The organism is Streptomyces sp. NRRL F-5727, assembly GCF_000719555.1.
Taxonomy (GTDB): Bacteria; Actinomycetota; Actinomycetes; order Streptomycetales; family Streptomycetaceae; genus Streptomyces.
Genome location: NZ_JOGX01000006.1, coordinates 55,962 through 111,542, shown reverse-complemented (window position 1 = coordinate 111,542; position 55,581 = coordinate 55,962). Strand labels below are relative to the sequence as shown.

Genomic DNA, 55,581 nt, shown 5'->3' with positions numbered 1-55,581 from the left:
TCGGCGCGGAGGTGGACGACGGGCGCGCCGGCGGCGCGGAAGGCGGTGGCGAGCCGGCCGGCGGCGGCGAGGACGTCGGTGCCGGGGCGGGGGGCGAGCGGCAGCGCGACGATCCGTTCCATCAGGTCGACGAGGAGGAGCGCGGTGCGGGCGGGATCGAGTGAGGGCATGGGAGCACGGTAGCGGCCCGGATGATCACCGCGGCGGGGCCGGTGGCGTGATCCCGTCCCGTCCGGAGGGCGGAGCGGGTACGGGGGCGGGGGCGGCGCCCGGGAGGGTGGGGGCGGTCCCGGCGGCGGCCCCGGTCTCCTCCGGGTCGCGGGCGCGGCGCCTGGCGAGGACCGCGCAGACCATGAGCTGCATCTGGTGGAAGAGCATCAGCGGCAGCACCGCGAGCGAGGCGTGGGCGCCGAAGAGGACGCTCGCCATGGGCAGGCCGGCGGCCAGGCTCTTCTTGGAGCCGGCGAACTGGATGGCGATCCGGTCGGCCCGTCCGAAACCGAGCCGTCCGGCTCCGTACCAGGTCAGGGCGAGCATGAGGGCGAGGAGGGCGGCCTCGGCGGCGAGCAGCAGGGCGAGCCGGCCGGGGGTCACCAGGTGCCAGATGCCGGCGACCATGCCCTGGCTGAAGGCGGTGTAGACGACGAGGAGGATGGAGCCCCGGTCGACGTACCCGAGCGCCTTCCTCCGCCGGGCCAGGAAGCCGCCGACCCAGCGGCGCAGCGCCTGACCGAGCAGGAACGGCACCAGGAGCTGGAGGACGATCCTGACGACGGCGTCGGCGGAGAGGCCGCCGGTGTCCCCGCCGAGCAGGGCGGCGGCGAGCAGCGGGGTGAGCACGATGCCGGCGAGCGAGGAGAAGGAGCCGGCGCAGAGGGCGGCCGGCACGTTGCCCCGGGCGATCGAGGTGAAGGCGATCGACGACTGGATGGTCGACGGGACCAGGCAGAGGAAGAGGAAGCCGCTGTACAGCTGGGGGGTGAGGACGGCCGGGACCAGTCCCCGGGCGGCCAGGCCGAGGAGCGGGAAGACGAGGAAGGTGCAGCAGAGGACGGTGAGGTGGAGTCGCCAGTGGCGCAGTCCGTCGAGCGCCTCCCGGGTGGACAGCCGGGCGCCGTAGAGGAAGAAGAGGAGCGCGACCGCGCCGGTGGCGGCGGCCCCGGCGACGTCGGCGGCCGCGCCGGAGGCGGGCAGCAGGGCGGCGAGGCCGACGGTGCCGAGCAGGGCGAGGACGTAGCCGTCGACCGGGAGCCGGGCGGGTATGAGGGGGCGTCGGTTCATGGCTCCACACGGGGCTGGTGGCGGGTCGGGTGCGTCTCCCATCCTGGTCGACGGCCCGGTCATCGGGAATCCCGCACAGCGCACTGACTGTCATCACGATCCGCGATAACGTCGGCCCCGTGTACGAGCCCACCCAGCTGCGCACCTTCCTCGCCGTCGCCCAGACGCTGAGCTTCACCAGGGCGGCGCGACGGCTCGGGCTGCGCCAGTCGACCGTCAGCCAGCACGTCCGGCGGCTGGAGGAGGCGGCCGGGCGGCCGCTCTTCACCCGGGACACCCACAGCGTGGAGCTGACCGAGGACGGGCAGGCGATGCTGGGCTTCGCCCGCGCGATCCTCCAGGCGCACGAGCGGGCGGCGGCCTTCTTCACCGGGACGCGGCTGCGCGGCCGGCTGCGGTTCGGCGCCTCGGAGGACTTCGTGGCGACCCGGCTGCCGGAGATCCTGGAGTCCTTCCGGCGCGCCCACCCCGAGGTGGACCTGGAGCTGACCGTCGGCCTCTCGGGGCTCCTCCAGGCGCGGCTGGCGGCGGGCCGGCTCGACCTGATCCTGGCCAAGCGGGGCGCCGGGGCGGACGGCGACGGCGGGGTGCCGGTGTGGAGCGACGTCCTGGTGTGGATCGGGGCGCCGGGGCTGCGGCTCGACCCGGACCGGCCGGTGCCGCTGATCGTCTACCCGCCGCCGGGCATCACGCGGGCCCGCGCCCTCGCGGCCCTGGAGGCGGAGGGCCGGGCCTGGCGGATCGCCTGTACGAGCTCCAGCCTGAGCGCCAACGTGGCGGCGGCCCGCGCGGGGCTCGGCGTGATGGCGCACACCCGCGGCCTGATCCCGCCCGGCCTCGCCCCCGTACCGGCCCGGGCCGGCCTGCCGGACCTGGGCGAGGTCGACTTCGTCCTGCGCAAGGGCCGACGCGGCGGCGCGACCCAGGAGGCGGCGGACGCGCTGGCCGAGGCGATCCTGGAGGGCGGCGACGGGCTGCGCCGCCCGGGGTGAGGGACGGGCCCGGGCCCGTTCCGTGGCCGTCCGTCGCATACCGGCCGGTCGCGGTCGCGTGGTCGGGCGGTACAGATTCGGTGGAGACTTGGCGGCCGCGGGACGTACCGAGCGGTACGCAACGGGGCGCGGGCGGCCGTCACTTGCCTCCTCACCCGCCCTGACCTGTGCGAACGGGGAATGTCGCGGCTTGGTGAAGGTCCTCCCGCCGCCGCTCCCGGTGGGGTACGGTCACGGCGCCGCAGCCGTCACAGCGGCCCCTTTCAGCCACCGAGCCGTCGAGGGAGGAGCAGGTCCGTGCGCGAGTTCACCGTGCCGCCCGTCGAGGCGGCCCCGCTGAGCGGCGGCCTGGCGGACGCCGTCTTCGCCCGCGCCGCCGACACCCCCGACGCGGTCGCCTTCGGACGCCGGGCGGCCGACGGGACCTGGGAGGACGTGAGCTGCGCCCGGTTCCGCGACGAGGTGCTGGCGCTGGCGAAGGGGCTGGTCGCGCACGGGGTCCGGTTCGGCGACCGGGTGGCCGTCATGTCCCGTACCCGCTACGAGTGGACGCTCTTCGACTTCGCGCTGTGGACGCTCGGCGCCCAGCCCGTACCGGTGTACCCGACCTCCTCCGCCGACCAGGTGCACTGGATGCTGCACGACGCCGAGGTCACCGCGTGCGTGGTGGAGCACGAGGACCACGCCATGACCATCGGCTCCGTCGTGGACCGGCTGCCCCGGCTGCAGCGGCTGTGGCAGCTCGACCCGGGCGAGGACGCGGGCCCCGGTGCCGTCGCGGAGCTGACCGCCGCCGGCGAGGCCATCGACGAGGACGTCGTGCACCGGCACCGGCGCGCGGTCACCCCCGAGTCGGTGGCGACGGTCATCTACACCTCGGGCACCACCGGCCGCCCCAAGGGCTGTGTGATCACCCACGCCCACTTCATGTACGAGACGGACGCCCTGCTCGCCGGCTGGGAGCCGGTCTTCCGCTCCCGCCCGGGCGACCAGGCGTCCACCCTGCTCTTCCTGCCGCTCGCCCACGTCTTCGGGCGGATGGTGGAGGTCGCGGCGGTGCGCGGCGGGGTGAAGCTGGGGCACCAGCCCTCGATGACCGCCTCCGCGCTCCTGCCCGACCTGGTGACCTTCCGGCCGAGTTTCGTGCTCGCCGTGCCGTACGTCTTCGAGAAGATCTTCCACGCGGCGCGCCGCAGGGCCGAGAAGGACGGCCGGGTCGCCGTCTTCGACAAGGCCGTGGACGTGGCCGTGAAGTACGCCGAGGCCCTGGAGCACAAGGCGTTCGGCCTGGGGCCGGGGCCGTCGGCGGCGCTGCGGGTGCAGCACCAGTTCTTCGACAAGACGGTGTACACCAAGGTGCGCGAGGCGCTGGGCGGGCGGATCCGGTACGCGATGTCGGGCGGCTCGGCGATGGACCGGGCCACCGGACTGTTCTTCGCCGGGGCCGGCGTCACCGTCTTCGAGGGGTACGGCCTGACGGAGTCGACGGCCGCCGCGACCGCGAACCCGCCGGGCCGGGTCCGGTACGGCACGGTCGGCCGGCCCGTGCCCGGCACCACCGTGCACATCGCGGAGGACGGCGAGGTGTGGGTCCACGGCGGCCAGGTCTTCTCCGGCTACCTCAACGACCCGGCGGCCACCGCCGCCGTGCTGAACGACGGCTGGCTGGCCACCGGAGACCTCGGCGCGCTCGACGCCGAGGGCTATCTGACGATCACCGGGCGGAAGAAGGAGATCCTGGTGACGTCCGGCGGCAAGAGCGTGGCGCCGACCGGCCTGGAGGAGCGGGTGCGGGCGCACCCGCTGATCGCCCAGTGCCTCGTCGTCGGCAACGACCGCCCGTACATCGCGGCCCTGGTCACCCTCGACCAGGAGGCGGTCGACCACTGGCTCGCCATCCAGGGCAGGCCGCCGCTCTCCCCCGCCGAGCTGGTCCGCGACCCGGACCTGGAGACGGAGATCCGGCGCGGGGTGGTCGCCGCCAACACCCTGGTGTCGCAGGCCGAGTCGATCCGCACCTTCCGGATCCTCGCCCACCCCTTCAGCGAGGAGCACGGGCTGCTCACCCCGTCGCTGAAGCTGAAGCGCAGGGCGATCGAGCGGGCGTACGCGGCGGAGGTCGAGGCGCTGTACGGCTGACGGGGCCGTGGCGCGGTCGCGGAATGACGAGCGCCGGGTGATCGTTGTCCCTTCGGGGCGAGGCGTCCGCGCGGCGCCCGCCGACGACCAAGACGACGTAAGGATCCATCCCACGTGAGCACGGACAGCAAGGTCCCCTCGGTCATCCTGAACAACGGCGTGGCGATGCCGCAGCTCGGCTTCGGCGTCTGGCAGGTGCCGGACGACGAGGCGGCGAAGGCCGTGGCCACCGCCCTGGAGGCCGGCTACCGCTCCATCGACACGGCGGCGGTCTACGAGAACGAGCGGGGCACCGGCGAGGCCGTCGCCGCCTCCGGGATCCCCCGTGAGGAGCTCTTCGTCACCACCAAGCTGTGGAACAGCGAGCAGGGCCACGACAGCACGCTGCGCGCCTTCGACGCGTCCCTGGAGCGCCTCGGCCTCGACTACGTCGACCTGTACCTGATCCACTGGCCGGTGCCGGCGAAGGACGCGTACGTCGACACCTACAAGGCCCTGGAGAAGATCCTCGCCGACGGGCGCGCCAAGGCGATCGGCGTCTCGAACTTCCTCCCCGAGCACCTGGAGCGGCTGACCGCCGAGACCTCGGTGGTGCCGGCGGTGAACCAGATCGAGCTGCACCCGCAGCTGGCGCAGGCCGAGTCGCGCGCCCGGCACGCCGAGCTCGGCATCGCGACCGAGGCGTGGTCGCCGCTGGGCCAGGGCCGCGGACTGCTCGACGTCCCGGCGCTCGTCGCCATCGGCCGCAAGCACGGGCGCACCCCCGCCCAGGTGGTGCTCCGCTGGCACCTCCAGCTGGGCAACGTGGTCATCCCGAAGTCGGTGACCCCGTCCCGGATCCGCGAGAACATCGAGGTCTTCGACTTCGAGCTGGACGCGGAGGACCTCGCCGCGATCGGCGCGCTGGACGAGGGCCGGCGCCTCGGCCCGAACCCGGCCGAGTTCAACGTGGCCTGAGGCCGTGGCGAGGGGGACGGCGGACGGGGGCACGGCCCCCGTCCCGGACGGGCTGTACCGGGTGCGGAACGTGGGCAGCGGGCTGCTCCTGGAGGTGTACGCCGGTTCGCGGCGCGGGGGCGCCAAGGTGCAGCAGGGCGCCGCGACGGACAGCCCGGGGCAGCACTGGAGGGTGTCCGCCGTGCCGAACGGCGGGGGGCTCTACCACCTGGTCAACGCGGCCAGCGGGAAGCGGCTCGACGTGGTGAACGCCTCCACGGAGCCGGGCGCGCTCGTCCAGCAGTGGCGGGCGAACAACTTCGGCGCCCAGGAGTGGATCATCGAGCAGGACGTCCAGACGCCCGGGACGGTGACGCTGGTGAGCTTCATCAGCGGGCTGCTGCTCGAAGTGGCGGACGGGTCGGCCGCCGAGGGCGCCGACATCCGCCAGGGAGAGGACACCGACTCCCCGTTCCAGTGGTGGCGGCTGGAGCCGGTGTCCTCCTGAGGCGGGCGCGGCGGCCCGGGCGGTTCAGCCCTTGCGGGCGGTGTGGACCGTGTGGGCCGTCAGGTGGAAGAGGTCCGGCCGGCGGTGCAGGGAGTGCTCGTCGGCCGGGTCGAGGAGCCGGTCGAGGACCGTGCGGTCCTCGGCGGCCAGGTGCTCGCCCATGCCCTCGCGGAGCCGCTCGAAGTGACGGACGGCCAGCTCGCGGACGACCGGCGGGACCGGCGCCGGCACGTCCACCAGGAAGGTGCGGGTGCCGGCCGGGGTGAGGCCGGCCGAGACGAACAGGGCGCGCCAGTCGTCCGGTTCGCGGACGGCGCCGGGCAGTTCGGCGCGCATCCGGGCGAACCAGTCGGCGTGCTCGGCGTCGAGGCGGGCCTCCAGGCCGGGGCGGCCGATGCCGATGTCCCGGGGCAGATGGCGGAGCGGCAGCCCGCCCTCGACGAGGGCGACCAGGCCGCCGGGGCGCAGCAGCTTGGCGAAGTCGGCGAGCGCGGCCCGCTGGTCGCCGATGTGGTGCAGGGAGTTGCCCGCCCACAGCAGGTCGGCCTCGCCCAGCGTGGCGGTCTCCTCGGGGAGTTCGGCGCGCAGGGTGGAGACCCGGCCGCCGAGCCCGTGGTCCTCGGCGCGGGCGCGGGCCCGCTCCAGGAGCTCGGGGGTGCCGTCGACGGCGACGGCCTCGGCGTACGGGAACGCCTCCGCGAGGAGCGCGGTGATGACGCCGGGGCCGCTGCCGACGTCGAGCAGGCGGCGCACGCCGCTCGCGGGGACGAGGGTGCCGAGCCAGGCGGCGGCCTCCCGGTAGGCGCCCCCGGCGACCTCGGCCTGCCGCTCCAGCAGCGGGGCGAGCCGCCCCCAGTCGAGTTCGGCGCCGTCGCCGTGGGAGTGGGAGTGGGAGTGGCTGGGGGACGCGGAGTGGTCGTGGCCGGCTCCGTGGTGGTGGGCGTCGCGATGCTGGGTCATGGGACCAGGGTGCGCCGGTGCTCGCCGGATACGCGAGAAATTTTGCCGGTACGGCAAACGTGTCGGCGCCGGAGCGGTCAGCCGGCGGTGGTCTTCGCGTAGGCGGTGAGGCGGTACTCGGGGTCCGCCGAGCACGCGCAGCCCGGGCCGGGCGGTCCGCTCGGTGACGAGGCCGGTGCCGCAGGCGAGGTCGAGGAGGGTGCGGGCGCCGGACGGCAGCAGCCGCAGCACGGCGCCGGCCGCCGCCTCGGCCCGGGGCACGCCGCCCCGGGTCTCGTCGTAGTGGGCCGCCCCGGTCTCGTGGTCGAGCAGGGTGTCCGCCACGGAGGGCAGCCTACGAGCGGACGGTGCGTCAGTGCGCGCCGTGGCCGGGGGCGATGGTCTCGACGCGCTCGGCGAGGGCGAAGTCCTTCTCGGTGAGGGCGCCGCCGGCGGAGTGGGTGGAGACGGCCAGGGCGACCGAGTCGTAGCCGAGCGTCAGGTCCGCGTGGTGGTTCAGCTCCTGCTGGATCTGGGCGACGTGGACGACGAGCGCGGTGGCGGCGAAGTGGTCGGGGAGCCGGTAGGAGCGGACCAGGCGCGCGTCCTCGACGGACCAGCCGGGGAGCTCCCGCAGTCGGTCCTCGATCTCCTTCTGCGACAGCGGCTGTGTGGGCACGGGGGTGCTCCCTCCGGTCGGTGGTGCGCGGGGTGGGGTACGTGGTGCGGGCGGTGGTCCCCGGGGGAACGTACCCGGTCACCCCTCTGGGATACCGTCTGCGCATGACAACAGTCGTGAGCGACACGGGGGTGGGGCCGCTGCTGCGCGGCTGGCGCGAGCGGCGGCGGCTGAGCCAGCTGGAGCTGGCGCTGCGGGCGGACTCCTCGGCGCGGCACATCTCGTTCGTGGAGACGGGCCGGTCGCGGCCGAGCGAGGAGATGATCCTCAGGCTGGCCGAGCACCTGGACGTGCCGGTGCGGGACCGCAACGCGCTGCTCCTCGCGGCCGGTTACGCGCCCCGGTACGCGGAGTCGACGCTGGACGCGCCGGAGCTGGAGACGCTGCGGGACGGCCTCGCGCGGCTGCTCCAGGGGTACGAGCCGTACCCGGCGGTGGTGGTGGACGGTTCGTACACGGTGGTGGCCGCCAACCGGGCGATCCTGATGCTCCTCGACGGGCTGCCGGAGCATCTGCTGACGCCGCCGATGAACGTCATGCGGATCACCCTGCACCCGGAGGGCCTGGCGCCCCGGATCCGCAACCTGCGCGAGTGGCGGGGGCATCTGCTGGCCCAGATGGAGCGTCAGATCGCCTACGCCCGCTCGGACGCGCTGCGGGCGGTGTACGAGGAGGTGACGGCGTATCCGCTGCCGGAGCCGTCGGGCGGCGGCGTCGAGGAGATCCCCGACCCGGAGCCGTACCCGTACTTCGCGCTGCCGCTGCGGATCGAGCACGACGGGCGGGTGCTGTCCTTCGTGTCGTCGATCTCGACGTTCAACACGCCGATGGACGTGACCGTCGCCGAGCTGGCCATCGAGACGATGCTCCCGGCCGACCCGGCGACGGTGGAGTACCTGCGCTCCCTCAGCGGCTGACCGCCCGCAGCGCGGACCACTGGAGGAAGGCGAAGCCGGCGACGGTGCCGGCCTGCATCGGGGTCCAGACGAGTCCGGCGGTGGTGGGGTCGAGCCAGGCGGCGAGGGCGACCAGGCTGAGGACGGCCCAGAGCAGGTTGGCGTCGACGACCAGCTTCACGGCGAGCGCCGGGGGCGCCGGGCGGCTCGCGAGCGAGCCGACGCCGGCGGCGAAGGCGGTGAGGAAGAGGCCGAGTCCGAGGAGCAGGGCGGGGTCCACGCCGAGGAGGTCGCCGAGCGGGCCGGAGGCGAGGGCGTAGGCGAGGCCGTTGGCCCCGGTGACGACGGCGTCCAGGGCGAGGAACCGGCGGACCATGGACTGCGGCTGGGTGGTGCGGGCGAGACCGGCGAGCAGGGCCTGGGACATGGCGGATCACCCTCCTGAAGGGGGTCGTTCGTACGCGGGGAGCCGGTGCCCGGGCGGAGTGCGCCGCCCGGGTCCCGGTGGTTCACAGCCTGCCGCCGGGGGCGGGTGCGGGTCGATTACCCGGGAGGTCATGCCGGAGTTCGGACTCCTCCGGCGCGGGGCCGGGCGGCGTGTGTAGGGTGCGCGCCGGGCGGCGCGCGCCGCCCTGTCACGGGGAGGACACGCGGATGGCGCGGGACAGACGGCGGGCCGGCCTGGTGGCCACGGGGGACGATCACGCGGTGACGCCCGCCGAGCTCTTCTTCGACCTGGTGTTCGTGTACGCGATCACGCAGGTCACGGCGTTGATGGCGGCCGCGCCCTCGCCGCTGCGGATGGTCGGCGGCATGGTGGTGCTGGCGCTGCTGTGGTGGTGCTGGTGCTGTTTCGCCTGGCTGGGCAATGTCGTCCGGGCCGACTCGGGCGGGCTGTTCGGGGTCGTGGTGACCGTGATGGCGGTCGTGCTGATCGTGTCGTTCGTGGTGCCCGAGGTGTTCGCGGACGCGCCGGGCGGGCTGCCGGCGCCGCTGGTGTTCGTGCTCTGCTACGGGGCGGTGCGGGTGCTGCACCTGGTCTCGTACTGGCTGAGCGCCCCCGGGGACGCGGCGCTGCGCCGGACCCTGCGGCGGACCGCGCTGCTGTCGGTGCTGCCGCCGCTGGTGCTGCTGCTGATCGGCTCGGCGTACACCGGCCGGACGCAACTGCTGCTGTGGCTGGGCGCGGTGGCGGTGGACTACGGCGGGATCTACGTGACGGGTTCGTCGGGCTGGCGGGTGAACTCGCCGGGACACTTCGCCGAGCGGCACGGCCTGATCGTGATCATCGCGCTGGGCGAGTCGATCGTGGCGATGGGCGTCGGGGTGTCGGGCTTCCCGCTGACGGTCGCGGTGCTGGGCGCGGCGACGGCCGGGCTGCTGCTGTCCGCGGGGCTGTGGTGGCTGTACTTCCGGCAGTCGGGCGAGGGGGCGGAGCACCGGCTCGCGGCGCTGGACGGCGACGACCGCACCCGCTTCGCCCGGGACGTGTACACCTTCCTGCACCTGCCGCTGGTGGCGGGCGTGGTGCTGTGCGCGCTCGGCATGAAGAAGGTCCTCCAGCAGGTCGCGGACACCGGGCACTACGGGCTCGCGGAGCCGCTGCACGGCGTGGTGGCCTGGTCGCTGACGGGCGGGGTCGGCGTCTATCTGCTGGGTACGGCGGCGATCGTGCGGCGGAGCTCGGGCCGGCTGCCGGTGGCGCTGGTGGCGGGCGGGGTGGCCGGGCTGCTCGCGGGCCCGCTGGTGGGGCTGGTGCCGGGTCTGGTGGCGCTGGCGGGTCTGACGGTGGCGACGCTGGGGCTGCTGGCCGTGCACGGGCGGCGGGGCGCGCCTGCTCCGGCCGCCGTCGCGGAGGCGTGACGGCGGCTCGGTAGGGGGCGCCGCGCCGGCCGCTGGGGCGCGGGGCGCGGCCGGTCAGCGGGCCGGGGACTCCCGGTGCGGGCGCGGGGCCGCGGGTGCGGGGGCGGGCTCCGGGGCGGGTGCGGGGGCCTTCTCTGACGGGTGCTCGGCCGCGGCGCGGCGGCCGCGGGCGGCCTCGGCGCGCAGCAGGGCCTGGAGGACGGCGTACGGGTCGGACGACGGCATGGCGGTGCTCCTCGCGGGTGCGGGGTCGGATGGGGAAGGCTGCTGGAGGCGGGGCCTGTCAGCAGCGCATCACCACCGGCCGGCGCGACGGCGGGCGCGGAGCGGGTACGGGGGCGGGGCCGGCCAGCCGCGGAGCGCGGCGGGCCGGGCGGGGGCCCGGGGGTGCCGGGACGGGGCGGACGCGGGTCCGCCGGTGCCGGGTGCGGCCGGGAAGCGCGGCCTCGCCGGGCCCCGGTTCGTACGTCTCGCCGGCCGGGTCCGGGGCGGCGGGCGCGCCGGCGGGCCGGGGTTCGGCGGCGGGTCCGGCGACCTCGCCGGTCAGGGCTCCCAGCGCGGTGACGACGAGGAACAGTCCGCAGACCAGGAGCAGGAGCCGCCGGAGGCGCGCCGGACGGCCCGCCGGGGTGGCGGGCCGTCCGTGCGGCGCGGGTGCGGGGCTCACGGTTATCCGTACTGCCCCGCCGGGTGGGCGGCCCCTCGGCCCGGAGGGGAGATCCGCTCTCCTGGACTACTCGCCCGTCAGGCGGTGCCGGCGGCGCGCTTGCGGGCGGCCATCCAGGCGTGGACGAGGACGCCGGCGAAGAGGAAGAGGACGCCCTGGTAGACGGCGGCGTGGCCGGAGCCGGCGACCAGCCAGAGGGAGAAGCCGAAGGCGGCGAGGGCGAGGACGGTGTCGCGGACCAGCCGGGACCGCTGGACCCGGTCCGCCCGCCCGGAGAGCAGGAAGTAGATCTGCGCGGCGGCGGAGAGCAGGTAGGGGACGGTGGCGGTGAAGGTGGTGACGAGGACCAGGATCTCGAAGACGCCGCTCGGTCCGGCCGTGTAGTTGTACACGGTCAGCAGCGAGGCGAGGACGACGGTCACCAGGACGCCGACGGTGGGCACGCCGCGCCGCTTCACGGTGAAGACCTGTGGGAAGAGGCCGTCGCGGGCGGCGGCGTACGGGGTCTGGGCGCTGAGCAGGGTCCAGCCGTTGAGGGCGCCGACCATGGAGACCAGGGCCATGCAGGCGACGGCGGCGCCGCCCCAGGAGCCGCCGAACATCAGGTTGACGGAGTCGGCGAAGGGGGCGCTGGAGGAGACCAGCGTGTCGTGCGGGACGGTGCCGAAGACGGAGACCATGGTGAGCAGGTAGAGCCCGGCGGCGGCGAGGGTGCCGAGGACGGTGGCGCGGCCGACGTTGCGGCGCGGGTCGCGGACCTCGCCGGCGCTGACGGCGGCGGACTCGACGCCGAGGTAGCTGAAGAGCAGGATCGCGGCGGAGGCGGAGACCGCGCCGAGGGCGCTGTCGTCGCCGGCCCGGAAGGGGCCGAGGTTGGCGCTGTCGAAGAAGAAGAACCCGCCGACGGCGACCAGCAGCAGCGGGACGAACTTGAGCACGGTGGCGACGAGCTGGACGGCGCCGACGTACCGGGTGCCGGCGAGGTTGGCGAGGGCGGGCAGCCACTGGAGGAGGAGGGCGGCGCCGATGGTGGCGGCCGTGGACTCGTGGACGGGCACGAGGACGTCGAGGTAGCCGACGGCGGCGACGGCGAGGGCCGCGTTGGAGACCCAGGCGGTGATCCAGTACGACCAGGCGGCGAGGAAGCCGGCGAAGTCGCCGAACGCCTCGCGGGCGTAGACGTAGGGGCCGCCCGTCTTCGGGTGGCGGCGGGCGAGCTTCCCGAAGACCAGGGCGAGGGCGAGGGCGCCGGCGGTGAGGATGCCGAAGGCGACCAGGCTGATGGTGCCGAAGGGGGCGACGGAGGCGGGGAGGAGGAAGATGCCGCCGCCGATGATGTTCCCCATGACCAGGGCCGTGGCGATCGGCAGCCCGAACCGCCGGGCGTGGTGTCCGCCGCCGGTCCCGCCCTGGGGGTCGGTGGGGGCCGTGGGAGCGGTGGGGGCCGTGGGGGCCGTGCTCATGGGGTGGTGCGCCTTCCGTCGTGCAGGATCCGGACAAGCCTCCGGAACCGGACCATGGTCGGGTACGGCGAACACCCGTCCAAATCAGCGGTTTTTGTCCGGCAGGACCCGCCCCTCGACCGGAAGAACTGATTCCGCTTCGCTGCCTGACGGGGAAATCTCCGGAGCTCCCGCCGCGGCGTCCACCGGCACCTGCGGTCCGTCGCCCTCCCGCAGCCAGCGGCGCAGCACCCGGTGCACCCGCTCCGCGCCCACCAGCTCCTCGCCCTCCGCAACCGGCGGCGACAGCTCCGGCGGGGAGAGCAGGAAGGGGTGCCCCTGCTCTCCGCCCAGGCCGCCGTGCGAGCCGATCTGCTCCTCGAAGGCGTGCACGGTGCCGGTCGCCGGGTCGTACATCGAGTTGACCATCACGTCGGCGACGTGCGGGAAGCCGTTCGTCCGCCGGACCGCGTCGGCCGCGCCCCGGCCGAAGACGGCCAGCGGCCCGTCGTCGGCCAGCTCCGCCACCGGCACCTCCACCCCGTCCGCGGCCAGCACCACCGCGCCGTGCTCCGCGCTCGCCACCAGCAGGAAGCCGATCCCCGGATGCTGCGCCAGGGTCCGCAGCAGCGCCGGGTGGCGCCGGTCGATCTCCTCCTTCGTCATCCGGTGCGGCACGTCCGGGAAGGAGACCAGGCCCAGGTTCCCCGAGGCGAGCACGACCGGCTCCGACAGCCGGGCCGGCAGCTCCCGCTCGGTCTCCTCGCCCGTCTCCACCGGCCGGTGCAGGGCGCTGCGCAGCGCGTCCCGGGCCGCGTCCCGGGCCTCCGCGCCGCTGCGCGTGCGGCCCACCCGGCGCGACACCGGCAGCCCGCAGCCCGCCCGGACCAGGTCCTTGAGCGTCAGCCCGTACGCCCCCTCGAAGGTCTCCCCCGGGCTCTGCCCGTGGTCGGAGAGGAGCACGATCCGGTACGGCCGGGGGGCGTGCTCGGCGACCCGGGCGATCAGGCCGACGGCGCGGTCGAGCCGGCGCAGCACCTGGTCCGTGTCGTGGCCCCGCGGCCCCGAGTGGTGGGCCACCTCGTCGTACGCCACCAGGTCCGCGTAGACGGCGGTCCGGCCCGCGAGCATGTCGCCCATGACCGCGGCGACCACCACGTCCCGCTCGATCACCGTGGCGAAGGCGCGCACGAAGGGGTACGTGCCGCCGCGCCGGATCCGGGGCGTCTCCCGGCGCAGCCGGGCCCGCACCGACTGGACCACCTCGCGCCCCACCTCGTTGACGAAGGAGCCGGCGGTGCGGACCGCGTTGGCCGGGTCGGAGAAGTACGCGAAGTAGCCGACGCGGGAGCGGTTGCGGCGGCCCCGGCGCGCCGCCACCGTCAGGACCAGCGCCACCTGGTCGGCGCCGCCGCTGAACAGGTTGCCCCGGGAGGCGCCGTCCAGGGTGAGCAGCCCGCCGTCGCCGGTGCGGCGGACCGCCCGGCGCTGGAGCTCCACCGCGCTCGCCGGGCGGTTCGACACCATGAGCCGGCCGGTGTCCTTCTCGTACCAGCGGAAGGCCGGCACGTCCTCGTTGGTGCCGTGCAGGATGCCGAGCTGGCTGGCGCCGGTCTGGCTCGACCAGTCGGTGCGCCACGGGGTGAGCCGGTGTCCGGCGTCCAGCCAGCCCGCCACGGTCGGCATCAGACCGTCGGCGACGGCGGCCCGCAGCACCTCGTGGCCGACGCCGTCGAGCTGGAGGAAGACCGTGCCGGGCGGCGGCGCCGGGACGGTCCGGGGGTCGCGGGGGCGGGTGCGGCCGGTCAGCCGGTAGAGCCGGCGCCGGTACGCCTCGTCGTCCCGCACGGCGAGCGCGGTGGACGTCGCGGACGCCACGGCGGACATCACGGCAGCGACGACGACCGCGGTCTCCGGATCGGCCGCGCCCCGTCCGTCCGGGATCAGCCAGAGCGCGACGAGCAGCAGCGAGCCGTTGAGGAAGAAGACGAGCAGTCCGAGGACGAGCGCGGGGACGAGCAGCAGCGCGCGGACCACCAGCGGCCAGACCAGCGCGGTCAGCAGACCGAACGCGCCGGCCGCCGACGCGGCGGTGAGGGCCGTGCGGGTGAGGCTGTCGCCGTCGGCGGACTGCAGCTGGAAGTCCGGCAGCAGCCCGGCGAGCGCGAGCAGCGTGACCGTCGACACGGCCCACACGGTGAGCACCCGGACGACCGTCCGCCCCGCCGTGCGCCAGCGGTCGGTGCCGCCCCTTCGCCCCTCGCCCACGCCACCCGTCACCTTTCACCCAAACGTCCCCCTACCCTGACACACCTACCCACGGGCGGCAGGAGGCACGTCGGGCGGGCCCGGGCGGTGTGCCGGGGCGTCAGCTGCCGTCGTAGCCGGCGGTCGGCATGGAGAGCCGCCGGTGCACCGCCGCCCGGGCGGCCGAGTCGTAGGCGGGCGCCGGGGCGCCGGCCGTCTCCACCCGGACGCCCCGGCGGGCGCACTCGGCGCGGAAGCCGGGCACCGAGGTCACGGCGCGGGCCAGGACGCCCTCGTTCGCGGCCACGAAGAGGTCGACCTCGCCGGACTCGACGTCGGCCCAGAGCTCGTCGTGGTCGGGCCGGACTCCGTAGAAGAGGAGCTGACGGGTGAGGACGTACCCCCGTTCGACGGCCCAGCGGGCGCACACCGCGTACTGGCCGCGGGTGTCGACGAGAAAGGGGTGGGAATCGAGTTCTTCGAGCGGGGTGAGGCTGGCGATCGCCGCGACCCGGACGTCGTTCATGCGCCGACCCTACTGCCCGGCGGTGCCGCACGGGAGGCCCGCCGGCCCTCTACTCTCGACGACAGGGAGCGAACGGGCGAGGGAAGGGCGGCATGCCGGTGGAGGTCACCTGGTGGGGGCACGCGACCTGCACGGTCGAGGACTCCGGGGTCCGGTTCCTCACCGACCCGCTGTTCGCGCGGCGCCTCGCGCACCTGCGCCGCCGCCGCGGCGCCCCGCCGCCCCCGGAGGCGGCCGCGGCGGAGGCGGTCCTCGTCTCCCACCTGCACTCCGACCACCTGCACCTGCCGTCGCTCGCCCGGCTCGCGCCGGGCACCCGGCTGGTGGTGCCGCGCGGTGCGCCCCGCGCCGTGCCGGGGCTGCGCCGGCTGGCCGCGGCGGGGCTGCGGCTGACGGAGGTGGCGCCCGGCGACGAGGTGACGGTGGAGGGCGTGACGGTACGGGCGGTGCCGGCGCTGCACGACGGCCGGCGGCTGCCGCTCGGTCCGCACCGCTCCCCGGCGCTCGGGTACGTCGTCGAGGGCGAGGCCCGGACGTACTTCGCCGGGGACACCGGGCTGTTCGACGGCATGGCGGAGGCGGTCGGACCGGTGGACGTGGCCCTGCTGCCGGTCGGCGGCTGGGGACCGTACCTGGGGCACGGGCACCTGGACGCGGGGCGCGCGGCGCAGGCGCTGGCGGCGCTCTCCCCGGCGGCGGCGGTGCCGGTGCACTACGGCACGTACTGGCCGATCGGCCTGGACGGGGTCCGGCCGCACGAGTTCCACGCGCCGGGCGACGAGTTCGTCCGGCAGGCGGCCCGGCTCGCGCCGAAGGTGGCGGTGCACCGGCTGGGGCACGGCGAGCGGGTGCGGCCGGAGGTCGCCCGGTGAGTGGAGTGCTCGCCGCGGTGCGGGACCTGCCGCCGGAGTCGACCCAGCAGGCGGTCGGCTATCCGTCGCTGTTCCTGCTGGTGGCGCTGGGCGCGCTGGTGCCGGTGGTGCCGACGGGGGCGATCGTCAGCTCGGCGGCGGTGGTCGCCCTGCACCAGTCCTCGGCGGAGTCCCCGTTCCCTCTGCTCTTCGTCTTCCTGGTGGCCTCGGCGGCCGCCTTCCTCGGCGATCTGGCGCTGTACTGGCTGGGGCAGCGGGGCGTCCGGTCGCGGAACGGCTCGCGCTGGCTGGCGGCGCTGCGCTCGCGGGTGACGCCGGACCGCCTGGCGCACGCGCAGGAACGGCTGGACACCCACCAGGTGTCGGTGCTCGTCCTGTCCCGGCTGGTCCCGGCCGGCCGGATCCCGGTGATGCTGGCCTGCCTGCTGGCCCGGATGCCACTGCGCCGCTTCGCCCGGGGCGACGCGGCGGCCTGTCTGGCCTGGGCGGCGACGTACCAGCTGATCGGCGTCCTGGGCGGCTCGCTCTTCCCGGAGCCGTGGCAGGGCGTGGTGGCGGCGGTCGGTCTGACGCTGCTGATCAGCGCGGTTCCGGCGGTATGGCGGCGGATCCGCGGCGACCGGAGCGGGGAGCTACGGCACGAGGACGCGTGAGCCGCCGACGGGCAGGTCCCACAGGTCCTCGCGGGGCAGCCCGGCACGTTCCCAGGCGGCCCTGACCCGGGTGAGGGGTTCGAGGACGGGCTCGGAGGAGAGGACGAAGGTGGCCCAGTGCATGGGGGCCATCCGGCGGGCGCCCAGGTCCTGGTGGGCGCGGACCGCCTCCTCCGGGTCGGTGTGGACGTCGCTGAGCCACCAGCGGGGGTCGTAGGCGCCGATGGGCAGGAGCGCCAGGTCGATGCCGGGGTGACGGCGGCCGATCTCGGCGAACCAGTGGCCGTAGCCGGTGTCCCCGGCGAAGTAGACCCGGTGGCCGGCGGGGTCGGTGAGCACCCAGCCGCCCCAGAGCGAGCGGCAGGTGTCGAGGAGGGTCCGCTTGGACCAGTGGTGGGCGGGGACGAAGTCGAAGCGGACGCCGCCGAGTTCGGCCGCCTCCCACCAGTCGAGCTCGGTGACGCGGGTGAAGCCGCGGCGGAGGAACCAGCGGCCGAGCCCGGCCGGGACGAGGACCGGGGTGGCGCGCGGGAGGCGCCGGAGGGTCGGGGCGTCGAGGTGGTCGAAGTGGTTGTGGCTGATGACGACCGCGTCGACCGGGGGCAGGTCCTCCCAGCGGACGCCGACCGGGGTGAGCCGCGCCGGGGTGCCGAAGATGCGCCGGGACCAGACCGGGTCGGTGAGGACGGTGAGGCCGCCGACGCGGACGATCCAGCTGGCGTGCCCGGCCCAGGTGACGGCGACGGTGCCGGGCCCCGCGGGCGGCAGCGGGCCGGGCTCGAAGGGCAGAAGGGGCACGTCCCGCAGCCCCTCGCGCCGGGGGCGTACGGCCCCTTCGCGGGCGAGCCGGGCGAGGGCGCGGACGCCGGGCAGCGGCGCGGTGAGCCGGTCGGCGAAGCTGCGGGGCCACCGGCCGATCCGGCCGAGCGGCTGGAGCACGGAGGTCGGGAGGGTGGCGGGCGCGGGCCGGCGCGGGGCCTCGGCGGCCGGGGCGGGGCGGGCCGTCCGTTCGGTCATCAGCGGGCTCCGTTCTGCGCGGTGGGCTGCTCGGTGGGCTGCTCGGCCGGGTGCTCGGCGGGGTGGGTCCCGGCGAGGTCGTCGAGGGCGGCGGTCAGTTCGGCCAGGGCCCGTACGGCCTGCGGCAGTTGTTCGGGTGCGCGGGCGGCGAGGGTCTCGGCGCGCTCGGGCGGGGTGACGCCCAGCAGCGGTCCGGTGTCGAGGCGGACGCGCAGCGCGCCGAGTTCGTCGCCGAAGCGGTGGCCGCCGGGGACGGGCCGGCCGAGGCGGGCGGTGAGGTACTGCTCCAGCTCCAGGGAGTCGGTGACGCCGCGGGCGGCGAGGCCGGGGCGGAGCGGTCCGAGGTCGGCGTAGAGGTGGCGGCCGGCCTGCGGGGGCCGGGCGAGGGCGCCGGCGGCGAGGAGGGCGCGGTGCGCGGCGGCGGCGAGCCGGCCGTGGACGCCGGCGGCGCGCAGGGCGGGTACGGACACGTCCTCGGGTTCGTCGAGGGCGTGGGCGACGGCCGGGGCGACGGGGGCGGGGAGCACGGCCCCGAGCGCGGTGAGGACGTCGAGGGCGCGGGCGCGGGGGTCGCCGTACCGGTCGGCGCGGGCGGCGCCGGTGGTCGGGAAGCGGGCGATCGCGCACGGCCAGGAGGCGGGGACCAGGCCGCCGCCGGCCAGGTCGGCGAGGACGGTGACGTCGTCGGGGCACATCTCGGCGGGGCTGACGACGACGGTCTCGCGCGGCCGGTGGAGGGTGTCGCGCCAGGTCTCGTCGCTGATCACGTGGAGGCCCTCGGCGACGGCGGCCTCGCAGCTCTCGCGGACGAGTTCGGGCGGGGCGACGGTGGCGGTGGGGTCGTCGGCGACGGAGAGGAGCAGCACCCGCGGGTCGCCGCCCTCCGCGCGGACCCGGCGGACGGTCTCCAGCAGGGCGTACGGGTCGGGCACGCCGCCGGCCTCCGCGGTGGTGGGCACGTGGTACGCGGGCCGGCCCAGGAGGCGGATCTGCGGGGTCCACCAGGCGGGGCAGGGCCGGGGCAGCAGCACGTCGCCGCCGTGGGCGGCGAGGAGGGCGAGGAGCAGGGCGGGGGCTCCGGGGGCGGCGAGGGAGTCCTCGGCGTGGCCGCGCAGGCCGCGCCGCCACCAGTAGCCCGCGGCGGCCTCGCGCAGGACGGCGCCGCCGCCGGGCGGTTCGGGGTCGGTCCGTCCGGCGGCCGCCGCGAGGAGGGCGGCGAGCCCCGGGGGGACGGGCCGGCCGCTCTCGGGCGCGGGAGGTCCGTAGCGCACCGGCCCGCGGCCTTCCGGAGCCGTCTCCCGCATGTCCCGTACCTCCTGAGCGCACGGGGCGCCGGGCACGGCGTCCCCGTGCCCTTTATAAGGCGGGGCTCAGCCGACCGCGACCGGGTGCCGGACCACGGCGTCGAAGAGGTAGCCCTGGGTGTTGTGGACGGCCCGGTCGGGCTGGACGTTCCCGGCGGCGTCGGTGGTGCGGGAGAGCAGGGTGACCGGCCCGGTGCGCTCCGGCCGCCAGGGCACCGACCAGCGGACCCAGGCGCCGCGCCGGGGGCCGTCGTGGAGGCGGGCGGGGCGCCAGGTGGCGCCGCCGTCGGTGGAGACGTCGACGGAGCGGACGGGCGCGTGGGCGGACCAGGCGCGGCCGGTCAGCCGGTGGACGCGGCCGGCCTCCAGGGTGGCCCCGAAAGGCAGCTGGTAGCCGGACTTGAGGGTCTGCCGGGTGAGCGGGGCGCTGCCGCCGGGCGGGTGGGCCTCGCCGACGAGCCGGTACCAGTCGGTGGACCAGGGGCTGGTCAGCGGGCGGGTGGAGACCTCGATGTCGCCGAGCCACTTGACGGAGGCGATGCCGACCCAGTCGGGCACGATGAGCCGGACGGGGTGTCCGTGGTCGTACGGGAGGGGCTCGCCGTTCATCTCGTACGCGAGGATCACGTCGTCCAGCGCCTTGGCGACGGGCAGCGGGCGGCGGACCCGGCCGTAGTCGGTGCCGCCGGAGACGTACGGGTCGTCGAGGCCGCGCGGCATCAGGTCGACGGCGTCGTGGGCGAGTCCGGCGCGGCGCAGGACCTCGCCGAGGCGGACGCCGCGCCAGCGGGCGGCGCCGACGGCGCCGAGGGTCCAGGCGGTGCCGGAGACGGCCTGGCCCTGCTGGGTGGCGTAGAGGCTGCGGGCGTTCCCGGCGCATTCGACGAGGGCCGTCCGGGTGACGGAGGGCAGGTCGCGGAGGTGCCCGTAGGTGAAGTGGACGGGTGCGCGGCCGTGGAGTCCGTCGCCCCAGAGGGTGAGCCGCCAGTCCCGTGCGTCGAGGACGGGGGTGGTGGTGTGGTTGCGGACGAAGAAGCGGTCGGCGGGGGTCAGGAAGCCGGTGTCGCCGAGGGCGTCGAAGCGGGCTTCGGCGTTGGTGCCGCGGACGGTGAAGTACGCCTCGGGCAGCGGCTTGACGATGCCGGGGGCGGCGGGGGCGGCGGCGGCCGGCGCCGGCGTGAGGGAGCCGCCGAACACGGCCGCGGCCGGGGCGGCGGCGAGGCCCTTCAGGAGCGTACGGCGGACGGGCGCGGGCGGGTTCGGCACGGGACTCCTCGGCACGGTCACGGGTCTCGGACCGCCAGACGGCGGCGGGCCGATCGTAGGCGTGCGCGGGGCGGTGGCGTCCGGTTCCGGCCACCCGTTCACGAGGCTGTCACAGGAGGCCCGGCGCGGGAGCTGAAGCGGGAGGAGAGGCGCGAGCGGAGGCGGCGGAGAGCGCGGCGGCGGCCCGGTCTCCCCCCAGGGTCCGGGCCGCCGCCGCGGGTACGCGCCCCCGTTGCGCGTCCCCCCGGAGGAAACATATAGAAGTCCTTTCTAGAAACCAACTCCAGTCCGCATCTCTCCGCTCCGGAACCTCCGTGCGTCCACATCCCAAGACACACGTCTCACCATGCGTCAGATGGCCCTACGGTGGAGCCCCGTACCCACACCGAGGGAGTCGGTTCGATGACGCACGCCTCCGAGCGGACCCAGGCCCGCGAGACCGCCGTCTACACCCATGGCCACCACGAGTCGGTGCTGCGCTCGCACACCTGGCGCACCGCCGCCAACTCGGCGGCCTACCTGCTGGGCGAGCTGCGCCCCGGGCTCGACGTCCTGGACGTCGGCTGCGGGCCCGGCACCATCACCGCCGACCTGGCCGCGCTCGTCGCCCCGGGCCGGGTCACCGCCGTCGACAGCGCGGCGGACGTCCTCGACAAGGCGCGCGCGGCGGCCCGCGAACGGGGCCTGGAGAACGTCGAGTTCGCCGTCGCCGACGTGCACGCCCTGGACTTCCCCGACGACTCCTTCGACGTCGTCCACGCCCACCAGGTGCTCCAGCACGTGGGCGACCCGGTACGGGCGCTGCGCGAGATGCGCCGGGTGTGCCGGCCGGGCGGGATCGTGGCGGCCCGGGACAGCGACTACGGCGCCTTCGCCTGGTACCCCGAACGGCCCGCGCTGGACGGCTGGCTGGACCTGTACCACCGGGTGGCGCGCGCCAACGGCGGCGAACCCGACGCCGGACGGCGGCTGTTCGCCTGGGCCCGGGAGGCCGGGTTCACCGACGTCACCGCCTCGGGGAGCGCCTGGACCTTCGCGGGCCCCGAGGAGCGGGCCTGGTGGAGCGGCCTGTGGGCGGACCGCACGACCGCCTCGTCCTACGCGGACCTGGCGGTCGAGGGCGGCCACGCCACCCGCGCCGAACTGGCGGAGGTCGCCGCGGCCTGGCGCGAGTGGGGCACCTGGGAGGACGCCTGGTTCATGGTGCCGCACGGCGAGATCCTGTGCCGCGTCCCCTGACGCGCGCTCAGGGCCGCATGCGGAACTCGTAGGCGGCCGGGAGCGGTTCGTCGGTGAGCCGGGACCAGAGGTCGCCGAGGACCTCGGCGCCCTCACGCAGGTCGGGGACCTCGAGGCCCGCGTCGAAGACGGCGCGGGCCTCGTCCGGGCGCCGCTCGGCGAGGAGGAGCCGGGCCTCCAGGAGCCGGAACGCGCCCCGGGCCCGCACCTCCTCCGGCAGCGCCTGCCACAGGGCGCGGGCGCGCTCCGGCCGGCCGGCCGCCAGCTGGGCGTCGACCGCCTCGCGGGTCAGCGCGGCGGCCACGGTGACGGCGGCCGGTCCGTCCACGGTCCCGTCCAGCTCCGCGCACGCCTCGGCGAAGCGGTGGGCGGCCCGCTCCCGGTGCCCGTCCTCGCGGTCGGCGACGGCGAGGCAGTACAGCAGCGGCCAGCGGACCTCCGCCCCGGCCAGGCCCCGCTCCCAGCTGCGGACCGCCTGGGCCCGGTCGCCGGCGTGCCACTGGGCGATGCCGAGGTGGTACTCGGTGGACGGGTCGGCGGGCGCGGTCTCCAGCATGTCCCGCCAGGCCGGGCCGACCTGCGGCGGCAGCGGCGGGTCGCCCTTCGCGGGCGGCGGCAGGACGCCGGTGCGCAGCAGCTCCCGCCAGGGTTCCTGCTCGGGGCCGAGCGTCGCCTCCGGGAACGGCGTCCCCGGAAGGGTGTGGCCGGCCCGCAGCACTTCGAGGGCGCCCCAGCCGGAACCGGCCGCCAGGACCGCGTCCGGGGCCGGGTCGGTGTCGGCGGCCCCCTCCCGCCAGGCCGTGTGCGCGGCGTCGACGGCGGTACGGGGCAGGGCCAGGTCCAGGGCGCGCTCGGCCGCGGCGCGGGCCGCCGCCCAGTCGGTGCCGAGCGCGGCGCGGGGATCGGCGGCCAGCGGCCCGTACGCCTCCAGCCAGCTCAGCTCCGCCCCGGGGGCGAGGTCGAGGTGTTCGAGCTGGGTGCGGGCGAGACCGGCCTGGATCTCGGCGTACCCCTCGGTGCCGGGCGCGGTGAGCCATTCCTGCCAGCGGCGGCCGCCGGGGCCGGTGCCCCAGACGAAGAGCTTGCGGCCGCGCAGGTCGTCGGTGGAGGTCTGGACGAGCCCGGTGCCGTCCTCGTCGAGGGCGGCGATCCAGCGCCGGCCGCCGTCCGGCAGGTCGTAGAACCAGTCGCCGGCGTGGGTGCTGTGCCCGGGCCGGGAGCGGTCGGTGCCGTCCTCCCCCGCCGGTACGGGGACCCGGCGCAGTCCGCGCTCGTAGCCGTGGTGCCAGGCGGTGTCGGCGGGGGCGAGGATCCGGCGGCGCTCGGGGACGGCGGTGTTGGACCACCAGTAGACGGGCGCGGGCCGCTCGTGCGGGTTGCGGACGCGGACGCCGACGAGCAGGAAGTCGGAACCCTCCGGCAGCCACAGGTCCACCTGGAACGGCAGGTCGCGCAGGCGCTCCCACTCCCAGAGGCGGAGCATCGGGGTGCCGTCCGGGGCGGGGACGGTGGCCGCGTGCAGCGGGGCGCAGGAGAGGGTGGTGTGGCCGGTGGCGCCGGTGTTCCACTCGATGCCGCCGGAGAACCAGGCGCCGTTGAGGGCGAAGGCGGCGGGCTGGAAGACGGGGTTGCGGTAGACGAGTTCGCGGCCGGTCGGCTTGTGGTGGAGGGAGTGGACCCGGCCGCCGAGCCCGGGCAGCACGGTGACCCGCAGCCGGTCGTTCTCCAGGACGAGGGCGTCGAGGGCGCGCTCCGCGCGGTCCCGGCCGTAGCCGTCGCGGACCGGGGCGGGCAGCAGGCTGCGCAGCGGCGCCCGGCCGATGCCCCGCGCCATCTCGCGCGGCAGGGCGGCGAGTTCGGCGGCCCCGAGCGCGTGCGCCGGGCCGGGGGTGCGGAGGGCGGGCAGCGGGTTGTCCGGGCCGAGCGGGGCCGCGGGGAGGGTGAGCACGGCACGTCGTACGGTCGTCATCCGCCCATGGAACACGCCGCGGAGCGCCCTGAACAGACCGCGTGACCAGGGCTTCCGCCGCGCTTAATTGGCGCGCGCCGGGCGCGGGGGCCTGCCTAGGGTGGAGGGTCGTCCGCCGCCGCGGCGGGCACCGGGAGTACCACGGGAGTACGAGAGATGGGCACGCCACACACCTACCGGGTCATCGTGCGGGGCACCTTCGACGGGCTGTCGCCCGAGAGCCGCGAGCGGCTGCTCGCCGAGGTGGAGGAGCACGGCCTGGCCGCGATGCGCTTCACCGAGGAGGGCTCGCTCACCTACGACCGGGCGCTCAAGCACTTCTCGTACCGGCTGGTCGTCGAGTCGGACGCGGAGGACGGCGACGAGATGGCGGGCGCGCTGGCCGAGGAGCGGGTGGAGGCGGCGCTCGCCGCGCTCGGCCACGGCTACAAGGGGCTGAAGTCCACGGTGACCGACCTCGACACGATGAAGGTCAACCGCAAGGGTCGGTGATCGCCCACCGCTCGTGGTCCCGCCAGGCGCCGTCGACGAAGAGCATCGCGGGCGAGAAGCCCTCCAGCCGGAAGCCGGCGCGGCGGACCAGGGCGCGGGACGGGGCGTTGCCGGGCTGGATGTTGGCTTCGAGCCGGTGCAGCCCCATCGGCCCGAAGGCGTGCCCGAGGAGCAGCCCGAGCGCCTCGCCCATCAGACCGCGTCCGGCCGCGTGCGCGAAGGCGCCGTAGCCGAGGGCGCCGCTGCGGAAGGCGCCGTGGACGATGTTGTTGACCGTGAGGAACCCGGCGATCCGCCCGCCCTCCTCCCGCTCGCAGACGAGGAGGCCGGCCCGCGCCGGCTCCTCGATCAGCGCACCCGCGTAGCGGGCGTACGCCTCGGCCGTCCGCGGCGGAAACAGCCAGGGCCGGTGCAGCGCGACGCTCTCCTCGGCCCGCGCGGTGAACTCCCCCGCGTCGCCGTACGTGAACGGCCGCAGCCCCACCCGGGGCCCGACCACGAGATACCGGCCGAGATCATCGGACATGCGCCCAGGCTAGACGGTGGGGCGGGTCCCGGCTCCCGCCGCGGTGCGGCCCGCGTCAGCGGCGGGCCGTCGTCACGCGGACGGGGCAGGGTTCGCCCTTGCGGAGGACGCCGATCACCACCGTCGTCGGGCGGTCGAGGCCGGTGCCGGCGGCCGGGTACTGGGTGCAGACGCGCCAGCTCGGGGGCCACAGGACCCGGCGGTCGCGGCCGGACGCGTCGTGGACGTCGAGGCGGGTGCGGTGGTCCAGGCGGGTGAAGACCCGCCACAGGCCGCCGCCGCGGAAGTCCGGCATCGGCGGCCGGGCCCGCCGGGCGGCCGTGTCGCCGGCGGCGCCCGCCGCCACCGCGGCGACGGCCAGCGCCGCGCCCGCCCCGATCAGGGCGCCGCGCCTCACCTGCTCCTCCGGGGGCCCCTCCGGGCGGCGTACCAGCCGCAGACCGCGCCCAGCAGGGCGGTGGCGAGCAGCGCGAGGTAGAGCGGCATCGTCACCTCGGGGATCAGCAGCCGGATCCTCACCTGGCGGGTGTTCTCGAAGATGAAGACGAGCAGGAGGACCGCGACGACCGCGATCGCGATCCGTCCCGGGGTGACGGCGCCGAGCCTGTCCCCCCGTCGCGTGCCTGCCGTGTCCTTGGGACTCATGCCCGTCCCCTCTCCTGTCGTCCGTCACGGGCGTACCGGTGGCACCAGAATGGGGGGACCGGCACGTCGGCGGGACGGTGGACAGCGCCGTCCGGGTGACTTGTCAGACAACCAGGGGCGGCTACGGTGGTGGCCGGACGACGGGACGAGGAGGGGTTTTGGCGCTCAGCGGGCACCGGCGGCGACCGGTGGTGGCGCTCTACGAGCGGATCGCGGACGCCGTCCACGACGGCACCTACCCGCCCGGGTCCACCCTCCCCTCCGAGCCGAAGCTCGCCGCCGAACTGGGGGTGAGCCGTCCCGCGCTGCGCGAGGCGCTGCTGCTGCTCCAGGAGGACGGACTGCTGACGGTGCGCCGGGGCGTGGGCCGGACGGTGAACGCACGCCCCCCGCGCCGCGGCTTCGAGCACGTCCAGCCGCTGGAGGAGCTGGTCGGCGGCGGCACCGGCCCCCGCGTCCGGGCCCTGCTGCGCACCGTGGAGGAGCCCACCGACTTCACCACCCAGCACCTGCTGGCCCCGGCCCGCGCCGAACTGCGGTTCTGGGAGTCGGTGCTGGGCGGCGAGTCGGGGCCGGCCGCGCTGTGCCACGAGTGGGCGGCGGCGGACGAGGTCCTGGACCGCGTCCACCCGGCGTTCGCGGCGGCGCTGCGGGAGTGCGGGGCCGCGCCGGAGGGGGATGCCGCCGTGTCGATGCTCTCGGTCCTGCTCGGCGCCTCCCGCGAGGTCGCGCTGCACGCCCACAGCGGGATCACCGCCACCCTCCTCGGACGGCGCCGCGGCGAGCAGCTGGGCCGCCCCGCCGACACCCCCGCGGTCCTGGTCACCCAGGTGGTACGCGTCGGGGACACCCCCGTCCTGGCCGCCAAGCACATGCTGCCGACGGGCGCGCCCGCGCTGCCGGTCCTCCAGTCCCACTGAGCCCGCGCCCACCGGACCCGGGCCCGCACCCACACCCCCACCCGCCGGGGCTCCCCCGCCCGGCGGGTCATGACGTACACTCCCCGGTCATGCACTTGTCTGACAACCCTGCCACGCCTGCCCGGGCCGCCGTCTCCGACTGGATCCGCCGCGCCCCGAAGGCCGTCCTCCACGACCACCTCGACGGCGGGCTCCGCCCGGCCACCATCGTCGAGCTGGCCCGGGAGTGCGGCTACACCGCGCTGCCGACCGAGGACCCGGCCGAGCTCGCGGTCTGGTTCCGGGATGCCGCCGACTCCGGCTCCCTGGAGCGCTACCTGGAGACCTTCGCCCACACCTGCGCGGTGATGCAGACCCGCGAGGCGCTGCTGCGCATCGCGGCCGAGTGCGCCGAGGACCTGGCGGCGGACGGGGTCGTCTACGCCGAGGTGCGGTACGCCCCCGAGCAGCACCTGGAGGGCGGCCTGACCCTCGACGAGGTCGTCGAGGCGGTCAACGAGGGCTTCCGCGAGGGCGAGCGCAGGACCGGCGGCCGCATCACCGTCCGCGCGCTGCTCACCGGCATGCGGCACACCGACCGCTCGCTGGAGATCGCCGAGCTGACCGTCGCCCACCGCGACAACGGCGTGGCCGGCTTCGACATCGCCGGCGGCGAGATCGGCAACCCGCCGGCCCGCCACCTCCCCGCCTTCCAGCACCTGAAGCGGGAGAACTGCCACTTCACCATCCACGCCGGCGAGGCCGTCGGCGCCGAGTCGATCCACGAGGCCGTGCAGGTCTGCGGCACCGAGCGGATCGGCCACGGCGTGCGGATCACGGACGACATCGCCGAGGACGGCACCCTCGGCCGCCTCGCCGCGTACGTCCGCGACAACCGGATCGCCCTGGAGGTCTGCCCGACCTCCAACCTGCAGACCGGCGCCGCCAAGGACTACGGCTCCCACCCGATCGACGAGCTGCGCCGCCTCGGCTTCCGCATCACGCTCAACACCGACAACCGGCTCGTCTCCGGCACCACCATGAGCGAGGAGTTCCAGCACATGGCGGACGCCTTCGGCTACGGCCCGGAGGTCTTCGAGGAGTTCACGGTCGCCGCCCTGGAGGCCGCGTTCCTGCCGCTGCCGGAGCGCCGGCGGCTCATCGAGGAGATCGTGCGCCCCGGGTACGCGGCGCTGTGACCGCCCGGGGAGGGCGGCGGGTGCCGCCCTCCCCGGTGGAACAATGGCGCCATGACAGCTGCTGAGGAGTTCAGGCCCGAGTCGGAGCGGATCACGCGCACCCTGCGCGACCAGATCATCGACGGGACGCGGGCTCCCGGCAGCCGGCTGGTGGAGCGGGAGATCGCCGCCGAGCTGGACGTGAGCCGCCTGCCGGTCCGCGACGCCCTCAGGGACCTGGTCAACGAAGGACTCGTGACGCCCCGGCCGCGCACCTGGGCGGTGGTCCGGGAGTTCACCGCCTCCGACATCGCCGACCTCGTCGAGGTCCGGTCCGCCCTGGAGATCCTGGCCTTCCGCCTCGCGGCCCAGCGCCGCACGCGCGCGGGCCTCGCCAAGCTGCGCGCCGTCCTCGACGCCGAGCGGGCGGCGGCGGAGCGCGGCGACGGCGCGGAGGCCCGCCGGGCGGCGGCCGACTTCCACGAGACGGTCACCGAACTCGCCGACAACGCCCTCCTGAACGAGCTGGAGGGCACCCTGCGGAGCCGGATGCGCTGGCTGCTCGGCCAGCACGACGACTTCACGGTCGTCGCCGACGAGCACGAGGAGCTGTTCCGGGGCATCGAGGCACGGGACGTGGAGCGCGTCGAGGAACTGGCGCTGCGCCACCTGGAGACCAGCCAGGCCAAGGCGACGGAGCACCGGCGGCGGCTGGCGGCGGAGTAGCCCCCGGCCCGCCGGGCTCCGGTCAGACCAGCGCGGGTACGTCGAAGGTGAGCGTGCCGGCGTCCGCGTCGAGCACCGCCGGTATGCCGAGCGGGACGGTGAGCGCGGTGGGGCTGTGGCCGAAGCCCAGCTCCTCCACCACCGGGACGCCCAGGCCGCCGAGCCGGTCGGCGAGGACCGCGCGCACCTCCTCGTACGGACCGCACTCCTCCCACGAGCCGAGGGCGATCCCGGCGACGCCGTCGAGCCAGCCGGAGCGCAGCAGCTGGGTGAGGATCCGGTCCAGGCGGTACGGCTCCTCCCCCACGTCCTCCAGGAGCAGCAGCCCGCCGCGGGCGGAGGGCCGCACGTGCGGGGTGCCGAGGTCGGCGGCGAGCAGGCTGACGCAGCCGCCGAGGGTGACGCCGGTGGCGCGGCCCGGGACGAGGGGCCGCGCGGTGCCGAGGCCGAGGACCCGGACGGTCTCGGGCTCGAAGAGGGCGGCGCGCAGCGACTCCCGGGTGGCCGGGTCGCCGGCGAAGGCGGCCACGGCGGTCATGGTCCCGTGCAGGGTGGCGAAGCCGGCGCGGACGGCGAACGCCTCGTGGAGGGCGGTGACGTCGCTGTAGCCGACGAACGCCTTGGGTCCCGCGGCGCGGATCGCGGGCCAGTCCAGGAGGTCGGTCATGCGCTGGGCGCCGTAGCCACCGCGCGCGCAGAGCACCCCCGCGATCGAGGGGTCGCACCACGCCTCGGTGAGGTCGCGGGCGCGGTCCCGGTCGGCGCCGGCCAGGTGGCCGAGCCGCGGATGGACGTCGAGGACGTGCGGGGCGACCACCGGTTCCAGGCCCCAGCCGCGCAGCACGTCGAGTCCGGCGGCCAGCGCGGCCTCCGGGACGGGGCCGCTCGGGGCGACCACGGCGACCCGGTCGCCCGGCCGCAGCCGGGCGGCCCGGGCGAGCGGGGGCACGTGGACGGGGCCGGAGGCGGGGCCGGTCATGTGCGCAGCTCCAGCTCCGGGACGTCGGCCCGGTCGAAGCCGAAGACCCGCGCGTAGAGGGCGAGTTCGGCCTCAAGCGCGCGGACCATGGTCTCGGCGTGCCGGAAGCCGTGGCCTTCGCCGGGGAAGGCGAGGTAGGCGTGCGGGACGCCCCGGCCGGCGACCCGGGCGAGGAGGCGCTGGGCCTGGGCGGGCGGGCAGATGACGTCGTCGAGGCCCTGGAGGAGCAGGAAGGGGGCGGTGATCCGGTCGACGTGTTCGAGCGGCGAGCGCTCCTCGTACCGCTCGGGCACCTCGTCGAGGCGGCCGACGAGGCCGTCCAGGTAGCGGGACTCGAAGTCGTGGGTCTCGTCGGTGGCCCAGCCCTTGAGGTCGAGGACGGGGTAGATGATCGTGCCGCAGGCGTAGACGTCGGTCTGGACGAGGGAGGCGGCACTGGTCCAGCCGCCGGCGCTGCCGCCGCGGATCGCGAGCCGGGCGGGGTCGGCGGTGCCCTCGGCGGCGAGGGCGCGGGCGACGGCGGCGCAGTCCTCGACGTCGACGACGCCCCACTGCTCGCGGAGCCGTTCCCGGTAGGCGCGGCCGTGGCCGGTGGAGCCGCCGTAGTTGACCTCGACGGCGCCGATGCCGCGCGAGGTGAAGTAGGCGATCTCCAGGTCGAGGACGAGGGCGGAGCGTCCGGTGGGGCCGCCGTGGGCGCGGATCACATAGGGCGGGAGCTCGCCGGCGGGCCCGGTCGCGCCGGGGTTGCGCGGCGGGTACACGTGGGCGTGGATCTCGCGGCCGTCGGGGCCGGTGAAGGTGCGGACGACGGGCTCGGGGTAGTACGACGGGTCGACGGGGTCGCGGTGCGCGGAGCCGACGACCCGGGTGCGGCCGGTGCGGGTGTCGAGTTCGACGATCTCGGCGAAGCGGTCGGGTGCGGCGGCGACGCCGAGGACGCGGGTGCCGAGGACGGTGAGGGTGGATCCCCAGACGGTCCACGGGCCGGGGGCGTCGACGAGGGTGCCGGTGTCCGGGTCGAGGATGCCGAGGACGGCGTCGCCCCGCCCGTGGAGGACGGCGATCGGCCCGGTCTCCAGGGCCTGGAACCAGCTGACGCCGGTCTTCCAGAGGGGTCCGGCGAACTCCTCGTCGCGGGGACAGAGGGCGCGGGCCGGGCCGAGGGTGCCGTCGGCGGCGAGCTCGGCGCGGTAGAGGTTCCACCAGCCGGTGCGGTCGCTGGCGAAGAGGAGCCGGCCGGCCGCGTCCCAGTCGGCCTGGGGTACGGACTCCGCCGGGCCGCCGGCGACGGTCCTGGCGTCCTTGAGGGTGCCCTCGGCGGTGATCTCGGCGAGGACGGCGTCGGTGCCGTCCCAGGGCATCCGGGGGTGGTCCCAGCCGAGCCAGACGGCCCGCCGCCCGTCGGGGGAGATCCGGGGGCCGGTGAGGAAGCGGTGGCGCCCGTCGGAGAGTTCGCGGACGGCGGCCCGGTCGTCGGCGGCGGAGCCGTCGAGGGGGACGGCGGCGAGGACCCGGCGGACGTCGGTGGGCGCGGGGCCGGTGAACTCCTCCAGGACGCACCAGACCTCGCCCCGCTCGGGCAGGAGCACGGGGTCGGCCCAGCGCAGTCCGCCGCCCACCGCGGAGACCGGGGTGAGCGGCCGGGGCGCCGCGCCGGGTTCCGCGTCGGGCTCGTAGGCGTAGAGCCGCTGGTCGGGGAAGTGACAGAAGACCAGCAGGGGTCCCGCGCCGGGCCGTTCGACGGCGGCCCAGGGCCGGCCGCCGTACTCGATGACCCGGTTCCGCACGTTCCAGGGGGCCGGCAGGACGGTCTCCTCGGTGCCGTCCGCGCGCCGCCGGACCAGGGTCCGCCGGCCGCCCTCGGTGGGGCGGGGGGCGGACCACCACACCTCGTCGCCGACGGTGCCGAGATATTCGGGACGTCCGTCGCTGGCTGCCGCGAGCGCGGCTCCGACGGGCGACGGCCAGCTGCCGTAGGCGGCCGTGTTCTGCATCCTCGTTCCCCCCCTGGGTACGGGTCGGTGCCGTGTGCGGTGGCGCTAGGCGGTCTTCAGATAGTGGTCGAGCACCCGCACGCCGAAGTGCAGGGCGTCGACGGGGACGCGTTCGTCCACGCCGTGGAAGAGCGCCCCGTAGTCCAGGCCCGGGGGCAGTCTCAGCGGCGAGAAGCCGTAGCCGGTGATGCCGAGGCGGGAGAACTGCTTGGCGTCGGTGCCGCCGGACATCGTGAACGGCAGGGCGTGGCCGTCGGGGTCGAAGCGCTCGACGGCGGCCCGCAGCTTGGCGAAGGTCGGGGAGTCGACGGGCGCTTCGAGGGGCACCTCGCGGTGGTGGAACTCCCACTCGACGTCCGGGCCGGTGAGCAGGTCCATGGTGGCGGCGAACTCCTCCTCGGCGCCGGGCAGCATCCGTCCGTCGACGTAGGCGACGGCCTGGCCGGGGATGACGTTGCACTTGTACCCGGCCTGGAGCATGGTCGGGTTGGCGCTGTTGCGGACGGTGGCCTCGACGAGGGCGGCGGCCGGTCCGAGCTTGTCGAGGAGGAGCGGCACGTCGAGGTCGGGGTCGTCGGTGTCGATCTCGATGCCGTGCAGCGCGGCCAGTTCGGTGAGGGCGGCGCTGACGGTGGCGGTGAGCCGGATGGGCCAGCTGTGGGCGCCGATGCGGGCCACGGCGGCGGCGAGGCGGGTGACCGCGTTGGCGTCGTTGACCTTGGAGCCGTGGCCGGCCCGGCCGCGGGCGGTGAGCCTGAGCCAGGCGGTGCCCCGCTCGCCGGCGCCGATGGGGTAGAGCGTCATCCCGGGGTGCGGGTGGAAGCTGAAGGCGCCGGACTCGCTGATGCCCTCGGTGCAGCCCTCGAAGAGGGCGGCGTGCCGGTCGGCGAGGAAGCCGGAGCCGTCCTCGGCGCTGTCCTCCTCGTCTGCGGTGTAGGCGAGGACGATGTCGCGGCGCGGCCGGACGCCCTGGCGGGCCCAGGAGCGGGCGACGGCGAGGACCATCGCGTCCATGTTCTTCATGTCGACGGCGCCGCGGCCCCAGACGACGTCGTCGCGGACCTCGCCGGAGAAGGGGTGGACGGTCCACTCGGCCGGGTCGGCGGGGACGACGTCCAGGTGGCCGTGGACGAGGAGCGCGGGGGCCGTGGGGTCGGTGCCGGGGATGCGGGCGACCACGTTGGTCCGGCCGGGGGTGCGCTCCAGCAGGGTCGGTTCGAGCCCGGCGCCGGCGAGCCGCTCGGCGACGTACTCGGCGGCGGGGCGCTCGCGGCAGTCGCCTCCGCCGCGGTTGCTGGTGTCGATGCGGATGAGGTCCGAGGTGAAGGCGACGACCTCGTCGAGCGCCTTCGCGTCGGGTCCTGCGGGGGGCGTGCTGCTAGCCATACTGCTCCTCCACGGCGGCCGAGACGATCGTCGTGACCGCCTTGAACGTGCGGATCGCCTCGTACATCGTCGCGCTGGTGTACGCGACGCGCCGCTCGCCGCTCCGCGCCACGCCGGGAACCACCGTGGCGGCGGCGCCCAGGTGCTCGGCGTCGAACTCGACCTCGACGGTGTGCGGTCCGGCGTGGACCGGCTCGTGCCGGACGGCGAGGGCCGCGGCCTCACGGGCGGCGGCCCGGATGTCGGCGGCGGTGCGGGCGGGCGTCCGGCACACCGCCGCGTACCGCGAGACGTGGTCCTTGACGGCGACCTTGAGCGCCTCGGGGGCGTATCCGAGGGCGTCCTCGCAGGTCAGGTCGTCGCCGGTGACGAGGACGACGGGAACGCCGTACTCGGCGACCACATGGGCGTTGAGCACGCCCTCACTGGCCCGGAGGCCGTTCAGCCAGACGCCGGTGATCGAGTTGGCGAGGTAGGTGTGGGCGAGGACGCCCTCGGCGCCGGCGCCGGTGTGGTAGCCGACGAAGGCGATCCCGTCGACGTCCCCGTGCTGGACACCCTCGACCATGGAGAGCGACTTGTGACGGCCGGTGAGCATCTGCACGCGCTCGTCGAGCCGCTCCAGGAGCAGGTTCCGCATCGTCCAGTGCGCCTCGTTCACCAGCACCTCGTCGGCGCCGCCGTCGAAGAACCCGAGCGCCGCCGCGTTCACGTCCGAGGTGAACATCGGCCGGCACCGCTCCCACTGCGGCGTGCCGGGGAGCACGTCGGCGGGCCAGGTGACGCCGGTGGCGCCCTCCATGTCGGCGCTGATGAGGATCTTCATGGAGGGAACCGTACGCTCCGCCCGCCGCCGCTACCACCCCTGTGGATAACTGTCGTTGGAGTGGACCAGTGGCGGCGCCGGACGGAAGGCAGCGGCACGTCAGGGCCGTTGCGCGAAGGTCCGCGGGTCCGTCTCCGCCATGCGGCGCAGCGCCTCGGCGGCGCGCTGCCCGGGCGGTGTCCCGTCGTCGGGCAGATGCCACAGATAGAACCGGTCCGGCTCGCCGGGGCCGTCGGGGGACGGTCCCGTGAAGGTGACGACGGTGGTGTCGGGGTCCTGGTGGTACGTGCTGATCCAGCCCCGCACGAGTCCCCAGCGGGTGAGCAGTCCGGGCCGGTCGCGGAGACCCGCGGTGATCAGGCGGGCGGTGTGCCGGGCCGGCCAGGTCCAGGTGTGGTCGTGCTCCGCGCGGGCGATCTCGGCGTCGTACGCGCCGGCGTCGAAGCGGTACGCGGGGAGTGCCGGCAGCCCGCCGGGACGGCGCCAGCCGTCCCACACCACGTGCGGGCCGTCGCGGCGCACGGTGACGTACAGGGCGCCGCAGCACGCCTCGGCGCAGGAGGTGACGCCGAGCCGCACGGGGCGGGGTTCGGTCCCGGCCCGCAGGGCGCCCGAGTCGAGGAGGTCCTCGGGCGTGTCGCCCCGCCCCTGCGGGAAAGCGGCGGGCAGGATCGGGCGCCCGTCGACCAGGATCCGGGTCTCGACGGCGGTCGGTCCGGCCGGGTCGGCGACGGCGACCTCGATCCGCAGCCCGGGCGCCGCGGCCGGGCCCACCGCACGGAGGTGCCGGGCGGTGCGCCGGATCCAGTCGGCGCGCCGTCCGGTCTCCGCGGGTTCGCGCACGGCGTCCAGAAGCCGCGCGAGGACGGCCTCGCGCCCGCCGGGCGGCCAGGCGAGCAGGCGGGAGGCGCCGCTGTGGAGTTCCTGGGCGAGGGTGACCAGCCGGGCCTGGTGGCCGGGGTCCGGGGGCAGCAGACGGGCCCGTTCGGCCACCGTCCCGTAGAGGGCGGTGGCGTCGGCGTACTCGAGGATCTCGATCCCGTGGTCCCCCTGGGTGACCGCCCGGGCGAGGAGCCGCAGGGCCTGGCCGAGGAGCGCGGTGTCCCCGGGCGCCCGGTCGAGGAGATCCACGAGGCCGGTGGCCTCGGCGACGCGCCGGGCGTGGGCGGGCTCCATGCCCCGGTCGCGCGGGGCGAGCCCGAGGAGCTGTTCCCGTACCGCGGCGGGGTCCCGGGCGGCGACGGCCTCGACGAGGCCGCGCGGTGCCTCCGGGGGGTGGTGGGTCAGCCACAGCAGGGCGGCGGCCGGCCGGTCCAGGGGGTCGAGGGCTTCGACGGCGTACCGGAAGAGCTCGTGGAGCGCGCCGAGTTCGCGCAGGTACGGGATGTCCTCGGGTTCGCCGAGCCGGGTGAGGAGCCCGAGGCCCGCGGCGACGCCGTGGACGGTCCTCCCGACGCGGACGAGCCGCCGCGCCAGGGCGCGGGCTGCGGCCGGGTCGGCGGGGGCGAGCGCGGCGGCGGTGTGGAAGACGAGGTGTTCGCGGACGCCGGTGGCGACGAGCGCGTGCTCGGTCCCGGCGGCGGCGCGGGCCGTGTCGGGCCCGGCGATGCGGGCGTGGAGCAGGCCGGTGACGGTCTCACGGGCCTTCTTGTACGGGAGGCGGACACCTCCGTCGTACGGAGGCCGTGCCGTGTCGGGCAGCGGGTGGCCGCCCCGGGGCGGCGGGGTGTCGGCGCGCAGGCTCCTGGCGTACGCGTACAGGGCGGGCGCGGGCGTCGGCCGCGCGGGCGGGGCGCTCACCGGGCGGGGCGGGGCTCGATTCCGTGGATCATGGAGGCATCCTGCCCGGCGGCGCCTCCCGGACGCCAGGTGTTTCTCCGGCGACCCGACCTTCGAATCGGGCCAAACATCGCCAAGCGGTACGTATAGGCTGTCGGCCGCAGTTGTCCCGCCCGACCGACCGGAGTGTTCTCGGTGACCATCGCCCTCGATCCGTCCGACACCACCCCCGCCCCCGCCGCCTCCGAGCCGGAGGAGAACTTCTGGGTCCCGGAGGACTCCCCCGCGCCCGCCGCGCCCGAGGCGTCTGAGGAGACCGGGAAGGCCGAGGAGACCGGGGAAGCCGAGGAGACCGTCGGGGAGGACACCGTCGCCGATCCCGCCGACCACGACCCGGTCGTCGTCCGGGACGCCCGGGAGTTCGGGGTGTACGCGCGGACCGGCGGCTGGGCCTTCGCGCTGAAGGTGGCGCGCAGTGTGCGGCCGGGCGGGCAGGCGGCCGAGGGCGCGGCGGCGCGGAAGGTGTCGGCGCGGGCGTTCGCGGCGCTGGCGGGGTGCTCGGCGGAGCGGGTGATGCGCTACTACAAGGCGTGGGACATGGCGGCCGACGACGGTCTCGTGCCGCAGTTCGAGGTGCTTGAGCCGGGCGCCGACATCGATCTGCCGGACGCCGACGTCTGGCTGTCGTACTACACCTCCCGCAACAGCGCCTCCTCGGTGCGCGGCCAGGCGATCAGCGCCGCGGCGGAGGCGGAGGGCATCCGGCCGACGAAGGCGCTGGAGGTGGCGGAGAACCCGACCGCGCTGCGGGCCGCGATCCTCGCCGACCCGGGGACGGCCGAGGCGGCGCGCGGGGCGCTGCTCGACCGGATGAAGGAGGACCCGGCGCTCCAGACGGAGCTGGCGCGGGCCATCGCCCGGACCGACGACCTGAAGAAGGCCGTCGCGACCGAGGCGAAGGTCGCGGACCGGATCGGCTACGTCCGCCAGATCGTGGAGAACGGGCAGGTCAGGACGCCCGCCGGGCAGACCGTGGAGGCGCCGCCCGAGGTGCGCGCGGAGGCCGAGCGGCATCTGTCGCTGATCGACGAGCTGGACGACTCGGAGGAGGCCGGCGAGTGGGCCGGCGAGGCGTACGAGTCGGTGAGGGGGCTCGTCGCCAAGGCCGTCGAGGAGGACCCGGCGCTGCGGGTCCAGGAGCGGCGGACCCGCTTCTACAGCTCGCTGCAGAAGGCCACCAAGGTCTTCGAGGAGCTGACCCTCGACGAGGTGATGGAGGAGGAGATCTACGAGGAGGACATGCTCCAGCGCCTCGAAGCCCTCCAGGAGGCGATCGGCAGCTGCATCGCCGCTCTGCGCAAGGCCGCGCCGACCGCCTCCTGACGCACCCGGCCGGTCAGTCCTGGTGGCCGAGCTGGAGGTCGCGCTCGGTGCGGCCGCCGCCGGCCACCTGGAGGACGGTGGCGACGGGCGGGTAGCCGGCGGCGATGACCGTGTACTCGCCGGAGGACAGGTCGACGAAGCGGAAGGTGCCGTCGGGCCCGGTGGTGAGGGTGTCGACGACGTTCCCGGCCGCGTCGAGCAGGGTGACCCGGGCGTCCTCCACCGGGCGCCCGCCGCCGGCCCTGACCGTGCCGCGCAGGACCGCGCCGCCCGCCAGCTCGATGTCCTGGCGGGTCTCGCGGGCGGACTGGACGCTGACCGGGACGGCGGCGGGCCGGAAGGCGGGGGCGCTGGCCGCGAGGGTGTACTCGCCGGCGACCAGTTCGGTGATCACGTATCCGCCCTCGCGCCCGCTGCGGGTGGAGGCGACGACCTCGCCGCGGACGTCGGTGAGGGTGACGGCGGCGTCCCGGACGGGGCTGCCGTCGGCGGTGAGGACGCACCCCGCGAGGCGTCCCGCGCCGCCGAGGACGACGTCGAGGTCGACCGGCCGGTCCCCGACGGTGACGGAGACGGCCTGCGGCTGGTGGCCGCCGGCGGCGGCGATCAGCACGTACGAGCCGCTGGCGGGCACGCTGAGCGCGTAGCGGCCGTCCTCGCCGCTGGCGCCGCGGCCGATCTGGCGCCCGCCGACGTCGATGAGGGTGAGCGCGGCGCGCGGGACGCGGCTCCCGTCGTGGTGCTGGACGGTGCCGCAGACGGGCACTCCGGTGTGGAGCGGCGCGGCCTGGGCGGCGGCGGGGGCCGCGTGGCGGGCGTGCGGGACGGCCTGGACGCCGGTGTCGAGGTGGGCGTCGACGGCCTCGGCGGCGGGGGTGTGGTGGGACACCAGCGGTTGCTCCTTGAGGAAGAAGGCGAGGACGAGGCCGAGCACGAGGGCCGGCACGAGGTAGAGGAAGATGCGCGGCATGGCGTCCGCGTACGCCTGGATGTAGAGGTCGCGCAGGGCGGGCGGCAGGGCGTGCACGGTCTGGGGGGTGATCGCCTCGGCGGGCGGCAGGGCGGCGGCGCTCCCGGCGCCGGAGCTCTGGACGGCGGGGAGCCGGTCGGCGAGGGCCGAGTCGAGGCGGGCGGCGAAGAGGGTGCCGAAGACCGCGGCGCCGACGCTGCCGCCGATCTGGCGGAAGTAGTTGTGGGCGCTGGTGGCGGTGCCGAGGTCGGCGGGCCGGACGGCGTTCTGCACGGCGAGGATGAGCACCGGCATGATCAGGCCGATGCCGGTGCCGAGCACGGCCTGCCAGAGGCTGTGGGTGAGGCGGGGCGTGCCGATGTCCATGCGGGAGAGCAGGGCCATGCCGAGGACGGCGAGGGCGGAGCCGACCAGCGGGTAGACCTTGTAGCGGCCGGTGCGGCTGATGAGCTGGCCGGAGACGACCGAGGCGACGACGATCCCGCCCATCAGCGGGAGCATGAGGAGCCCGGACTCGGTGGCGGAGGCGCCCTCGACCATCTGGAGGAAGCTCGGCAGGTAGCTGGCCGCGCCGAAGAGGGCGATGCCGACGACGGCGCCGACGAGCGAGGTGACCGTGAAGACGGAGTCGCGGAACAGCCGCAGCGGGATGAGGGGTTCGGGCGCGCGGTGCTCGACGACCAGGAAGAGCAGGACGGTTCCGGCGGCGCCGCAGCCGAGGCCGATGATGACCCGGTCGTCCCACTCGTACTCCGTCCCGCCCCAACTGGTCAGCAGGACGAGGCAGGTGGAGGCGGCGGCGAGGAGCAGGGCGCCGAGGACGTCGAAGCGGGCGCGGACCTTCGGCTTGGGCAGTTTGAGGACGGCGGCGACGACGGCGAGGGTGACGAGCCCGAAGGGCACGTTGAAGTAGAAGCACCAGCGCCAGGAGACGTGGTCGGTGAAGAAGCCGCCGAGGAGCGGTCCGGCGACGGAGGCGAGGCCGAAGGCGGCGCCGATCAGGCCCATGTAGCGGCCGCGTTCGCGGGCCGGGACGATGTCGGCGATGATCGCCTGGACGCCGATCATGAGGCCGCCGGCGCCGACGCCCTGGAGGGCGCGGAAGGCGATGAGCTCGTCCATGCTGCGGGACCAGCCGGCGAGTCCGGAGCCGATGACGAAGACGACGATGGCGAAGAGGAAGACGCCCTTGCGGCCGAGGAGGTCGCCGAGCTTGCCGTAGACGGGCAGGCCGACGGTGGAGGTCAGCAGGTAGGCGGTGATCGCCCAGGACATCCGGTCCAGGCCCTGGAGTTCGCCGACGATCTTCGGCAGGGCGGTGGCGACGATCATCTGCTCCAGCGCGGCGAGGAGCAGCGCGAGCATCAGGCCGAAGAAGACGAGCCGGACGCGGCGGGGGTCGAGGGGCGTCTCGGCCGCCGGCTGCGGCGGGGGTCCGGCGGGCGGGCCGTCCCCGGGGAGCGCTGTGGCCTCCCCGGCGTCCTTCACCAGCGTGATGGCACCCACGTACGGCTCCCCTCGTCACGGCGTCGCCCCGGCTCGGTAGCGGCCTCGGCTGGGAGGCGGACTCGGGGACGGGCCATTCTTCGCATCGGGCGCGAAGGGGGAGCAAGTCGGGCGGTACGGGCGGCGGGTGGCGCGGCGGGTGTGAACGGCGGGGCGCGAGGGGGCACTTGTGGCGCTTCATCAGCGCGTTTGGTGAACTCCCCGCGCCCCCTCGGCGCGTCGGGCGCCGGTACGGGGGCGACGGGGAATCCACTCGAATCGGTGAACGCCCCGGGCGTTACTTCTCGGTCTCGGCGGCCAGGTTGGCGAGCACGGCGTCGTAGATCCGGGCCAGGCCCTTGGGGGCGAAGGTCCGCTCGAAGAAGCCGCCGATGCCGCCGGCGCCGTTCCAGACGGTGGTGACGACGGCGCGGGACCTGCCCTCCCCGGCCGGGGTCACGGTCCAGGTGGTGACCATGGAGGAGTTGCGGTCCTTCTCGACGAGCTGCCCGTCGGTGGGCTCGGTGACCTCCAGGAGGCAGTCACGCACGCGCTTGCTGGTGGCCTGGAGCTTCCAGTGGACGAGGGTGCCCTCGCCGTCGCCGCCCTCCCGCACCTCGTACTCGCTGAAGTGCTCGGGCAGCAGCTTCGCGCGCGTGCCGCTGTAGTCGGCCAGTGTGTCGAACACGGTCTCCGCGTCCGCCGCGATGATCCGTTCCGTCGTGGCCTCGACCTGCGCCATCGCATTTCCTCCAGCTGTCATGGGTTCTTCAGGGGTGTGGGCCAAGCGAACCACGTGCCTCGCGGGGCGCGAAATCCGGGTTGCGACGATCAAGGGAACAGATGTTCTATTCTGGGGTCCACGGCAGTCGAACGTACGAACGAAGTCGATCGAGGAGGCGTCCATGCGCTGGGACCATCTGGGCGAGACCCCGCCCGCGCCCGCCGACACCGCCCTGTTCGGCATGGACGCGGTCACGACCCGCACCTTCGACACCCCCGAGTTCCGCGGGATCACCTTCCACGAGGTCCGGGCCCGCACCATCCTCAACCGGGTCCCCGGCGCCTCGCGGATGCCGTTCGAGTGGACCGTGAACCCGTACCGCGGTTGCACGCACGCGTGCGTCTACTGTTTCGCGCGCAAGACCCACAGCTATCTCGACCTGGACACCGGCCTCGGCTTCGACTCCCAGATCGTGGTCAAGGTCAACGCCCCCGAGCTGCTCACCCGGCAGCTCGCCTCCCGCAACTGGCAGGGCGCCCACATCGCCATGGGCACCAACGTCGACTGCTACCAGCGGGCCGAGGGCAGGTACCGGCTCATGCCCGGCATCCTCACCGCGCTGCGGGACCGGGCCAACCCCTTCTCCATCCTCACCAAGGGCACCCTGATCCTGCGCGACCTGGAGCTGCTCACCCAGGCCGCCGAGGTCACCGAGGTCGGCGTCTCCGTCTCGGTCGGCTTCACCGACGAGGAGCTGTGGCGCACGATCGAGCCCGGCACGCCCTCCCCGCACCGCCGCCTCGACGTGGTCCGCGTCCTCGGCGAGCACGGCATCGGCTGCGGCGTCCTCATGGCCCCCGTCGTCCCGTTCCTCGGCGACTCCCCCGAGCAGCTGCGCGCCACCGTCCGCGCCATCGCCGAGGCCGGCGCCGTCTCCGTCACCCCGCTCGTCCTCCATCTGCGCCCCGGCGCCCGCGAGTGGTTCATGAGCTGGCTCGCCCGCCACCACCCCCAGCTGGTCGGACGGTACGAGCGGATGTACGCCGGCGGGGCCTACGCGCCGACCTGGTACCAGCGCCGGATCACCCGCCAGGTCCACGAACTGGCCGCCGAGTTCGGCATCGGCCCGGCCCGCCGGGAATCCCCCCGGCGCGTCCCGCGCCCCTCCCCCGCCCCGCCGGCCGGCGACCCGGAACAGCTCACCCTGCTCTGACCCCGGCGACACGCCGCAGGGTCACCTGACACGCCGTCATCACACCCTCCGTTCGGGTCGATTACCGGCGGAACAGGTCGTGTCCCGCGCCCCGCGGGGCACTCCACGCTCCATGACCACCCGCGCAGGAATGCTGATCGCCGCTGGGGCGCTGGTCGCCGGGACGGTCACCGTCCTGCCCGCGTCCGCCGCGGGCACCGGTGACCCGACCCCCCGCCCCCTCCCCGCCCTCTCCTGGACCGGCTGCGCCACCAAGGCGTACCCGCGGCTCCAGTGCGCCACCCTGAAGGTGCCGCTCGTCCACGACGACCCGGCCGGCCGCAGCATCACGCTCGCGCTGACCCGCGTCCCCCACACCGCCGAGACCTCCGAGGGCCCCCTCCTGGTCAACCCCGGCGGCCCGGGCGGCAGCGGACGCGGCATGGCCGGCTACGTCGCCGCCTCGCTGCCCCCCGAGGTCGCCGCCCGGTACGACGTCATCGGCTTCGACCCGCGCGGCGTCGGCAGGAGCGAGCCCGCGCTCGACTGCCGGCCCGGCCACTTCGACCCGGTCCGCCCCGACTCGGTGCCGCGCGGCACCGACGCCGAACGCAACGCCCTGGAGCGCGCCCAGGCGTTCGCCGCCGCCTGCGGCAAGAAGCACGCCGACGTCCTCCCGTACATCGACACCGTCTCCACCGCCCGCGACCTGGACCTCATCCGGAAGGCGCTCGGCGCGGAGCGGCTCCACTACCTCGGCTACTCGTACGGGACCTACCTGGGCGCGGTCTACGCCCGGCTCTACCCGGAGCGGGTCGGGCGCATGGCGCTGGACTCCGTCGTCAACCCGAACGGCGTCTGGTACGAGGACAACATCGCGCAGGACTACGCCTTCGACACCCGCCACAAGGACTTCATGGCCTGGGTGGCCAAGCACGACGCCGTGTACCGGCTGGGCACCGACCCGGCCGCCGTCGAGGCCGCCTGGTACCGGATGCGCGAGGAGCTGCGCGACTCCCCGGCGGGCGGCAAGGTCGGCCCCGGCGAGCTGGAGGACACCTTCCTGCCCGGCGGCTACTACGACGGCTACTGGCCGAAGCTGGCGAGCGCGTTCGCGGCGTACGTGAACGAGCAGGACCCGGAACCGCTCACGGCCGCCTACGAGCGGTACGGCGAGGCCGACTCGGCCGCCGACAACGGCTACTCCGTCTACACCGCCGTCCAGTGCCGGGACGCCGCCTGGCCCAAGGACTGGAACGTCTGGCGGAAGGACAACTGGGAGGTCCACGCCAAGGCGCCCTTCTCCACCTGGAACAACGCCTGGTACAACGCGCCCTGCGCGTTCTGGCCGGTCGAGCCGCTCACCCCGCCGGACGTCAGCAACGACCAGCTGCCGCCGGTGCTCATCCTCCAGGCCACCGACGACGCCGCCACCCCCTACGAGGGCGCGCTCGCCCTGCACCGGATGGTCCGCGGCTCCAGCCTGGTCGTCGAGGAGGGCGGCGGGAACCACGGCGTCACGCTCGCCGGCAACGACTGCCTCGACAGGCATCTGAGCACCTACCTCGCCACCGGCGCCGTGCCGCGCGCCGAGGGCGACTCCGAGGTGGACGCGGTCTGCGCCGCCCTCCCGGCACCGAAGCCGGACCCGGCCCCCGCGAAGAAGGCCACGAAGAAGGCCACGGCGGAGCCCGCGACGAAGGCCGCCGGGATGGCCACGGAGAAGGCAGCCGAGAAGGCCGTCGTCAAGAAGGCGTCGGCCCGGGTCCTGCCGACCGGGACCGCCCTGCACGGCCTCCTGGGGCACGTGCGCTGACCTGTGGTCCTCGTCACTCCTGACGCCCGCGCCCGCTCCGGGGCGCGGGCGTTGTCAGTGGCGTGCGCGAGGATGTGGGGCATGACCAGCCACCTCACCCACGTCCCCGCACCCGAGGGCGTCGCGCCCAGCCCGCAGTACAGCCACGTCGTCTGGGGCACGGGCCGGTTCGTCGCGATCTCCGGCCAGATCGCGCTCGACGCCGAGGGGGCCGTGGTGGGCGCGGGCGACCCGGCCGCGCAGGCCCGGCAGGTCTTCGCGAACCTGGAGCGCTGTCTGGCCGCCGCCGGCGCGGGCTTCGGGGACGTGGTGAAGCTGACCTACTTCCTCACGGACGTGGCCCACCTCCCGGCCCTGCGGGACGCGCGGGACGCGGCCTTCGCCGGCCTCCCGCTGCCCGCGAGCTCGGCGGTCCAGGTCGACGCCCTGGTGCGCCCCGAACTGCTGATGGAGGTGGAGGCGTTCGCCCTGGTCCCGGAGAAGCGTCCGCAGGACGGACAGCCGGAGCTGCGGCTGATCCGTTGACGCGCTTCCGCTTTCGCCTCCGCTTCCGTGCGGAGGAGCCGGCCGCGCCCCGTCAGACCGCCGGGCCGCCCAGGAGGGACAGCGAGCGCTCGGCGGCGCGGCCCAGGCGGGGGTGCGGGAGGGCGGCCTCCAGGATGTCCCGGGCCTGCGGGTCGCCCAGGGCGCCGAGGCCCTCGACGCAGGCGAGGCCGACCCGCCAGTGGGGGTCGCCGGCGGCGAGCCGGCGCTCCAGGACGGTGACGAGGGCCGGGACGGACTCCGGGGCGCGCAGGTCGGCGAGGAGACGGACCGGCAGGAGCGCGTAGGCGACGCGGAGTTCGTTGGTGGCCAGGGCGGCGGCGGCCCGGGCGGTGCGCGGGTCGCCCAGCCGGACGAGGGCGTGGGCCGCGGTGACGCAGCGCTCGGGGTCCCGGTGGTTGAGGAGGAGGACCAGGGCCTCGAAGGCGCGCGGGTCGCCGGCCGTGCCGAGCCGGTAGGCGGCGATCTCGCGGGCCCAGAGCGGCTGCCCCGGGGCGGTGAGCCGGGCGTGGAGTTCCTCGGTATCGACGGTGCGGGCGAGTTCTTCGAATGCGGCGGGAACGGTTCCTTCTTCGTTCTCGATCTCGTCCCGCAATCGATCGATCATCGAGCAGAATTCGGGATCCCGGGAGAATCCCTCGGCGTTTTCCATGAATCCGAGGCTATCCGCGATCCACATCACATTTTCCCGACTTCCCAGGACTGGCGTGCTCGTTACCCGCCGGTTAATCTCAAGTGAGCGGGGAACCCCCGCACTTCTCGCCGCGGCCTGGTGACGCAGCCGTGGTGAGCGCTGGTCGGTTCGGCAGTTCTCGACGTGGCTCCGGGACAGAGCCTTCGTCCCCCCTTTTTCCAGGCCCTCGCCGCCGTGCGACGGGGCCGCATCCCCGTACACCGCGGCGCTGCCCCCGTGCAGCCGGCCGCGCTCCCGGTATTTCCCGCGCCCCTTTCCCCCTCCGCGCGCGCACCGCTCTCAGTCGTCACTCTTCCTCTCAGGAGTCCCCTGATGGACACCCCTCTCTCCACCATCGCCGTCGTCGGTCTCGGCACCATGGGCACCGGCATCGCCGACGTCCTCGTCCGGGCCGGCCGCGAGGTCGTCGGCATCGACATCAGCGAGTCCGCGGCCGCCCGGGCCGTCGCCGCCCTGGAGGCGTCCACCGCCCGCGCGGTGGCCCGCGAGCGCATCACCGAGGACGAGCGGCAGGACGCGCTGGCGCGCTTCCGCGTCTACTCGGACCTGCAGGCCGCCGCCGCGGCCGACCTCGTCATCGAGGTGGTCCCGGAGGCGTACGAGACCAAGGAGGAGGTGTTCCGGGCGCTCGACGGGATCGTCCGGCCGGACGCGATCCTCGCCACCGGCACCAACGCCCTCTCGGTGACCCGGCTCGCCGCCGGCTCGGCGCACCCGGAGCGCGTCCTCGGCCTGCACTTCTTCGCGCCGGTCCAGGCGATGAAGCTGGTCGAGGTGGTCTCCTCGGTGCTGACCGACCCGCGGGCGGTGGACGCGGTCACCCGGCTGGCCGAGGACCTCGGCAAGGAGCCGGTGGCGGTCGGCGACCGGGCCGGTTTCATCGCGGACGGCCTGCTCTTCGGCTACCTGAACCAGGCCGCGGCCATGTTCGAGGCCCGCTACGCCTCCCGCGAGGACATCGACGCGGCGATGAAGCTGGGCTGCGGCCTGCCGATGGGACCGCTGGAGCTGCTCGACCTGGTGGGCGTCGACACCGCCCGTACCGTCCTCGACGCGATGTACCAGGCGTCCCACGACCGGCTGCACGCCCCCGCCCCGATCCTGAAGCAGCTGTCCGAGGCCGGTCTGACCGGCCGCAAGGCGGGCCGCGGCTTCTACACGTACGCGGCGCCGGGCTCGGCCGAGAAGGTCGCCGACGCGCAGACCCCGGCGCCGTCGGGCACCGGCGGCGCGGGCCGCGAGGTGCGCTCGGTGGGCGTGGCCGGCTCGGGCACGATGGCCTCCGGCATCGCCGAGGTCTTCGCCAAGGCCGGGTACGACGTCGTCCTCGCCGCCCGCTCGCAGGAGAAGGCGGACGCGGCCAAGGCGTACATCGCCACGTCGCTGGCCCGCTCGGTGGACAAGGGCCGGCTGACCGGCGAGGCCCGCGACGAGACGCTGGCCCGGATCACCCCGGCCGGTTCGCTGGACGCCTTCGCCGACGTCGACCTGGCGGTCGAGGCGGTCGCCGAGGACCTGGGGATCAAGCAGGAGCTCTTCGCGCGCCTGGACAAGATCTGCAAGCCGGGCGCGGTGCTCGCCACCACCACCTCCTCGCTGCCGGTCGTGGCCTGCGCGAAGGCGACGAGCCGCCCGCAGGACGTCATCGGGATGCACTTCTTCAACCCGGCGCCGGCGATGAAGCTGGTCGAGATCGTGCGGACGGTGCTGACCGCCGACGAGGTGCACGCCACCGTCCGCGAGGTCACCGCGAAGATCCGCAAGCACGGCGTGGACTGCGGCGACCGGGCCGGCTTCATCGTGAACGCCCTGCTGTTCCCGTACCTGAACAACGCGGTCAAGATGGTCCAGGAGCACTACGCGACGCTGGACGACATCGACACGGCGATGAAGCTGGGCGGCGGCTACCCGATGGGCCCCTTCGAGCTGCTGGACGTGGTCGGTCTGGACGTCTCGCTGGCGATCGAGAAGGTGCTGCACCGCGAGTTCCGCGACCCGGGCCTGGCCCCGGCGCCGCTCCTGGAGCACCTGGTGGCGGCCGGCTGCCTCGGCCGCAAGACGGGGCGCGGCTTCCGCGAATATGCCCGGCGCTGAGCCCACCGATCCGGGACAGGGGTGGGGCGGGCTGCTGGAGCCTTCCGGCGGCCCGCCCCCGCGGGCGCGGCTTCCTGCACGGATGCAGTACGTTCGGGTCATGCCCAAGGCCGTGAAGACACCCCGTGCCACCTCTCCGTCCGACGCTCAGGAGAGCGCCGCGGGGACCCGTGCCGCCGCGCAGCGGCTGAAGATGCGGCGGGAGCTGGCGGCCGCCGCGATGGAGCTCTTCGCGACGAAGGGGTACGAGGCCACCACGGTCGACGAGATCGCGGCGGCGGCCGGGGTGGCCCGGCGGACCTTCTTCCGCCACTTCCGGTCCAAGGAGGAGGCGATCTTCCCGGACCACGACGACACGCTGGTGCGGGCGGAGGCGGTGCTGAACGCGGCCCCGCCGCACGAGCACCCGCTCGACACGGTGTGCCGGGGCATCAAGGAGGTCATGAAGATGTACGCGGGCTCCCCCGCGATCTCCGTGGCGCGCTACCGGCTGACCCGTGAGGTGCCGACGCTGCGGGAGCGCGAGATCGCCTCGGTGGCCCGCTACGAGCGGCTCTTCACCCGCTATCTGCTGGGCCACTTCGACGAGCGGGACCACCACGACGGCAACGACGACCCGCTGCTCGCCGAGGTGGCGGCCTCGGCGGTGGTCACCGCCCACAACCACGTGCTGCGGCGCTGGCTGCGGGCGGGCGGTCAGGGTGACGTGGAGAGCCAGCTCGACCACGCGTTCGCGATCGTCCGGGAGACCTTCGGGACGGGCATAGGCGCGGGGCGCCCGGCCCCCTCCCCCCAGCAGGCCGCCCAGACCCCGCAGGAGGCGCCGCCGGCCAGGGTCGCCGCCTCGGGTGACGTGGTGGTCGCCGTGGCCCGTACCGATGCTCCGCTGGACGAGGTCATGCGGACCATCCAGCAGGCACTCACGAAGGGCTGAGCGGGACTTCTCCCGCACCTTCGAAGGTCCGAAACGAGGGCCGCCCCCGGTTTCCCGGGGGCGGCCCTCGTCGCGTTCTCCCAGCTCACAGGCGCATTCGATCGATCATCGCTCATCCGTGAGCACCTTTTCGCATCTGAGAGAAATTGTTGGCACCGAGTGCCTTGTCACGTGACACGGCGTGCCATACGTTGAGGGTGTCCGGGCGGCCGGAGCACAGCGAAAGACCGTGTTCCGGCTGTCCCCACAGCCCTACGGCCGTGCGCCCGGACGCCTGCGTCACAGGCACCCTCGCGCCCCACCAACGGCGCCGCCACCGCACCACCCGAGCCGAACCGACGGCACACCTCCACAGCAGCAGCACTCCCCGACGTATCCCTCAGGCGTCCGCTCCCGGACGCTCTCCGCCGGAGGCACACCGTGAAGGAAATCCTGGACGCGATCCAGTCGCCGGACTCCACGTCCGCCGACTTCGCGAACATCAAGCTCCCCGAGTCGTACCGGGCCGTCACCGTCCACAAGGACGAGGCCGAGATGTTCGCCGGAGTCGCCAGCCGCGACAAGGACCCCCGCAAGTCGCTCCACCTCGACCAGGTCCCCGTCCCCGAGCTCGGCCCGGGCGAGGCGCTCGTCGCCGTCATGGCCAGCTCCGTGAACTACAACTCGGTCTGGACCTCGATCTTCGAGCCCGTCTCGACCTTCGGCTTCCTGGAGCGCTACGGACGCCTCTCCGAGCTCACCAAGCGCCACGACCTGCCGTACCACGTCATCGGCTCCGACCTCGCCGGCGTCGTGCTCCGCACCGGCCCCGGCGTCAACGCCTGGAACCCGGGCGACGAGGTCGTCGCGCACTGTCTGTCGGTCGAGCTGGAGTCGTCCGACGGCCACAACGACACCATGCTCGACCCCGAGCAGCGGATCTGGGGCTTCGAGACCAACTTCGGCGGGCTCGCCGAGATCGCCCTCGTGAAGTCCAACCAGCTGATGCCCAAGCCGAAGCACCTCAGCTGGGAGGAGGCCGCCGCCCCCGGCCTGGTGAACTCCACCGCCTACCGCCAGCTGGTCTCCCGCAACGGCGCCGGCATGAAGCAGGGCGACAACGTCCTCATCTGGGGCGCCTCCGGCGGCCTCGGCTCCTACGCCACCCAGTTCGCGCTGGCCGGCGGCGCCAACCCGATCTGCGTCGTCTCCTCCCCCGAGAAGGCCGACATCTGCCGCGCCATGGGCGCCGACGCGGTCATCGACCGCAACGCCGAGGGCTACAGGTTCTGGAAGGACGAGAACACCCAGGACCCGCGCGAGTGGAAGCGCTTCGGCTCCAAGATCCGCGAGCTGACCGGCGGCGAGGACATCGACATCGTCTTCGAGCACCCCGGCCGCGAGACCTTCGGCGCCTCGGTCTACGTCACCCGCAAGGGCGGCACCATCACCACCTGCGCCTCCACCTCGGGCTACATGCACCAGTACGACAACCGCTACCTGTGGATGTCGCTGAAGCGGATCATCGGCTCGCACTTCGCCAACTACCGCGAGGCGTGGGAGGCCAACCGTCTGATCGCCAAGGGCAAGATCCACCCCACCCTGTCGAAGACGTACACCCTGGAGGAGACCGGCCAGGCCGCGTACGACGTCCACCGCAACCTGCACCAGGGCAAGGTCGGCGTCCTCGCCCTCGCCCCCCAGGAGGGCCTCGGCGTCCGCGACGAGGAGCTGCGGGCGCAGCACATCGACGCCATCAACCGCTTCCGCAACATCTGAGCCCGGGGACCGCACATGACTGAGCGCCAGAAGGATCGGCCGTGGCTCATGCGGACGTACGCCGGTCACTCGACCGCCGAGGCGTCCAACGAGCTGTACCGGCGCAACCTCGCCAAGGGCCAGACCGGTCTGTCGGTCGCGTTCGACCTGCCGACCCAGACGGGCTACGACCCCGACCACGTCCTCGCCCGCGGCGAGGTCGGCCGGGTCGGCGTGCCCGTCTCGCACCTCGGTGACATGCGCCGGCTGTTCCAGGACATCCCCCTGGAGCAGATGAACACCTCGATGACCATCAACGCCACGGCGATGTGGCTCCTGGCGCTCTACCAGGTGGCGGCCGAGGAGCAGGGTGCGGACATCACCAAGCTCCAGGGCACCACCCAGAACGACATCGTGAAGGAGTACCTGTCGCGCGGGACGCACGTCTTCCCGCCCGGCCCCTCGCTCCGCCTCACGACGGACATGATCGCGTACACGGTCAACAACATCCCGAAGTGGAACCCGATCAACATCTGCAGCTACCACCTGCAGGAGGCGGGGGCCACTCCGGTCCAGGAGATCTCGTACGCGATGTCCACCGCCATCGCGGTCCTCGACTCCGTCCGCGCCTCGGGGCAGGTCCCCGAGGAGCGGTTCGGCGAGGTCGTCGCCCGCATCTCCTTCTTCGTGAACGCGGGCGTCCGCTTCATCGAGGAGATGTGCAAGATGCGCGCCTTCGGCCGCATCTGGGACACGATCACCCGCGACCGGTACGGGATCGAGGACGCCAAGCAGCGGCGCTTCCGCTACGGCGTCCAGGTCAACTCGCTCGGCCTCACCGAGGCCCAGCCGGAGAACAACGTCCAGCGGATCGTCCTGGAGATGCTGGCCGTCACCCTCTCCAAGGACGCCCGCGCCCGCGCCGTCCAGCTCCCGGCCTGGAACGAGGCCCTGGGCCTCCCCCGGCCCTGGGACCAGCAGTGGTCGCTCCGCATCCAGCAGGTCCTCGCCCACGAGTCCGACCTCCTGGAGTACGACGACATCTTCGCCGGCTCCCACGTCATCGAGGCCAAGGTCGACGCCCTCGTCACCGAGTGCCTGGCCGAGATCGACCGGATCCAGGAGATGGGCGGCGCCATGGCCGCCGTCGAGTCCGGCTACCTCAAGGCCCAGCTCGTCTCCTCGCACGCCGAGCGGCGCGCCCGGATCGAGTCCGGCGAGGACAAGATCGTCGGCGTGAACGTCTTCGAGACGACCGAGCCGAACCCGCTCACCGCGGACCTCGACACCGCCATCCAGACCGTCGACCCGGCCGTCGAGGCCCGCGTGGTCGACGCCGTCACCCGCTGGCGCGCCGAGCGGCAGGAGTCCACGGACCGCCAGGGCAACGGCGACCCGTTCGTCTTCCCGACCACCCAGCAGGCCCTGGAGCAGCTCAAGGAGGCCGCGCGGGGCACCGAGAACCTCATGGAGGCCACCCTGGAGTGCGCCCGCGCCGGTGTCACCACCGGCGAGTGGGCCGGGGCGCTGCGCGAGGTCTTCGGCGAGTACCGCGCCCCCACCGGCGTCTCCTCCGCCCCGGTCGCCGTGCCGGCCGAGTCCGGCTCCCCGCTGGCCGAGGTCCGCCGCAAGGTGGACCGCACCGCCGAGGACCTGGGCATCGGCAAGCTCCGCTTCCTGGTCGGCAAGCCGGGCCTGGACGGGCACTCCAACGGCGCCGAGCAGATCGCCGTCCGGGCCCGCGACGCCGGCTTCGAGGTGGTCTACCAGGGCATCCGGCTCACCCCGGAGCAGATCGTGGACGCGGCCCTCGAGGAGGACGTGCACGCCGTCGGCCTGTCGATCCTCTCCGGCTCGCACGCCCAGCTCGTCCCGGACGTCCTGGACCGGCTCAAGCAGGCCGGCGCCACCGACATCCCGGTCGTGGTGGGCGGGATCATCCCGAACGCCGACGGCGAGGAACTGCGCCGCGCGGGTGTGGCCGCCGTCTTCACCCCGAAGGACTTCGGTATCACCGAGATCATCGGCCGTATCGTCGACGAGATCCGGAAAGCGAACAAGCTCGACTCCCTGGAGGTCCCCGCATGACCAGCCCCGTGAACCGGCTGCGCCCCCGCCGCTCCTGCCTCGCGGTGCCCGGCTCCAACCCGCGCTTCCTGGAGAAGGCCCAGGGTCTCGCCGCCGACCAGGTCTTCCTCGACCTGGAGGACGCCTGCGCCCCGCTGGCCAAGCCCGAGGCCCGCCACACCATCGTCAAGTTCCTCAACGAGGGCGACTGGACCGGCAAGACCCGCGTGGTCCGCGTCAACGACTGGACGACCCACTGGACGTACCGCGACGTCGTCACGGTCGTCGAGGGCGCCGGCCAGAACCTCGACTGCATCATGCTGCCGAAGGTCCAGGACGCCCAGCAGATCGTCGCGCTCGACCTGCTGCTCACGCAGATCGAGAAGACGATGGGCTTCGAGGTCGGCAAGATCGGCATCGAGGCGCAGATCGAGAACGCCCAGGGCCTGACCAACGTCAACGCGATCGCCCAGGCTTCCCAGCGCGTCGAGACGATCATCTTCGGCCCGGCTGACTTCATGGCCTCCATCAACATGAAGTCCCTCGTCGTCGGCGAGCAGCCGCCCGGCTACCCGGCGGACGCGTACCACCACATCCTGATGAGCATCCTGATGGCGGCCCGCGCCAACAACCTCCAGGCGATCGACGGCCCCTACCTGCAGATCCGCAACCAGGAGGGCTACAAGGCGGTCGCGCAGCGCGCCGCCGCCCTGGGCTTCGACGGCAAGTGGGTGCTCCACCCGGACCAGGTCGCCGCCGCGAACGAGATCTTCTCGCCGTCGCAGGAGGACTACGACCACGCCGAGCTGATCCTCGACGCGTACGACTACTACACGTCCGAGGCCGGCGGGAAGAAGGGCTCCGCGATGCTCGGCGACGAGATGATCGACGAGGCGTCCCGCAAGATGGCGCTGGTCATCTCCGGCAAGGGCCGCGCCGCCGGCATGCAGCGCACCAGCAAGTTCGAGATCCCGGAGGCCTGACCCCATGCAGTTCGGCCGCACCTACGAAGAGTTCGAGATCGGCGCCGTCTACAAGCACTGGCCCGGAAAGACGGTCACCGAGTACGACGACCACCTCTTCTGTCTGCTGACGATGAACCACCACCCGCTTCACATGGACGTGAACTACGCGGAGAACACGACGGACTTCAAGAAGAACGTCGTCGTCGGCAACTACATCTACTCGCTGCTGCTCGGCATGTCCGTGCCGGACGTCTCCGGCAAGGCGATCGCCAACCTGGAGATCGAGTCGCTGCGGCACGTGGCGCCGACCTTCCACGGCGACACGATCTACGGCGAGACCACGGTCCTCGACAAGACCCCGTCGAAGTCGAAGACCGACCGCGGCATCGTCTACGTCGAGACCAAGGGCTACAAGCAGGACGGCACCCTGGTGTGCGTCTTCCGCCGCAAGGTGATGGTCCCGACGGCCGAGTACATCGAAGCGCGCGGCGGCGAGCAGCCCGGCCGCCCCGAGCTCATCGAGCCTTCCAAGAAGTCGGAGAAGTAAGCCATGGCGCGACTCGCCCAGACCCACGGTCTGACCGATGTCCAGCAGGAGATCCTCGCCACCGTGCGGGACTTCGTCGACAAGGAGATCATCCCGGTCGCGACCGAGCTGGAGCACCGCGACGAGTACCCCCAGCAGATCGTGGACGGGCTCAAGGAGCTCGGCGTCTTCGGTCTGATGATCCCCGAGGAGTACGGGGGCCTGGGTGAGTCGCTGCTCACCTACGCGCTGTGCGTGGAGGAGATCGCGCGCGGCTGGATGTCGGTCTCCGGCATCATCAACACCCACTTCATCGTCGCGTACATGCTGAAGCAGCACGGCACCCAGGAGCAGAAGGAGTACTTCCTCCCGCGGATGGCGGCCGGCGAGACGCGTGGCGCTTTCTCGATGTCGGAGCCGGGGCTCGGCTCGGACGTGTCGGCCATCACCTCGAAGGCGGTGAAGGACGGCGACGAGTACGTCCTGAACGGCCAGAAGATGTGGCTGACCAACGGCGGTACGTCAACGCTGGTCGCCGTTCTCGTCCGAAGTGACGAAGGCCACCCCGAGGGCACCGCGCCCCACAAGTCGATGACGACCTTCCTCGTCGAGAAGGAGCCCGGCTTCGGAGAGGTCCGCCCCGGCCTCACCATCCCCGGCAAGATCGACAAGATGGGTTACAAGGGCGTCGACACGACCGAGCTCATCATGGACGGCCTGCGCATTCCGGCCAATAGGGTCCTCGGCGGGGTCACCGGGCGAGGGTTTTACCAAATGATGGACGGCGTCGAGGTCGGCCGGGTGAACGTGGCGGCCCGTGGTTGCGGCGTCGCTCAGCGTGCTTTCGAACTGGGCGTCCAGTATGCCCAACAGCGTCACACTTTCGGAAAGCCGATCGCCCAGCACCAGGCCATCCAGTTCAAGCTGGCCGAAATGGCTACCAAGGTCGAGGCTGCCCATGCCATGATGGTGAACGCAGCACGCAAAAAGGACTCCGGGGAACGAAACGACCTCGAAGCAGGGATGGCGAAGTACCTCGCCTCCGAATACTGCAAGGAGGTCGTCGAGGATGCCTTCCGCATTCACGGCGGCTACGGGTTCTCGAAGGAGTACGAGATCGAGCGTCTCTACCGCGAGGCGCCGATGCTGCTCATCGGTGAAGGTACCGCCGAGATCCAGAAAATGATCATTGGCCGCCGCCTCCTGGAGGAGTACCGCTTCCAGGGCTGATTGTCGGTTTTGAGTCGATTCGGCCGCGAAGAAGATCACACACCGTGCTCGTCTTCCGGCCGTCGACTCGGTTCCTGGCTTGCCCAGTTGCGCCCCGCAACCGATAGCATCGCCGGAAAGCCGCCGTCCCCCGTTGCCAGCGCGGCATCATCCGCTACGAAGGTCATCCATGCCCCACAGCCCAAACTCTGCACACCGCGACAGCCTCAAGGGCGTACGCATCGCACGCGGAGCATCGCCGTGGCTTCTGCCGACCGTCGCCACGGCGGCGCTCAGCCTCGCGCGCTCCGGCCGCTCGAAGCGCGCGCGCGCGATCGCCGTGCCGACCACCGCGCTCGCGGCCGGCATGCTGTGGTTCTTCCGCGACCCCGAGCGCGAGATCGCCCAGGGCCGCGTCATCTCCCCCGCCGACGGCGTGGTGCAGAGCATCATGCCGTGGAAGGACGGGCGCACCCGGGTCGCCATCTTCATGAGCCCGCTCAACGTGCACGTCAACCGTGCGCCGCTGGCCGGCACGGTGACCTCGGTCGAGCACGTCCCCGGCGGCTTCGTCCCGGCCTTCAACAAGGAGTCCGAGAACAACGAGCGCGTCGTCTGGCACTTCGACACCGAGCTCGGTGACATCGAGATGGTCCAGATCGCGGGTGCCGTGGCGCGGCGGATCGTGCCGTACCTCCCGCAGGGGACGAAGGTCGAGCAGGGTGACCGGATCGGCCTGATCCGTTTCGGCTCGCGCGTCGACATCTACCTTCCGGAGGGTGTCGAGGTCGCCGTCGAGGTGGGACAGGTCACGACCGCGGGGGTGACTCGCATTGACCGTGATTGATCCCGACACACGAGCCGCCGACTGGGCCGCCGACGCCGACGCGGAGGCGGCCGACGAGGCGGAGGAGATGCCGCTGTCGCTGAGGCTGTCCATAGCGGACGCCCTCACGCTCGGTAACGCCACGTGTGGCTTCATGGCGGTGTACTTCACCACCACGGGCATCCTCATCCCGCACCTCACCGGCAGCACGGAGACGGGCATGGCGCGGAACAGCGCCGCCACCGCCGTGATACTGATGCTGTGCGCGGCGATCTTCGACCTCTTCGACGGCATCGTGGCGCGCAAGCTCCGCAGCTCGCCGATGGGCGCCGAGCTCGACAACCTGTCGGACCTGATCAGCTTCGGTCTGGCCCCGGCGTACTTCGTGCTCGTCTACGGCATGGTCGCGGACGACGCGCAGCAGAAGGTCTCGGCGGTCGCCGCGATCGTGGTGCTGCTCGCCGTGGTGCTGCGGCTGGCCCGGTTCTCCTGCGTGACGATGAAGGACGGCATGTTCCAGGGCATGCCGAGCCCCTTCGGCGCGCTGACGGTGGTCTCGATCATCCTGCTCGAGCTGCCGTTCATCCCGACGCTGCTCGCGATCATCGGCACCGCGTGGCTGATGGTGAGCCGGGTCGAGTACCCCAAGCCGCGGGGTGTCCTCGCGGCCGCCATGCTCAGCTGGATCGTCGGAGCGATGGCCATGCTGGCCGCCTGGGCGTTCGACGCCCCCGGCGGGCAGTTCCTGCTCCAGGCCGGCTGTGCCCTCCAGGTCGTGCTGGGCGCCGTGATCCCCCTCTTCGCGACGGCCCGCCGAGTCAACACCTTCCGCGGCAACCGGCGGGAGAGCCGGGAGGCGCGGCAGGCGGAGGCGGCGCAGCTGCGCTGACCCCGGCCGCACGGAACGGGTGAAGGGCCCGGAGGCATCGCGCCTCCGGGCCCTTCGTCATGCCGTCACACCGTCACGCCGCCAGGACCTTGTAGTACAGGGTCGTGGGCCGCAGGACGCCGGCCGGGTCGGCGGCGTACGCCGGGATGGTGCCGGCCGCGGTCCAGCCGGCGCCCCGGTACAGGCGCTCGGCGGGGCTGTCGGTCTGGGTGTCCAGGACGAGGAGGGTGAGGCCGGTGGCGGCCGCGTGGGCCTCGGCGGCGGCGAGCAGGCGGCGGCCGAGGCCCCGGCCGCGGGCCGAGCGGTGGACGAGGAGCCGGGCTATCTCGCCGCGGTGCCGGCCGTTGGCCGTGGCCGTACGGAGGAGGGTGACGGCCCCGGTGACGGCGCCGTCCGGCCCGAAGGCCGCCCACACGTCCCGGCTGCCCGCGGTCCCGGCCCACCAGGCGGCGGCCTCGGCGGGCTCCACGGGCGCCAGGAAGCCGACGGAGGCGCCGCCGTCCACGGCGTCCACGAGGAGCGCGGCGAGGCCGTCGGTGTGCTCCCGTACGCCGTCGGCGGCGAGGAGCTCGATGCGGTCGCCGGGCGCGAGGCGCTTCTCCAGGAAGAGCAGGCCCGGCCGGTCCTCCCAGGGCTCGGCGGGCTCGAAGCCCAGCTTC

At 74.3% G+C, this 55,581-nt stretch carries 52 protein-coding genes and 1 pseudogene (2 of these 53 running past the window's edge); 26 read left to right on the top strand and 27 right to left on the bottom strand.

Translation table 11 applies throughout. The annotated features are described in order from the left end of the window. Both IF73_RS0106895 and IF73_RS0106890 read right to left on the bottom strand, forming a co-directional pair. Window positions 1-170: the start of an isochorismatase family protein gene (locus IF73_RS0106895; protein WP_031004557.1), read on the bottom strand. It extends 352 nt beyond the left edge of the window; 170 of the gene's 522 nt are visible here — the first part of the coding sequence; it begins with the start codon at window positions 168-170; its stop codon lies off the left edge, out of view. A gap of 25 nt (window positions 171-195) precedes the next feature. Then, the gene (locus tag IF73_RS0106890; RefSeq protein WP_078867966.1) at window positions 196-1,281 is read right to left on the bottom strand and encodes a bile acid:sodium symporter family protein; all 1,086 of its coding nucleotides are present in this window, start codon (window positions 1,279-1,281) and stop codon (window positions 196-198) included. Window positions 1,282-1,400: 119 nt separating this feature from the next. Here IF73_RS0106890 and IF73_RS0106885 point away from each other — a divergent pair, with 119 nt between their 5' ends. From IF73_RS0106885 to IF73_RS0106870, 4 genes are all read left to right on the top strand, one after another. After that, a complete protein-coding gene (locus IF73_RS0106885) occupies window positions 1,401-2,273 on the top strand; it encodes a LysR family transcriptional regulator (protein ID WP_031004555.1) in 873 nt (290 codons plus the stop codon). Between the two features lie 297 nt (window positions 2,274-2,570). Then, a complete protein-coding gene (locus IF73_RS0106880) occupies window positions 2,571-4,412 on the top strand; it encodes an AMP-dependent synthetase/ligase (RefSeq protein WP_031004554.1) in 1,842 nt (613 codons plus the stop codon). Window positions 4,413-4,577: 165 nt separating this feature from the next. Continuing rightward, window positions 4,578-5,369, top strand: coding sequence for an aldo/keto reductase (locus IF73_RS0106875; protein WP_051716602.1), 792 nt, complete (start codon window positions 4,578-4,580; stop codon window positions 5,367-5,369). 4 nt (window positions 5,370-5,373) lie between these two features. Next, the gene (locus tag IF73_RS0106870; protein WP_031004552.1) at window positions 5,374-5,856 is read left to right on the top strand and encodes an RICIN domain-containing protein; all 483 of its coding nucleotides are present in this window, start codon (window positions 5,374-5,376) and stop codon (window positions 5,854-5,856) included. A 24-nt stretch (window positions 5,857-5,880) separates the two neighbouring features. Here the strand turns inward: IF73_RS0106870 and IF73_RS0106865 are convergent, their stop codons facing one another. Together IF73_RS0106865 and IF73_RS0106860 are read right to left on the bottom strand one after the other, a co-directional pair. Beyond that, complete coding sequence (locus tag IF73_RS0106865) at window positions 5,881-6,816, bottom strand: class I SAM-dependent methyltransferase (protein WP_031004551.1); 936 nt, start codon at window positions 6,814-6,816, stop codon at window positions 5,881-5,883. 352 nt (window positions 6,817-7,168) lie between these two features. After that, complete coding sequence (locus tag IF73_RS0106860; RefSeq protein ID WP_031004550.1) at window positions 7,169-7,474, bottom strand: 4a-hydroxytetrahydrobiopterin dehydratase; 306 nt, start codon at window positions 7,472-7,474, stop codon at window positions 7,169-7,171. Between the two features lie 104 nt (window positions 7,475-7,578). Here IF73_RS0106860 and IF73_RS0106855 point away from each other — a divergent pair, with 104 nt between their 5' ends. After that, window positions 7,579-8,391 (top strand): helix-turn-helix domain-containing protein, encoded by an 813-nt coding sequence (locus tag IF73_RS0106855; RefSeq protein WP_031004548.1) that lies wholly within the window; start codon window positions 7,579-7,581, stop codon window positions 8,389-8,391. Here IF73_RS0106855 and IF73_RS0106850 read toward each other — a convergent pair. After that, window positions 8,381-8,797, bottom strand: a complete 417-nt coding sequence (locus tag IF73_RS0106850; protein ID WP_031004546.1) for a hypothetical protein — start codon at window positions 8,795-8,797, stop codon at window positions 8,381-8,383. The two genes, IF73_RS0106855 and IF73_RS0106850, sit on opposite strands and share 11 nt — an antisense overlap. Window positions 8,798-9,024: 227 nt before the next feature. Between IF73_RS0106850 and IF73_RS0106845 the strand changes: the two genes are divergently transcribed. Continuing rightward, window positions 9,025-10,233 carry a low temperature requirement protein A gene (locus IF73_RS0106845; RefSeq protein ID WP_031004544.1) on the top strand — a complete coding sequence of 403 codons (1,209 nt, stop codon included), beginning with the start codon at window positions 9,025-9,027 and terminating at the stop codon, window positions 10,231-10,233. A gap of 54 nt (window positions 10,234-10,287) precedes the next feature. On the opposite strand, the gene IF73_RS40915 is transcribed toward IF73_RS0106845, so the two are convergent. From IF73_RS40915 to IF73_RS0106820, 5 genes are all read right to left on the bottom strand, one after another. Beyond that, window positions 10,288-10,458: a hypothetical protein gene (locus IF73_RS40915; protein WP_158821945.1), complete on the bottom strand. Its 171-nt coding sequence runs from the start codon at window positions 10,456-10,458 to the stop codon at window positions 10,288-10,290. 58 nt (window positions 10,459-10,516) lie between these two features. Continuing rightward, window positions 10,517-10,900, bottom strand: a complete 384-nt coding sequence (locus IF73_RS0106835; protein ID WP_031004542.1) for a hypothetical protein — start codon at window positions 10,898-10,900, stop codon at window positions 10,517-10,519. Window positions 10,901-10,977: 77 nt separating this feature from the next. Then, on the bottom strand, window positions 10,978-12,363 hold the full coding sequence (locus tag IF73_RS0106830) for an amino acid permease (protein WP_031004540.1): 1,386 nt from the start codon (window positions 12,361-12,363) through the stop codon (window positions 10,978-10,980). An 84-nt stretch (window positions 12,364-12,447) separates the two neighbouring features. Further along, window positions 12,448-14,610 (bottom strand): phage holin family protein, encoded by a 2,163-nt coding sequence (locus tag IF73_RS0106825; RefSeq protein WP_031004538.1) that lies wholly within the window; start codon window positions 14,608-14,610, stop codon window positions 12,448-12,450. 100 nt (window positions 14,611-14,710) lie between these two features. Further along, window positions 14,711-15,115: a hypothetical protein gene (locus IF73_RS0106820; protein WP_031004536.1), complete on the bottom strand. Its 405-nt coding sequence runs from the start codon at window positions 15,113-15,115 to the stop codon at window positions 14,711-14,713. 92 nt (window positions 15,116-15,207) lie between these two features. Here IF73_RS0106820 and IF73_RS0106815 point away from each other — a divergent pair, with 92 nt between their 5' ends. Then, window positions 15,208-15,987 (top strand): MBL fold metallo-hydrolase, encoded by a 780-nt coding sequence (locus IF73_RS0106815; protein WP_031004534.1) that lies wholly within the window; start codon window positions 15,208-15,210, stop codon window positions 15,985-15,987. Next, the gene (locus IF73_RS0106810; RefSeq protein ID WP_031004532.1) at window positions 15,984-16,640 is read left to right on the top strand and encodes a DedA family protein; all 657 of its coding nucleotides are present in this window, start codon (window positions 15,984-15,986) and stop codon (window positions 16,638-16,640) included. The genes IF73_RS0106815 and IF73_RS0106810 overlap by 4 nt, the downstream gene beginning before the upstream one ends. Here the strand turns inward: IF73_RS0106810 and IF73_RS0106805 are convergent. The 3 genes from IF73_RS0106805 to IF73_RS0106795 form a co-directional block, all read right to left on the bottom strand. Beyond that, window positions 16,620-17,657: an MBL fold metallo-hydrolase gene (locus tag IF73_RS0106805; RefSeq protein WP_031004530.1), complete on the bottom strand. Its 1,038-nt coding sequence runs from the start codon at window positions 17,655-17,657 to the stop codon at window positions 16,620-16,622. The two genes, IF73_RS0106810 and IF73_RS0106805, sit on opposite strands and share 21 nt — an antisense overlap. Further along, window positions 17,657-18,961: an aminotransferase class I/II-fold pyridoxal phosphate-dependent enzyme gene (locus IF73_RS0106800; RefSeq protein ID WP_107049205.1), complete on the bottom strand. Its 1,305-nt coding sequence runs from the start codon at window positions 18,959-18,961 to the stop codon at window positions 17,657-17,659. The genes IF73_RS0106805 and IF73_RS0106800 overlap by 1 nt, the downstream gene beginning before the upstream one ends. Before the next feature lie 66 nt (window positions 18,962-19,027). Continuing rightward, the gene (locus IF73_RS0106795) at window positions 19,028-20,227 is read right to left on the bottom strand and encodes a sulfite oxidase (RefSeq protein ID WP_031004526.1); all 1,200 of its coding nucleotides are present in this window, start codon (window positions 20,225-20,227) and stop codon (window positions 19,028-19,030) included. A gap of 402 nt (window positions 20,228-20,629) precedes the next feature. Between IF73_RS0106795 and IF73_RS0106790 the strand changes: the two genes are divergently transcribed. After that, a complete protein-coding gene (locus IF73_RS0106790; protein WP_031004524.1) occupies window positions 20,630-21,466 on the top strand; it encodes a methyltransferase domain-containing protein in 837 nt (278 codons plus the stop codon). A gap of 7 nt (window positions 21,467-21,473) precedes the next feature. Here IF73_RS0106790 and IF73_RS0106785 read toward each other — a convergent pair whose 3' ends face one another. After that, window positions 21,474-23,435, bottom strand: coding sequence for a DUF5107 domain-containing protein (locus IF73_RS0106785; RefSeq protein WP_031004522.1), 1,962 nt, complete (start codon window positions 23,433-23,435; stop codon window positions 21,474-21,476). A gap of 156 nt (window positions 23,436-23,591) precedes the next feature. Between IF73_RS0106785 and IF73_RS0106780 the strand changes: the two genes are divergently transcribed. Next, window positions 23,592-23,927, top strand: coding sequence for a DUF6204 family protein (locus IF73_RS0106780; protein WP_031004520.1), 336 nt, complete (start codon window positions 23,592-23,594; stop codon window positions 23,925-23,927). Here the strand turns inward: IF73_RS0106780 and IF73_RS0106775 are convergent. The 3 genes from IF73_RS0106775 to IF73_RS0106765 are packed head-to-tail and all read right to left on the bottom strand — an operon-like array spanning window position 23,908 to window position 25,098. Then, the gene (locus tag IF73_RS0106775) at window positions 23,908-24,453 is read right to left on the bottom strand and encodes a GNAT family N-acetyltransferase (protein ID WP_031004518.1); all 546 of its coding nucleotides are present in this window, start codon (window positions 24,451-24,453) and stop codon (window positions 23,908-23,910) included. The two genes, IF73_RS0106780 and IF73_RS0106775, sit on opposite strands and share 20 nt — an antisense overlap. A gap of 55 nt (window positions 24,454-24,508) precedes the next feature. Continuing rightward, window positions 24,509-24,850 (bottom strand): hypothetical protein, encoded by a 342-nt coding sequence (locus tag IF73_RS0106770; RefSeq protein WP_031004516.1) that lies wholly within the window; start codon window positions 24,848-24,850, stop codon window positions 24,509-24,511. Further along, window positions 24,847-25,098 carry a lipopolysaccharide assembly protein LapA domain-containing protein gene (locus IF73_RS0106765; protein ID WP_031004514.1) on the bottom strand — a complete coding sequence of 84 codons (252 nt, stop codon included), beginning with the start codon at window positions 25,096-25,098 and terminating at the stop codon, window positions 24,847-24,849. Before IF73_RS0106765 ends, IF73_RS0106770 begins: the two co-directional genes overlap by 4 nt. A gap of 158 nt (window positions 25,099-25,256) precedes the next feature. Here IF73_RS0106765 and IF73_RS0106760 point away from each other — a divergent pair, with 158 nt between their 5' ends. From IF73_RS0106760 to IF73_RS0106750, 3 genes are all read left to right on the top strand, one after another. Next, complete coding sequence (locus tag IF73_RS0106760; RefSeq protein ID WP_031004511.1) at window positions 25,257-26,018, top strand: GntR family transcriptional regulator; 762 nt, start codon at window positions 25,257-25,259, stop codon at window positions 26,016-26,018. Between the two features lie 89 nt (window positions 26,019-26,107). Beyond that, window positions 26,108-27,196 (top strand): adenosine deaminase, encoded by a 1,089-nt coding sequence (locus IF73_RS0106755; RefSeq protein WP_031004509.1) that lies wholly within the window; start codon window positions 26,108-26,110, stop codon window positions 27,194-27,196. 51 nt (window positions 27,197-27,247) lie between these two features. Next, window positions 27,248-27,901: a GntR family transcriptional regulator gene (locus IF73_RS0106750; protein WP_031004507.1), complete on the top strand. Its 654-nt coding sequence runs from the start codon at window positions 27,248-27,250 to the stop codon at window positions 27,899-27,901. A gap of 22 nt (window positions 27,902-27,923) precedes the next feature. Here IF73_RS0106750 and IF73_RS0106745 read toward each other — a convergent pair whose 3' ends face one another. The 5 genes from IF73_RS0106745 to IF73_RS0106725 form a co-directional block, all read right to left on the bottom strand. Beyond that, window positions 27,924-28,880: a S66 peptidase family protein gene (locus IF73_RS0106745; RefSeq protein ID WP_031004505.1), complete on the bottom strand. Its 957-nt coding sequence runs from the start codon at window positions 28,878-28,880 to the stop codon at window positions 27,924-27,926. After that, window positions 28,877-30,877: a prolyl oligopeptidase family serine peptidase gene (locus IF73_RS0106740; RefSeq protein ID WP_031004503.1), complete on the bottom strand. Its 2,001-nt coding sequence runs from the start codon at window positions 30,875-30,877 to the stop codon at window positions 28,877-28,879. The genes IF73_RS0106745 and IF73_RS0106740 overlap by 4 nt, the downstream gene beginning before the upstream one ends. 45 nt (window positions 30,878-30,922) lie before the next feature. After that, window positions 30,923-32,263: a M20/M25/M40 family metallo-hydrolase gene (locus IF73_RS0106735; RefSeq protein ID WP_031004501.1), complete on the bottom strand. Its 1,341-nt coding sequence runs from the start codon at window positions 32,261-32,263 to the stop codon at window positions 30,923-30,925. Then, the gene (locus IF73_RS0106730) at window positions 32,256-33,089 is read right to left on the bottom strand and encodes a M55 family metallopeptidase (RefSeq protein ID WP_030497095.1); all 834 of its coding nucleotides are present in this window, start codon (window positions 33,087-33,089) and stop codon (window positions 32,256-32,258) included. Before IF73_RS0106730 ends, IF73_RS0106735 begins: the two co-directional genes overlap by 8 nt. Window positions 33,090-33,188: 99 nt before the next feature. After that, on the bottom strand, window positions 33,189-34,889 hold the full coding sequence (locus IF73_RS0106725; RefSeq protein ID WP_031004500.1) for a hypothetical protein: 1,701 nt from the start codon (window positions 34,887-34,889) through the stop codon (window positions 33,189-33,191). Window positions 34,890-35,063: 174 nt separating this feature from the next. Between IF73_RS0106725 and IF73_RS0106720 the strand changes: the two genes are divergently transcribed. Then, window positions 35,064-36,251 carry a hypothetical protein gene (locus tag IF73_RS0106720; RefSeq protein ID WP_031004499.1) on the top strand — a complete coding sequence of 396 codons (1,188 nt, stop codon included), beginning with the start codon at window positions 35,064-35,066 and terminating at the stop codon, window positions 36,249-36,251. Window positions 36,252-36,264: 13 nt separating this feature from the next. Here IF73_RS0106720 and IF73_RS0106715 read toward each other — a convergent pair whose 3' ends face one another. Next, the gene (locus tag IF73_RS0106715) at window positions 36,265-38,727 is read right to left on the bottom strand and encodes an MFS transporter (protein ID WP_031004498.1); all 2,463 of its coding nucleotides are present in this window, start codon (window positions 38,725-38,727) and stop codon (window positions 36,265-36,267) included. Between the two features lie 277 nt (window positions 38,728-39,004). Next, window positions 39,005-39,448: an SRPBCC family protein gene (locus IF73_RS0106710; protein ID WP_031004497.1), complete on the bottom strand. Its 444-nt coding sequence runs from the start codon at window positions 39,446-39,448 to the stop codon at window positions 39,005-39,007. Between the two features lie 163 nt (window positions 39,449-39,611). On the opposite strand from IF73_RS0106710, the gene IF73_RS0106705 reads away from it, so the two are divergent. From IF73_RS0106705 to IF73_RS0106695, 3 genes are all read left to right on the top strand, one after another. After that, on the top strand, window positions 39,612-40,643 hold the full coding sequence (locus tag IF73_RS0106705) for an Rv2578c family radical SAM protein (protein ID WP_031004496.1): 1,032 nt from the start codon (window positions 39,612-39,614) through the stop codon (window positions 40,641-40,643). Between the two features lie 112 nt (window positions 40,644-40,755). Next, complete coding sequence (locus tag IF73_RS0106700) at window positions 40,756-42,438, top strand: alpha/beta hydrolase (RefSeq protein WP_031004495.1); 1,683 nt, start codon at window positions 40,756-40,758, stop codon at window positions 42,436-42,438. An 81-nt stretch (window positions 42,439-42,519) separates the two neighbouring features. Then, on the top strand, window positions 42,520-42,963 hold the full coding sequence (locus tag IF73_RS0106695) for a RidA family protein (protein WP_031004493.1): 444 nt from the start codon (window positions 42,520-42,522) through the stop codon (window positions 42,961-42,963). A 52-nt stretch (window positions 42,964-43,015) separates the two neighbouring features. Here IF73_RS0106695 and IF73_RS0106690 read toward each other — a convergent pair whose 3' ends face one another. Beyond that, window positions 43,016-43,633, bottom strand: a complete 618-nt coding sequence (locus IF73_RS0106690; protein ID WP_031004491.1) for a HEAT repeat domain-containing protein — start codon at window positions 43,631-43,633, stop codon at window positions 43,016-43,018. A gap of 354 nt (window positions 43,634-43,987) precedes the next feature. Here IF73_RS0106690 and IF73_RS0106685 point away from each other — a divergent pair, with 354 nt between their 5' ends. The 9 genes from IF73_RS0106685 to pssA all read left to right on the top strand — a co-directional run bounded on the left by IF73_RS0106685 (window position 43,988) and on the right by pssA (window position 54,922). Next, window positions 43,988-45,769, top strand: coding sequence for a 3-hydroxyacyl-CoA dehydrogenase family protein (locus tag IF73_RS0106685; RefSeq protein WP_031004489.1), 1,782 nt, complete (start codon window positions 43,988-43,990; stop codon window positions 45,767-45,769). A gap of 100 nt (window positions 45,770-45,869) precedes the next feature. Then, on the top strand, window positions 45,870-46,703 hold the full coding sequence (locus IF73_RS0106680; RefSeq protein ID WP_031004487.1) for a TetR family transcriptional regulator: 834 nt from the start codon (window positions 45,870-45,872) through the stop codon (window positions 46,701-46,703). Window positions 46,704-47,123: 420 nt separating this feature from the next. Continuing rightward, entirely contained in the window at window positions 47,124-48,461 is a 1,338-nt protein-coding gene (ccrA, locus tag IF73_RS0106675) for a crotonyl-CoA carboxylase/reductase (protein ID WP_031004485.1), read from the top strand. A 15-nt stretch (window positions 48,462-48,476) separates the two neighbouring features. Continuing rightward, window positions 48,477-50,528 (top strand): protein meaA, encoded by a 2,052-nt coding sequence (locus tag IF73_RS0106670; protein WP_031004484.1) that lies wholly within the window; start codon window positions 48,477-48,479, stop codon window positions 50,526-50,528. Beyond that, complete coding sequence (locus tag IF73_RS0106665) at window positions 50,525-51,490, top strand: HpcH/HpaI aldolase/citrate lyase family protein (RefSeq protein ID WP_015037486.1); 966 nt, start codon at window positions 50,525-50,527, stop codon at window positions 51,488-51,490. The genes IF73_RS0106670 and IF73_RS0106665 overlap by 4 nt, the downstream gene beginning before the upstream one ends. A gap of 4 nt (window positions 51,491-51,494) precedes the next feature. Next, a complete protein-coding gene (locus tag IF73_RS0106660) occupies window positions 51,495-52,019 on the top strand; it encodes a MaoC family dehydratase (protein WP_031004480.1) in 525 nt (174 codons plus the stop codon). 3 nt (window positions 52,020-52,022) lie between these two features. After that, window positions 52,023-53,228 carry an acyl-CoA dehydrogenase family protein gene (locus IF73_RS0106655; protein WP_031004478.1) on the top strand — a complete coding sequence of 402 codons (1,206 nt, stop codon included), beginning with the start codon at window positions 52,023-52,025 and terminating at the stop codon, window positions 53,226-53,228. A gap of 169 nt (window positions 53,229-53,397) precedes the next feature. Further along, window positions 53,398-54,054 carry a phosphatidylserine decarboxylase gene (locus IF73_RS0106650; RefSeq protein WP_031004476.1) on the top strand — a complete coding sequence of 219 codons (657 nt, stop codon included), beginning with the start codon at window positions 53,398-53,400 and terminating at the stop codon, window positions 54,052-54,054. Next, on the top strand, window positions 54,047-54,922 hold the full coding sequence (gene pssA, locus IF73_RS0106645; RefSeq protein WP_031004474.1) for a CDP-diacylglycerol--serine O-phosphatidyltransferase: 876 nt from the start codon (window positions 54,047-54,049) through the stop codon (window positions 54,920-54,922). The genes IF73_RS0106650 and pssA overlap by 8 nt, the downstream gene beginning before the upstream one ends. A 73-nt stretch (window positions 54,923-54,995) precedes the next feature. Here pssA and IF73_RS41890 read toward each other — a convergent pair whose 3' ends face one another. Both IF73_RS41890 and IF73_RS41885 read right to left on the bottom strand, forming a co-directional pair. Next, a complete protein-coding gene (locus IF73_RS41890; RefSeq protein WP_037878492.1) occupies window positions 54,996-55,496 on the bottom strand; it encodes a GNAT family N-acetyltransferase in 501 nt (166 codons plus the stop codon). 39 nt (window positions 55,497-55,535) lie between these two features. Next, window positions 55,536-55,581: pseudogene (locus IF73_RS41885) on the bottom strand (GNAT family N-acetyltransferase) (its annotated part continues 401 nt past the right edge of the window); the annotation flags it as partial.

Bases quoted from the DNA above. Each gene is read 5' to 3' on its own strand.
- IF73_RS0106890 (WP_078867966.1), bottom strand. From the start codon at position 1,281: ATGAACCGACGCCCCCTCATACCCGCCCGGCTCCCGGTCGACGGCTAC.
- IF73_RS0106875 (WP_051716602.1), top strand. From the start codon at position 4,578: ATGCCGCAGCTCGGCTTCGGCGTCTGGCAGGTGCCGGACGACGAGGCG.
- IF73_RS0106865 (WP_031004551.1), bottom strand. From the start codon at position 6,816: ATGACCCAGCATCGCGACGCCCACCACCACGGAGCCGGCCACGACCAC.
- IF73_RS0106855 (WP_031004548.1), top strand. From the start codon at position 7,579: ATGACAACAGTCGTGAGCGACACGGGGGTGGGGCCGCTGCTGCGCGGC.
- IF73_RS0106850 (WP_031004546.1), bottom strand. From the start codon at position 8,797: ATGTCCCAGGCCCTGCTCGCCGGTCTCGCCCGCACCACCCAGCCGCAG.
- IF73_RS0106845 (WP_031004544.1), top strand. From the start codon at position 9,025: ATGGCGCGGGACAGACGGCGGGCCGGCCTGGTGGCCACGGGGGACGAT.
- IF73_RS40915 (WP_158821945.1), bottom strand. From the start codon at position 10,458: ATGCCGTCGTCCGACCCGTACGCCGTCCTCCAGGCCCTGCTGCGCGCC.
- IF73_RS0106830 (WP_031004540.1), bottom strand. From the start codon at position 12,363: ATGAGCACGGCCCCCACGGCCCCCACCGCTCCCACGGCCCCCACCGAC.
- IF73_RS0106820 (WP_031004536.1), bottom strand. From the start codon at position 15,115: ATGAACGACGTCCGGGTCGCGGCGATCGCCAGCCTCACCCCGCTCGAA.
- IF73_RS0106815 (WP_031004534.1), top strand. From the start codon at position 15,208: ATGCCGGTGGAGGTCACCTGGTGGGGGCACGCGACCTGCACGGTCGAG.
- IF73_RS0106805 (WP_031004530.1), bottom strand. From the start codon at position 17,657: ATGACCGAACGGACGGCCCGCCCCGCCCCGGCCGCCGAGGCCCCGCGC.
- IF73_RS0106800 (WP_107049205.1), bottom strand. From the start codon at position 18,961: ATGCGGGAGACGGCTCCGGAAGGCCGCGGGCCGGTGCGCTACGGACCT.
- IF73_RS0106790 (WP_031004524.1), top strand. From the start codon at position 20,630: ATGACGCACGCCTCCGAGCGGACCCAGGCCCGCGAGACCGCCGTCTAC.
- IF73_RS0106785 (WP_031004522.1), bottom strand. From the start codon at position 23,435: ATGACGACCGTACGACGTGCCGTGCTCACCCTCCCCGCGGCCCCGCTC.
- IF73_RS0106780 (WP_031004520.1), top strand. From the start codon at position 23,592: ATGGGCACGCCACACACCTACCGGGTCATCGTGCGGGGCACCTTCGAC.
- IF73_RS0106775 (WP_031004518.1), bottom strand. From the start codon at position 24,453: ATGTCCGATGATCTCGGCCGGTATCTCGTGGTCGGGCCCCGGGTGGGG.
- IF73_RS0106765 (WP_031004514.1), bottom strand. From the start codon at position 25,098: ATGAGTCCCAAGGACACGGCAGGCACGCGACGGGGGGACAGGCTCGGC.
- IF73_RS0106755 (WP_031004509.1), top strand. From the start codon at position 26,108: ATGCACTTGTCTGACAACCCTGCCACGCCTGCCCGGGCCGCCGTCTCC.
- IF73_RS0106750 (WP_031004507.1), top strand. From the start codon at position 27,248: ATGACAGCTGCTGAGGAGTTCAGGCCCGAGTCGGAGCGGATCACGCGC.
- IF73_RS0106745 (WP_031004505.1), bottom strand. From the start codon at position 28,880: ATGACCGGCCCCGCCTCCGGCCCCGTCCACGTGCCCCCGCTCGCCCGG.
- IF73_RS0106740 (WP_031004503.1), bottom strand. From the start codon at position 30,877: ATGCAGAACACGGCCGCCTACGGCAGCTGGCCGTCGCCCGTCGGAGCC.
- IF73_RS0106735 (WP_031004501.1), bottom strand. From the start codon at position 32,263: ATGGCTAGCAGCACGCCCCCCGCAGGACCCGACGCGAAGGCGCTCGAC.
- IF73_RS0106730 (WP_030497095.1), bottom strand. From the start codon at position 33,089: ATGAAGATCCTCATCAGCGCCGACATGGAGGGCGCCACCGGCGTCACC.
- IF73_RS0106710 (WP_031004497.1), bottom strand. From the start codon at position 39,448: ATGGCGCAGGTCGAGGCCACGACGGAACGGATCATCGCGGCGGACGCG.
- IF73_RS0106705 (WP_031004496.1), top strand. From the start codon at position 39,612: ATGCGCTGGGACCATCTGGGCGAGACCCCGCCCGCGCCCGCCGACACC.
- IF73_RS0106700 (WP_031004495.1), top strand. From the start codon at position 40,756: ATGACCACCCGCGCAGGAATGCTGATCGCCGCTGGGGCGCTGGTCGCC.
- IF73_RS0106695 (WP_031004493.1), top strand. From the start codon at position 42,520: ATGACCAGCCACCTCACCCACGTCCCCGCACCCGAGGGCGTCGCGCCC.
- IF73_RS0106690 (WP_031004491.1), bottom strand. From the start codon at position 43,633: ATGGAAAACGCCGAGGGATTCTCCCGGGATCCCGAATTCTGCTCGATG.
- IF73_RS0106685 (WP_031004489.1), top strand. From the start codon at position 43,988: ATGGACACCCCTCTCTCCACCATCGCCGTCGTCGGTCTCGGCACCATG.
- IF73_RS0106680 (WP_031004487.1), top strand. From the start codon at position 45,870: ATGCCCAAGGCCGTGAAGACACCCCGTGCCACCTCTCCGTCCGACGCT.
- IF73_RS0106670 (WP_031004484.1), top strand. From the start codon at position 48,477: ATGACTGAGCGCCAGAAGGATCGGCCGTGGCTCATGCGGACGTACGCC.
- IF73_RS0106665 (WP_015037486.1), top strand. From the start codon at position 50,525: ATGACCAGCCCCGTGAACCGGCTGCGCCCCCGCCGCTCCTGCCTCGCG.
- IF73_RS0106660 (WP_031004480.1), top strand. From the start codon at position 51,495: ATGCAGTTCGGCCGCACCTACGAAGAGTTCGAGATCGGCGCCGTCTAC.
- IF73_RS0106655 (WP_031004478.1), top strand. From the start codon at position 52,023: ATGGCGCGACTCGCCCAGACCCACGGTCTGACCGATGTCCAGCAGGAG.
- IF73_RS0106650 (WP_031004476.1), top strand. From the start codon at position 53,398: ATGCCCCACAGCCCAAACTCTGCACACCGCGACAGCCTCAAGGGCGTA.